A 57,671-nucleotide genomic window follows, 5' to 3' on the forward strand; every position below is an offset into this window, starting at 1 on the left:
GGCCACCGTATTTTCCCGTAGGCAGCTTGACACCGAGCTGCACGCCGAGATTGTGAGTCGGCAGGAAGCCCTGATAGCTTGCGATCAGTTTAATGTCGCCCAGCCCCTTGCTCGTGACGCCGCTCAGGTTGTCCGGCGTAAGCTGATCCGGCGTGGCGTTGCCGTAGGTCGAGTGGCCACGATCGATGAATGGAACGATTGCGCCGAAGCTCCACATGGGATTCGGGCTGTAGTTGATGCCGAGGTTCCAGTAGCGGTTGATCGTCTGATGCTCGACCTCCTGGCTGCCACCGGCAGCATTGATCGCGGCCGGCACGCTACCCGATACCGCGCTCGTTCCATTGCGCAGCTGATTCTGCGGAAGAAAGGTGTAATCCAGGCTGATTCGCCAGCCCGGCATCGCCGAATAGCCCATTGCGGCATCCGTACTCAACGAGCAACCGCACGTCGCGCACGCACTGGCGGCAACCGGCAGGGTCAGGCCAATCAGGCCGACGAGCGCGGCGAGCGCAACGTCGGTCATTCTGTTCGATTCGATTCGCATGTCATTCTCTCTTGTCATATGCGCACACGCGAGCATTCCGCAGCATCGCGGAAGCGCATACGAAATGTCCCGATCAGAGATCTACAGCCATTCGAGTCCCGCGCGTTTCCGCGGAATCTCGTTGCTTGGCCGAGAAGGCTGCTTCAGGCGAGGAATGGCGAATCCCGCGGGCGTGCTGCCCGCCGGACATCGCGAAAGACGAATTCGAGCGAAGCGGGAGGCAGCTCGATCGCGTATCGTGCAACCGCTTGCAGCGGCGGCAGCGCCAACGATGGCGCCGGCACATGATGCGCGAGCAGATCGCAGTACCCGCACGAATCGAGGTGGATCGCGAGCACATGATTACCTGCGTCAGGCTGACTTTCCGCCGAGCAGATCGGTGCGAATGGGGAATTCCGCTCCTGGGCGATCAGGCCCTGACTGACGATCGGTGCAAATATGATGAGCCACATGGCGAACAGGCCAAGCCATGCGGTCATTCGATTGCGGGGGCGATCAATCATGATGTCGAGGATAGGTGAGCGCCAGCATTCTAGCCGAGACCGGCTGCGACGCCGGACCAATACAGAACATACGTGGAATCACACTGCAATGTGATGCTCTTTCATGGCCGGCACAGGTTCGCCATTCGTCGACACGCTCAATTGGACGCCACGAGCGAATGGTACATATGCAGCAGATCGTCGGTCGTCGCGAATCCGTCGACTCGAAGCCAGGATTGTCCCGGCGCGGCGCGCAGGAACATGACCGGGTTGTGGTCCATCTTGTCCTGCCGGTAGACGTTGAAGGCTTTCTGCGTGGTGACGCTCGCGGCCATCGTGCCCGTGTAATGCTGCCACTCCGGCCCTGCACCGAACTTCGTCGCATAAGCATGCAGGCGTGCGGGCGTGTCGTTTTCCGGATCGATCGAGATCGACACGATATGAACCTTGTCGCGATCGGCACCGAGCGCTTGTTGAAGCTGCGACAGCGTCTGGCTGATGACCGGGCAGATCGACGTGCACGTGGTGTAGATGAAGGTCAATACGACCGGGCGGCCGTCGTCAAGCTCATCCTTCAGCGCGACGGTCTTGCCATCGTCGCGCACGAGCGTGACGGCCGGTACCGTGTAGGTGACGGTCGACGTCTTCATCGCGGGCATCATCGTTTTCATCCCGGACATCATCATGTGATGGTGAGCATGCTCATCCATCGACTCCTGCGCTTGCGCGGCCTGCCCGGTGAGCAGCGCACACCCGATCAGGAGGTGCGTCAGCATGAAAAACTTCGGGAACGTGTTCATTTCAGTCTCCTCGTTTTGCGCGCCGCGTCGCCCGACTGCCGTGCGGAAACACCGCCGCGGCAAGGGCGGCGACGGCGTCTAGGGAACGATCCATGCGCCATCGGCGACGATGCGCGTGCCGCTCGCGTCGGCAAAGTGGACCATGTAGCCGCCTTTCGATGCGAGCCGCTGCCCCGGTGCGAGCGTCAGGCGCGGATAGTTGCCGGTGATCACGCGTTGCTCGAGCGTATCCTCGATCCGCTCGACGAGATAGTCGCGCACGTAGGTGCCCGTGACGTGTCCCAGCGCCTCTTCGAGCAGCACGCAGGCGAGGAACGTGTCCGCCTGCACCTGCTGGTCGACGATCGCGACGTGCCGGGCCGCGGCCCAGTCGAGCATGTAGTCGACGCGGCGCCGCACGCGATCGGGCAGATCGAACGGATACGCGATGTGCGTGACTGCGCGCCAGCGCTCGGGCAGCGGCGTGCGATCGAGACCGCCCATCAGTCCGGACAGGTAGACCGTCCGGGCGGGCGCGTCGCCGCGCAGCGATGCGATATCGGCGGGACGCAGCCACAGCACGAGCGCATCCGCGCCGGAAATGCCGGTCATGGCTTTCTCGATGCGCTCGCCCGGCATCAGCGCGCGGCGCGAGACGTCGAGCCCGTGCGCGCGCAGCGCCGTCGCGAGCGCTTGTGCGCCCGGTTCGCCGCTGTCGCCGGCCCGATACAGTTCGTAGATCACGCGCGGGGCCGGTGCACGATCGTCGCCGAGGATTTCCCTGGCGATCAGCGCGGCTTCGAGCAGCACGCCACTCGAGAAATAGATCGAATAGAAGTCGCCATCGCGGACGTCGGGCACCTCGACATTCGGAAACAGGCACGGAATCCGTTCGTGCTCGCAGAACGCCCGAACGGGCGACCAGTTGCGCCGGCCCATTCCGGATATCACCGCGAACACCGGTTCGGCGGCCGCGCGGCGCTCGAGTTGCGCTTCCCATGTCGACGCCGCCCCGTTCAGCTCCCAGACGTGCAGTTGCCAATGGCGCGACGTCGTGGCGACGTCCGTCCGCGCCGCGCTCTGCGGTATCGCGCTCGTCGGCAGCGCGTTCTTGTCGACGAAATAGTGCCGCAGGACGTCGAGCATCCCGCGGCGCTTCACGGGATCGGCGTCCGGCGTGACGATCGTCGCAAAATGCAGGGTGGTGTCGGTAACGCCAGGCGCGGGAACCGGATCGAGACGCTTCAGGTAGCGGATCAACGCAGCCATGTCGTCGTCGGTCATCACGAAGCGCGGCATCAGGTAACTCAGAGGCCTGCCCTGCGCGTCGATTCCGCTTCGGATCGCACGAGCGAGGGTTTCATCGGAATAGGCCGCCCGATCGCTTCGCATGCTCTCGACATAGGGTATGCCGGGTTTCTCGCCGATGAGCGTGCTGTCCTGGAACAAATACGTTGCGGCGATCGGCGGGATCGTCGTGAGTCCGGACTTGGCGCCGAGCCCGCTGGGTCGATGGCAATTCATGCAGGCGGCTGCCGCGCCTTCCATGCGCGGGCCGCCCTCCCGCAACGCTTGCAGCGGAGCGCCCGAAACGAGGACGCCATCGCGATAGATGGCTTCGCCGGGGTCGCCGGCGGGTGAGGCTGCGGCGCGCGTCGCCGCGACGACTGCCAGCGCAATCGTCAACCAGAGCAGCAACGCGGTTCGCCCCAGTGCGCATGCCAGAATCGCGGGCAAGCCGGCGGCAGACGCGATCGCTGGCCGCCTCGGGTGATCGCCGTGATTGCCCGAGCGTGCGCACACCGGCATCGGTCGCGATGAACCGCCACCGTGCAACGCCGGCGCCCATTTGGGCAAAGCTCGGTTACGGCTCATCGACGTGAGCCTGAACCAGACCGGCGGCAACGCATGTCGCGCGCCGCAACGTACGTCGTTTCATGTTGCCTTCCCCCGGGCGGAGACGCGCCGATCGGGCGATCGGCGCGTCTCCGTACCTATACCGCGTCGTTATCGTGGGTTTACATCTTCGCGCTGGTGAACGTCAGGGTTGTTCCGGCGCCTGCAATCACCAGCCAATTCGTCGCATCGGTCGTCACGACGGTGGCGGATCCGCCCGTCACGGCCGGCTGCTTGAACGCACTCTTGGGCAGCAGCCAGGTCACGTCTTGCAGGCTCGTCGGCTGGGACGCGGAGAACGTCCAGCTGCTGCCCGTGTCCGTCGCGCTCCATGTCACGAGCAAGCGCTTTCTGTCGAACTGCGTCAGCTGATCCATCGTGTACCACTTGTACTGACCCGACGAAATCAGGCTGTTGGCATAGCTGAAGATGGTCGAGAGCACGCCGGGATACCATGATGCGCCCAGCGGGTGCATGTAGATGAGCCGGGTCGTCCGGTTGGCGACGACGAAGTTCATCAGCGCTTCGTACCAGTTCGTGACGTCCGTGGTCGACACGCCAAACTCCTGGAACTCCTCGAACGTCGCGTACTTCCCGAACGGCATCACGGGGAACGCCCAGATGCCCGGGTTCAACAGCGCGCCGTTACGATAGGCGCGTGTTTGCGCCATGCCGGTGTGGCCCGTGAAGTAGTAGCCCGAATAACCGTTGCTTTCGAGCCAGGTGACGGCCCAGGTCGGCGTATTGCCCTCGGGGGCGGCCCATTCGACATCCGGCTTGCCGGTCGCCGTCTGCACGGACTGATGATTCAGCACGAGGTACTGCTGGAACGTGCTCTGGTCGGTCTCGCTGGCGTTGGCGCCCCAGTAGTCGTGGTCCCAGCCGCCATGGCTGCCGATGTTGTCTCCCTTGCTCATCAGGTACTGCATCATTTGCTTGGCTTGCGTGTTGTTGGCCAGGTTGATGCCGAGACCGTCGCCAATCGCCGCATCGTCCGGGCCGGCCGTCACGACGATGGAAAACGGCCCGTTGTTCCAGACACCGATCGACTTCAGATACTGCGCCGGCTGGATCATCTCTTCCGCGCAGAAGTGCCAGTTGAGCACCATGCCCGGCTGCGCCCTCGGCTCGAGCGACAGATGCGGCATCGACAGGATGTTCGTCGTGAAGTAATGCAGGAAGCCGTGCAACGGCATGCCGTCGGTTTGCCCTTCGAGGTAACCGAGCGGCATGTTCACGAACAGCACGCCGCCGCTGCCATAGGGGTTGTAACCGGCGACGAGGCCGAAGTTCGGCGAGGTCAGCAGCGTCGTGCCGCTATACGTGCCCTGCGTGACGTAGCTCGGATACGTGAGGTAGCCGTACACGTAGCCCGAAATGCCTTCGAGCACGTCGGTCGTCGTGGCCGCCGCTGTCGTCGCTGCCGCCGCTGTCGTTGTTGCGCCCTTCGGGTTCTTCGCGGAGTTGTTGGTCGATGTGGCCGTGTACTTCCCCGCATTGACCATCGAACCCTTGGAAACGTGGCCGAGATCCAGGCTGATGTTCGACGCCAGTCCGTTCTCCGTCTTGTAGTTGAAGTACGCGCTGTGGTTGTAGCCGGTCAATCCGCCCGGATTGGACGGGCTGGCCTGCAGATACAGGGCCTGGCTGGGCGTCGCGGATACCGACACGGCCGCCGAGTTCACGGTGGCGGCTGTCGTGGTGCCGGTGGTCGACCACGCCATCGACTTGCCGGGAGGAATCTGTAGCGTCCGCAGCGTGCTGCCCATCCCGGTCACGGGGCCGAGCCCGATCATGTTGCCGCCGAGCGAGTTGTACAGGACATAGTTGACGCCTGCCATCGAACTGAATCGCGACTGCGGAATGGGATAGAAGCCGGTCGACGTGAGCGCGCCGAAATCGTAGACCAGCATCACTTTCCCGCCGCCGAGCGCGTAGTTCTGGATCGCCGTCACGAGTGCGTCGTCCGCGGCGGTATGAACCTGATCGGGCAGGATGAGGCCTTGATACTGCTGGAGCGTCGTGCCCGCCTGTTCGAACTGGCTGTCCTGCATGGTCGTGATCTGCAGACCCTCCTCGGAGGCGGCATCGAGCCACGCCGACACGCGCGGGTCGGGCAGCGTGATGTTGTCCGGCAGCAGCAACAGCAACTGGTTGGAAACCGCGTTGGCCCGTCCGGGGAAGATCGCGAAACATAGCGAAAGCAGGACCAGGCACGCCCTGAAGAACCGAAATGACTTGACCAACATGGTGCTCTCCCGTCGGGGTGAACGACTGTGACTTTCAATCTGCCAAATAAACGCCCTGCCCCGAAATGCACGCCTGCGACGCGGGCGACGCGTTGCGGTCAGCGATTTCGTCTGGAAACGCCGAGAGATCAGTCAATGCTGAATGCGCGTCGAACCCGCCGCTGGCAGTGTGTCGAAACAAGCTTGCGACGTGCCATGCCGGTTGCGCATTGGTCGTGTCGGGGAGGCACGACGCAACCCGGTCGTGTCGAGACGCGAAATCGATGAAAAATGTAACAACATCGATACTCGGGGAGCGGGAACGTGGCGCCGCGGCGCGCGTTGAAGCGACCGTCATGCGCTGTGACGAACGGGCGCCGCACATCGATGCCGATGTGTCGTCGCTACGGTGCGGGTCGCGGGCATCGCGTTACGAACGTTTACGCACGACGCGAAACGTGGCGACCTGATGAAAATGATACTGAAATGCAACATCGATTCGCGTCCCCCTCACCTTGAACGCGTAATCGACCTGTGCCCGGTGCCGATGCGGGCAGTGAAATGCTGATCCTGCGCGTGTCGTTGGGTGCAACGGTGGCCATTTCTCGGGTCACCGGCTTACCGTTCGCATTGCTGATCGTCAGGCCGCTGAAAGCAGGTTCGAGTGCTCCGTCAAGCATGATCGTCACGTTCGCTGGCGGCGGCACTTTGGCGCCCGCCGACGTCCTGGTGATAAGCTCGACATCGACACGCCGTTGCGTGTCCACGATCACCCTGCCGCCCCTACGCCTCCCACGAACCTGATCATGCCCATCGCCCCTTCCGTCCGCTCCGCCTTCACCCCCACCGGCAAGCTCCGCGCGTCGATCAACCTCGGCAACCCGATCCTTGCGAACCGCGATCCGGCGAGCGGCGAACCGTTCGGCGTATCGATCGATCTCGCGCGCGCATTCGCCGAGCGCCTGTCGGCCGAGCTCGAACTCGTCGTATTCGACGCCGCCGGCAAATCGGTACAGGCGCTGACCGAGGAACGCGCCGATTTCGGTTTCTTCGCGGTCGATCCGCTGCGCGGCGAAACGGTCGCGTTCACCGCACCGTACGTACTGATCGAAGGCTTCTATCTCGTGCCCGACGCTTCGCCGATCCGCACCAACGACGACGTCGATCAGCCGCACAACCGTGTGGTCGTCGGCAAGGGCAGCGCGTACGACCTGTTCCTCACCCGCGAACTGAAAGCCGCGCAGATCGTGCGCGCGCCGACGTCGCCGGCCGTCGTGCCGACGTTTCTCGAACAGACGCTGGAAGTCGCCGCCGGCGTGAAGCAGCAACTCGAAGCCGACGCCGCGAAAACGACCGGCCTGCGCCTGCTCGACGAGCGCTTCATGGTGATCCGGCAGGCGATGGGCGTGCCGAAGAGCCGCGGCGAAGCAGCCGCAGCGGTGTTGAACGAATTCGTCGAGGACATGAAGGCGTCGGGTTTCGTCGCCGATTCGCTGCGTCGGCACGGCATCACGGGTGCATCCGTCGCGCCGGCAGGCTGATCGACAACCGCGCTGGATGCGAGACGGCCCGGATGATCGGGGCCGTCTCGCCGATCAGCGCTGCGCCGCGAGCGCGTCGGTAATCGCGACGTCGCGAACGTCGAACAGCCAGTGTGCTGCTCCGCACAAAACGGTATCGGGTTGCGCCGGCTTCGGGCACGAATCATGCACGAAGCGCCACCGGCGCCGTCGCCACGATCAGCGTGACCCGGCGCTAGCGCAAACCCGAACCCGGTTGCACTGTTCATCGCCATTCTGGTCCTGTATCGTCCTCCCATTCCCGATTGCGAAACCGCTGCATGGGAGGCTTACGATGCGAAAAAAGAATGCTGCAGCCGTCTGGATCCTGATCGCGATGGTGGCAGGCATCGCGATCGGCTACATGGTCTTCACGAGCTTTCCGGACAAGAAGGCCGCCGCCGAAGTCGCCGGATACATCTCGCTCGTCTCCGACGTGTTCCTGCGCCTGATCAAGATGGTGATCGGGCCGCTCGTCTTCTCCACGCTGGTCGTCGGCATCGCGCACATGGGCGACGCGGCCTCGGTCGGGCGCGTGTTCGCGAAATCGATTTCCTGGTTCATCACCGCGTCGCTGGTCTCGCTGCTGCTCGGGCTGCTGATGGCGAACCTTCTGCGACCCGGCGACAATCTCGGCTTGCCGCTGCCGGACATCGGCGCATCCGCGAACCTCGCGACGTCCAAGTTCACGCTGAAGGATTTCGTCGGCCACATGGTGCCGAGGTCGTTCGCCGAGGCGATGAGCAATAACGAAATCCTGCAGATCGTCGTGTTCTCGATGTTCTTCGGCGTCGCGCTCGCCGCGCTCGGCGATCGCGGCAAGGTCCTCATCGCCGCGATCGACCAGTTGTCGCACGTGATGCTCAAGATCACCGGCTATGTGATGAAGCTCGCGCCGCTCGCGGTGATGGCCGCGATGGCCGCCACCGTCGCGGTCAACGGGCTGTCGGTACTGCTGAAGTTCGCGGTGTTCATGGGCGACTTCTACGTCAGCCTGTTCATGCTCTGGGGCTTGCTCGTGTGTGCCGGGCTGGTGTTCCTCGGGCCGCGGGTGTTCAAGCTGCTGGTGCTGATCAAGGAAGCGTTCATGCTGTCGTTCGCGACGGCCAGCTCCGAAGCCGCGTACCCGAAGATCCTCGACGCGCTCGACCGTTTCGGCGTGAAGCGCAAGATCTCGAGCTTCGTGATGCCGATGGGCTATTCGTTCAACCTCGACGGGTCGATGATGTACTGCACGTTCGCGTCGCTATTCATCGCGCAGGCGTACAACATGCACCTGTCGCTGGGCACGCAGATCACGATGCTGCTCGTGCTGATGCTCACGTCGAAGGGGATGGCCGGCGTGCCGCGCGCCTCGCTCGTCGTGATCGCGGCCACGCTGCACCAGTTCGGGCTGCCGGAGGCCGGGCTGCTGCTGATTCTCGGCGTCGACACGTTCCTCGACATGGGCCGATCGGCCACCAATGCGGTGGGCAACTCGATCGCGAGCGCGGTGGTCGCGAAGTGGGAAGGCCAGCTCCTGTCGGAAGCGGAAGCCGAAGCCAACGCGGCGCGCATCGAAGCGGAACAGGAATCGACAATCGCACATCCGACGCAAGTCTGACGGAGGCCCGGCGATGAAGATGCAGCGATTCTGGCGTGCGCTCGCGCTCGCGGGCCTGCTCGCCACGGGCGCGACCTCGCGCGCGGAAGATGCGCCGTCGACGCTGCCGCGCGTCGAGCCGTTCGCGCCGGCCCAACTGACCGGCACGCTCGCGAAGGTGCGCGGCAGCGGCACGATCGCGCTCGGCTATCGCGACACGTCGATCCCGTTCTCGTACCTGAACGCGCGCAACCAGCCGATCGGCTATTCGATCGAGCTGTGCAAGGCGCTCGTGTCGTCGATCGAGGATGCGATCAACAAGAGCCTGACGATCCGCTGGGTGCCGGTCACGTCCGACAACCGTATCGACGCGGTGGTCAGCGGCAAGATCGATCTGGAATGCGGCTCCACGACGAGCAACCTGGAGCGCCAGAAACGCGTGGCGTTCTCGCCTGTCATCTTCGTGGCCGGCACGAAGGTGATGGTGAAACGCGGCGCGCCGATCCGCTCGTTCCGCGATCTCGCGGGCAGGAAAGTCGCGGTGACGGCCGGTACGACCAACGAGAAGGCGCTGCGCGACCTGAACGACCGGTTCAGGCTCGGGATCCAGCTACAGGTGGTGCCGGACCATGCGCAGGGCTTCGCGCTCGTCGCGAACGGCGGCGCCGACGCATTCGCGACGGACGACGTACTGCTGTACGGCCTGATTGCCGAGAATGCGAGCAAGGGCGGCCAGTACGACGTGGTGGGCGACTTCCTGTCCTACGACCCGTACGGCATCATGTTCCGCAAGGACGATCCGCAGCTCGCTCAGGTCGTGAAAAGCACGTTCCAGGAACTGGCCACCGACGGCGAGATCGCGCGTCAGTACAAGCGCTGGTTCCTGCGCCCGCTTCCGTCGGGCTTGAGTCTCAACCTGCCGATGAGCCCGCAACTGGAGACCATCATCGAGACGATCGGCGTGAAGGGGGAATGAGCGCAGCGACCTGAATGATGAAACAGGCGCGGCCCCGATGCCGCTCGTGGCACCGGAGCCGCTCGCCGGATACAACGCGTTCAGCCGACCCGTGCCGCGCCCTGCTGCTCCGCTTCAACGTCTTCGCTGGCCGTACGCGCCAGCACCGGCTTCAGCACCTGCCCCGTATGGCTCGTGCTCACCTTCACGAGTGCTTCGGGCGGCGCCGCCGCGACTATCGTGCCGCCGCCCACGCCGCCTTCCGGCCCGAGATCGATGATCCAGTCGGCTTCCGCGATCACGTCGAGGTCATGCTCGATCACGACGACACTATGCCCCGCATCGACGAGCCGGTGCAGCACGCGGATCAGCTTCGCGACGTCCGCCATGTGCAGGCCGACCGTCGGTTCGTCCAGCACGTACAGCGTATGCGGCGCCTTCTGCCCGCGCCGCGTGATGTCGTCGCGCACCTTCGTGAGTTCGGTGACGAGCTTGATGCGCTGCGCCTCGCCGCCGGACAACGTCGGCGAAGGCTGGCCGAGCGTCAGGTAGCCGAGCCCGACATCCTTCATCAGCTGCAGCGGATGTGCGATGTTCGAGATCGGCGCGAAGAATTCCACCGCCTCGTCGATCTCCATCGTCAGCACGTCGCCGATGTTCCGGCCGCGCCACGTGACGGCGAGCGTCTCCGGGTTGAAGCGCTGCCCGTGGCACACGTCGCACGGCACCTTCACGTCGGGCAGGAAGCTCATGCCGATCGTGCGCACGCCTTGCCCTTCGCACGCGGGGCAACGCCCGTCGCCCGTATTGAACGAGAACCGCGACGCCGTATAGCCGCGCGCACGCGCCTCCAGCGTATCGGCGAACAGCTTGCGGATCGTGTCCCACACGCCGATATAGGTGGCCGGACACGAACGCGGTGTCTTGCCGATCGGCGTCTGGTCGACTTCGAGCACGCGATCGATCTGCTCCCAGCCGCTCAGCGACTCGCAGCCCTGCCACGCATGCGTGACGTTCAGCGACGGCCGCGGCGCGCTGCGTGCGAGCACGCTCGAACGGCGGTTGGTGGCCGGCGCGTCCTGCTGCGCAGCCTTGCGCGCGCGCCGCGTGGCCGGTGACGACAGCACCGAGCGGCCAACCGCGTCGAGCAGGTTCGTCATCAGCACGTCGCGCGCGAGCGTCGACTTGCCCGAACCGCTGACGCCCGTCACCGCGACGAGCCGCGCGAGCGGAATGCCGACCGTCACGTCACGCAGGTTGTGCAGCCGCGCACCGTGCACCGTCAGCCACGCTTCCGGCACGGCCGCGCCGCCCTTCTTGCCCGGCAGGCTCACGCCGCGGCGCGGCTGCAGCGGGTGTGTCATCGGCTGCGCGAGCAGCCGGCCCGTGACCGAATCGGCCTGTGCGGCGAGATCGGCGACCGCGCCCTGCGCAACCAGCGTGCCGCCACGCTTGCCGGCGCCCGGGCCGACGTCGATGATGTGATCGGCGCGGCGAATCGTGTCCTCGTCATGCTCGACGACGACGAGCGTGTTGCCCTTGTCGCCGAGCTTGCGCAGCGCATCGAGCAGGATCTGGTTGTCGCGCGGATGCAGGCCGATCGTCGGCTCGTCGAGCACGTAGCAGACGCCCTGCAGGTTGCTGCCGAGCTGCGCGGCGAGCCGGATCCGCTGCGCTTCGCCGCCCGACAGGCTCGGCGCGGCGCGGTCGAGACTCAGGTAACCGAGCCCGACTTCCTCGAGAAACGCGAGGCGGCTGCCGATCTCGCTGACGATGTCGCGTGCGATCTGCGCATCGCGCCCGGTGAGTTCGAGCCCGTCGATCCAGCGGCGCGTGTCCGACACCGTCCACTGCGCGACCTCGACGATCGGATGCGCGTCGAACGTCACTGCGCGCGCGGACGGGTTCAGCCGCGTGCCGTTGCAATCCGGGCACGGCTCGTTGCCGACGCCTTCCGGCTCCTGCTCGTCCGACGGCAGCGTCTGCTCGCGGCCGCGATCGTCCCCGGCGAGCACCGTGTCGTCGTACGCGGCGCGCTGTTCACGCGTGAGCGTGACGCCGGTGCCGACGCAGGTCGTGCACCAGCCATGCTTGCTGTTGTACGAGAACATCCGCGGGTCCAGCTCCGGGTAGCTCGTGCCGCACACCGGGCACGCACGCTTGACCGACAGCACCTTGATCGAGCCGACGCGCGCGGTCGACCGGTCGCCCTGCATCGCATCATGCAGCCCGTCGAGCGGCGCGAGCAGGTGCATCACGCCCTTGCCGAGCTCGAGCGTCTCGTCGAGCCTGCGCCGCAATTCGGCTTCGTTGTCCGGCGACACGACGAGATCGGCGACCGGCAACTCGATCGTATGCTCGCGGAAGCGGTCGAGCTTCGGCCACGGATCGACCGGCACGAACTCGCCGTCGACGCGCAGATGCGTGCTGCCGCGCGCCTTCGCCCATTTCGCGAGATCCGTGTACACGCCCTTGCGGTTGACGACGAGCGGCGCGAGCAGCCCGACGTGTTCGCCGCGATGGTCGCGCAGCAACTGCGCGGCGATCGATTCGACCGATTGCGACGTGACCGGCGTGCCGTCGTGGATGCAATGCTGCAGGCCGAGCTTCACGTACAGCAGCCGCAGGAAGTGCCACACCTCGGACGTGGTCGCGACCGTGCTCTTGCGCCCGCCGCGCGACAGCCGCTGCTCGATCGCGACGGTCGGCGGAATACCGTACACCGCATCGACCTCGGGGCGGCCGGCCGGCTGCACGATCGAGCGTGCGTAAGCGTTCAGCGATTCGAGGTAGCGGCGCTGGCCTTCGTGGAACAGGATGTCGAACGCGAGCGTCGACTTGCCGGACCCCGACACGCCGGTGATCACGTTGAACTTGCCGTGCGGGATGTCGACGTCGAGCGCCTTCAGGTTGTGCTCGCGCGCGTTGACGATCCGCACGACGTCCTCGCCCTCGATCGCACGGCGTTCGCGCGCCGCGTTCAGCACGGCCTGCAGCGGCTTGCCTTCGTCGGCGAGCGCCGCTTCGGCATCCATCGCGCGGTCGTACTGCAGCAGCGCCACGCCCGTGTGCGATTCGGCGCAGGCCTTCACGTCGTCGGGCGTGCCCGCGCACAGCACGAGACCGCCGCCGTCGCCGCCCTCCGGGCCGAGATCGATCAGCCAGTCGGCCGCGCGGATCACGTCCAGGTTGTGCTCGATCACGATCAGCGAATGGCCGGCCGCGAGCAGCTTGCCGAACGCCTGCATCAGCTTCGCGATGTCGTCGAAGTGCAGCCCGGTGGTCGGCTCGTCGAACATGAACAGCTTCGCCCGCGCGATGCGCGCCTCTTCCGTCGCCACCCGGCGCCCGTTGGCCGCCGCCGCGGATTCGGCGAGGAAACCGGCGAGCTTCAGGCGCTGCGCCTCGCCGCCCGACAGCGTCGGCACCGGCTGGCCGAGCTTCACGTATTCGAGGCCGACGTCGACGATCGGCTGCAGCACGCGCAGCACCTCGGCGTCGGTCGCGAAGAACGCGGCCGCTTCGCTGACGGTCAGGTCGAGCACGTCGGCGATGTTCAGCGCGCGGTCGTTGCGCTCGATGCGCACTTCGAGAATCTCGGCACGGTAGCGGCTGCCGTCACAGTCCGGGCAGCGCAGGTAAACGTCGCTCAGGAACTGCATCTCGATGTGCTCGAAGCCCGAGCCGCCGCAGGTCGGGCAACGGCCGTCGCCCGAGTTGAAGCTGAACGTGCCGGCGCTGTAGCCGCGCTGCAACGCGAGCGGCGCCTTCGCGAACAGCTTGCGGATCTCGTCGAATGCGCCGACGTAGCTCGCCGGGTTCGAGCGCGTGGTCTTGCCGATCGGCGACTGGTCGACGAACACGACGTCGCCGACCTGGTCGGCGCCCGCGAGGCTGCGGTACACGCCCGGCGACTCGGTCGCCTTGCCGTGGTGCCGCGCCATCGCCGGATAGAGCACGTCCTGCAGCAGCGTCGATTTGCCGGAACCGGATACACCCGTCACGCAGACGAGCCGCTGCAGCGGAATCTCGACCGTCACGTCGCGCAGGTTGTGTTCGCTCGCGCCTTCGAGCACGATGCGCGGCGTATTCGCATCGACGACGCGGCGTGCCCAGTTCGACGCATGCGCGACATGCTTGCGGCCGCCGAGATACTCGCCCGTCAGCGTTTGCGCCGAACGGATGTCGGACGGCGTGCCGTCGTAGACGATCGTGCCGCCGCGCTCGCCCGGGCCGGGCCCCATATCGATCAGCCGGTCGGCCGCGAGCATCACCGACGGATCGTGCTCGACCACGACCAGCGTATTGCCCGCGTCGCGCAGCCGCTGCATCGCCTCGACGATCCGCGTCAGATCGCGCGGATGCAGCCCGATGCTCGGTTCATCGAGGACGAACAGGGTCTTGGTCAGCGACGTGCCGAGCGCCGTCGTCAGGTTGATCCGCTGTACCTCGCCACCCGACAGCGTGCGGCTCTGCCGGTCGAGCGTCAGGTAGCCGAGCCCCACGTCGCACAGGTATTTCAGGCGCGTGCGCACTTCGGCAAGCAGCAGTTTCAATGCATCGTCGAGCAGCGCGCTCGGCAGGCTGATGCCGTCGAAGAAGCGACGGATGCGTTCGATCGGCAGCAGCATCAGGTCGTGCACGGTCAGGCCCGGCAGCGCTTCGAGCTGCGCGCGGCTCCAGTCGACGCCGCGCGGCATGAAGCGATCGGCCGGCGCGAGCACGCCGTCGGCGTTCTCTTTCGAGCCGAGCCGCCACTGCAGCGATTCCGTCTTCAGGCGCGCGCCGCCGCACACGTCGCACGGCGTGTAGCTGCGGTATTTCGACAGCAGCACGCGGATATGCATCTTGTACGCTTTCGATTCGAGGTAGCCGAAGAAGCGCTTCACGCCGTACCACTGGCTCTGCCACTTGCCGTTCCAGTCCGGCGAACCGTTGACGACCCAATCGCGTTCGGTATCGGTCAGCTCGGACCATGCCACGTCGCGCCGGATCCCGGCCTTCGCCGCATAGCGCATCAGGTCGTCCTGGCACTCTTTCCACGCGGGCGTCTGCATCGGCTTGATCGCGCCGCCGCGCAGCGTCTTGCGCGCGTCCGGAATCACGAGGCCGAGATCGACGCCGATCACGCGGCCGAAGCCGCGGCAGGTTTCACACGCGCCGTACGCCGAATTGAACGAGAACAGCGCCGCCTGCGGCTCCGCGTAGCGCAGGTCGCTGTCGGGATCGTGCAAGCCAGTGGAGAAGCGCCACACCTGCGGCTCGGCAATCGCGTTTTCCGCTTCCGCGGCCAGCACGTACACGTTCACACGCCCGCCGCCACGCTTCAGCGACGCCTCGATCGCCTCGACCACGCGCACCTTGTCGGCCTGCTGCACGCGGAAGCGGTCGGCCACCACGTCGAGCACCTTGCGCGGCCCGGTGGGCGACGCGACTTCGCGCTGCGCCTGTACGCGCGTGTACCCGCTCGCGGACAGCCACTGCGCGATTTCCTCGTCGGACACCGCCTCCGGCAGCTCGACCGGGAACGTGACGACGACGCGCGGATCGTCCGCCAGCGTGCGTGCGACGAGATCCGCGTAGATCGTCTCCGGCGTGTCGTGCCGCACCTGCCGCGCGGTCTGGCGGTCGAACAGCTCGGCCGCGCGCGCGTACAGCAGCTTCAGGTGATCGTTCAGCTCGGTCATCGTGCCGACGGTCGAACGCGAACTGCGCACCGGGTTGGTCTGGTCGATTGCGATTGCGGGCGGCACGCCGTCGACGCGCTCGACCTGCGGGCGGTCCATCCGGTCGAGGAACTGGCGTGCGTACGCGCTGAAGGTCTCGACGTAGCGCCGCTGCCCTTCCGCGTACAGTGTGTCGAACACGAGACTCGACTTGCCCGAGCCCGACGGGCCGGTGACGACCGTCATTTCGCCGGTGCGCAGGTCGAGATCGAGATTCTTGAGGTTGTGCTGACGTGCTCCGCGAATGCGGATCAGATTGCTGGATGACAATTTGCCTGCCCGTCTGAATGAGTTAGCCGGATTTCACGGTGCCGGAACGCTGCGGCGGATACCCGCAGGCGCGGCGCACGTGCCGCAAGGGTTGCACCTGTGCGGCTCGAGTTCGACGGGTACTATACTGTATATTCATACAGTTTTCCATGACGACCCTGCGGACGTCATGGGCAGGCGGCCGGAGGAAGGCCACCAGGGGAATCAGCGAAAGAACAGCTCCCGCATCCCGAACGTGTGATGCGCTTCGGCAGCCATCAGCACCATGAGCACCAGCAGGCAAAGGGGCGGAATCAGTATCGCGTACACCAGTGCCAGCCGCTCCCACATCATGTGCATGAAGATCGACACGATCAGCCCGGCCTTGGCGATCATCAGCACGACGATCAGCACCCAGCGCAACAGGCCCTGCACGTGGAAGTAATCGACCAGGTACGACATCGTGCTGAGCAGGAACAGCAGGCCCCAGATCTTCAGATAGAGGCCGATCGGATGCTGCTGGCCGTGCGCGGCGTCGGGTCGATCGGCGGGATCGGTATGGTCCATGGCCTGCCTCACCACAAATAGAACAGCGCGAAGATGAACACCCACACCAGGTCGACGAAGTGCCAGTACAGGCCGGCGATCTCGACAATCTGGAAGTTGCCGTGCTCGACGAACCCCGGCCGCATGATCTTGCGTGCAACCAGCAACAGATAAATCACGCCGCAGGTCACGTGAAAGCCGTGGAACCCGGTGATCGTGAAGAAGCACGCGCCGAACTGCGCCGCGCCCAGCGGGTTGCCCCATGGCCGGATACCTTCATGAACGATCAGCTTGGTCCATTCGAGGGCCTGCATCGACACGAAGGCCGCGCCCAGCAGCGCGGTCGCGAGCAACAGCATGCCGGCACGTTTGGCGTTGCGCCGGTAGCCGAAGTTGACGGCCATCGCCATGGTGCCGCTGCTGGTGATCAGGATGAACGTCATGATGGCGATCAGCAGCAACGGCACATCCAGGCCGCCGACCGAAAGCCCGAACACCTTCGACGTATCGGGCCACGGCGCCGTGGTCGACATGCGCACCGTCATGTAGCCGATCAGGAAACTGCTGAAGACGAAGGTGTCCGACAGCAGGAAGATCCACATCATCGCCTTGCCCCACGGCACCTTGAAGGCTTCGCGATCGGCCGACCAGTCCGTGACGATGCCGCGCCAGCCGTCGGGCCGGGTGTCGGCAGGCGAAGCGTCGGCGGGCGGGCCCGCGGGCGACCCGGCCGCGGATCCGGTGGGGGCCGTAGGTGTGGTCATGGTGCGGCTCCATACAGCGGCCCGCAGACGGCGGCGACAATCCCGGGCGTCAGCCACCACATCGCCGCCAGCAGCACGAGCCAGACCGCGAGCAGGAAATGCCAGTAGAGCGCGCACAGCGCGATGGCGTGCTGCACCCGGAACGGGTTCGCGCGCCTGAGCTGCGCGATCGTCATCGCCCACGCCACCAGCCCGCCCAGGACGTGCACGCCGTGCAGGCCGGTGAGCAGGTAGAGGAAGCTGTCGGACGGATTGGCGGCGACGGCCTGCCCGGCCGCCGACAGCATGTGCCACGCGGTCAGTTGCCCGGCCACGAACACGGCCGCCAGCACGCCGCCGCACACGAGCCACGTGGTGCGGTGCGCGGTCAGGTGCCGGGCACGCTGCATGGCGACGCTGGCCAGCGCCAGCGCGCCGGTGTTCCACCACAGCAGCGCCGGATGCGGAATCGGCTGCCAGTCGGGCTCGCGCATGCGCATCGCATAGGCGAGCAGCAACAGCGAAAATAACGTCGTCGCGACCGCCATGAAGACGATCAGACCAACGCGGCCCGCATTCGGCAAGCCCGGCGGCGCGTCGTGAACGAAGGGGCGCGGCAGCGTGGTCATTCGTGTGCCTCACCGGGGTGAAGCGCGGGGTGGGCCGGTTCGGGCGTCGTCGCAGGCGGCTGGTTTTGCGGCACGAAGTCTTCCTCTTGCCCCGGCGGACTGTATTCGTATGCCCCGCGATAAACCACGGGCAGCGCGGCGCCCCAGTTGCCGTGCGCGGGCGGCGTTTGCGGCGTCTGCCACTCCAGCGTGGTGGCCCGCCACGGATTGCCGTCGGCACGCTTGCCGTGCACGAGGCTCCACGCCAGGTTGAACAGGAACAGCAGCTGCGCCGCCGCGACGATCAGCGCGACGATGGTGATGAAGGTGTTGAGCGTCTGCGCCGAATGCGGAATGAAGCTATAGCCCTGATACGCGTAATAGCGTCGCGGCATGCCGAGAATCCCGAGATAGTGCATCGGGAAGTAGATCGCATAGGTGCCGACGAAGGTGATCCAGAAGTGTGCGCGCCCGAGCGTGTCGTCGAGCATGCGGCCCGTCACCTTCGGGTACCAGTGGTAGAGGCCGCCGAACACCACCAGGATCGGCGACACGGCCATCACCATATGGAAGTGCGCGACCACGAAATACGTGTTCGACAGCGGGATGTCCACGCTCACGTTGCCGAGGTAGAGCCCGGTCAGCCCGCCCAGCACGAAGGTGCTGATGAAGCCGATCGCAAACAGCATCGGCACGGTCAGGTGAATATCGCCGCGCCACAGCGTCAGCACCCAGTTGTAGACCTTGAGGGCGGTCGGGACGGCGATGATCAGCGTGGTCGTCGCGAAGAAGAAGCCGAAATACGGATTCATGCCGGCGATGAACATGTGGTGCGCCCAGACCACGAAGCTCAGCGCGCCGATGATCACGATCGCCCACACCATCATCCGATAGCCGAAGATGCTCTTGCGCGCATGCGTGCTGATCAGGTCCGACGCAATGCCGAAGGCCGGCAGCGCGACGATGTAGACCTCCGGATGCCCGAAGAACCAGAACAGGTGCTGGAACAGCAGCGGGCTGCCGCCGGCGTGCTTGAGCGTCTGCCCCATCGACACCACGGCCGGTATGAAGAAACTTGTGCCGAGCGTCCGGTCGAGCAGCATCATCACCGCCGACACGAACAGCGCCGGAAATGCCAGCAGCGCCATGATGGTCGCAATGAAGATGCCCCATACCGTGAGCGGCATGCGCATCAGCGTCATGCCGCGCGTGCGCGCCTGCAGCGTGGTGGTCACGTAGTTCAGGCCGCCCATCGTCGCCGCGACGATGAAGATCGCCAGCGACACGAGCATCAGCACGATGCCCCACTCCACGCCCGGCGTGCCCGGCAGGATCGCCTGCGGCGGATACAGCGTCCAGCCCGCGCCGGTCGGCCCGCCCGGCACGAAGAAACTCGCCACCAGCACCAGCACGGCCAGCAGGTAGACCCAGTAGCTCAGCATGTTGAGAAACGGGAACACCATGTCGCGCGCGCCCAGCATCAGCGGGATCAGGTAGTTGCCGAAGCCGCCCAGGAACAGCGCCGTCAGCAGGTAGATCACCATGATCATCCCGTGCATCGTGACGAACTGGTAGTAATGGTTCGCGTCGATGAAAGCGAACTTGCCCGGAAAGCCGAGCTGCAGCCGCATCAGGTCGGACAACACGAGGCCGACCAGGCCGATCGAGATGGCCGTCAGCGCGTACTGCACGGCGATGACCTTGTGGTCCTGGCTCCAGACATAGCGTGTCCAGAAGCTGTGCGGGGCGTGGTCGGTGTGCGCATAGGTCATGGTTTCTGCTCCGCTACTGCCTGGCCGCGGTACTGGCGGGCGGTGGCCCGCCTTGCGCCTCGATATACGCGACCAGCGCAGCCAGTTCCTGGTCGCTCAGGTCGAAGTGCGGCATGATCGGCGAGAAGCCCTTCACGACGCGAGCCGTCGGGTCGCGGATGAACGCACGCAGATAGGCTTCGTCCACCTTCGCGGTGCTGCCGTCGGCCATCGTTTCGGTCTTGCCGTACAGGCCTTTCCAGGTCGGGCCCACGCGCGGGGTGCCGTCCACGGTATGGCACGCGACGCAGCCCTTGGCCGCCGCGAGCGTCTTGCCCAGATCGGCCAGTGCCTGGGCGCTGCCGCCGGCCGCAGCGGGTGCAGCTTGCACCCTGGCCTGCTGCCGTTGCGCGAACGTGGTCTGCTGCGCCAGCCAGCGCGAGAACGATGCTTCGTCTTCCACCACCACCACACCGCGCATGTTCGAGTGCCCGATGCCGCAGAGCTGCGCGCACAGGATGTCGTAGCGCCCCGCCTTGGTCGGCGTGAACCAGAAGGTGGTCACCATGCCGGGCACCATGTTCATGCGCGCCCGGAACGGCGGGACGTAGAAGTCGTGCAGCACGTCGCGCGACCGTGTCAGGACCTGGATCGGCCGGTTGAGCGGCAGGTGCACCTCGGGTGTTTCGATCAGGTAGTTGTCGCGGCCGTTAGGGTCGGCGGGGTTCAGCCCGAAGGGATTGTCGTTGCTGATGTAGCGCACGTCCGTCGTGCCCAGCTTGCCGCCGGGGCCGGCGAAGCGGAAGCGCCATTGCCATTGCTGGCCGAGCACTTCCATCTGCAGCACGTTGCGCGGCGGCCGGACGTAGTCCGCGTAGACGAAGAGACCCGGCGCCAGCAACGCCGCCACGCCGGCGGCGGTCAGGCCGATCAGCCACCATTCGAGCCGCCGGTTGTGCGGCTCGTAGGCCGCGCGATGCCCGCTGCGATGGCGATAGCGCACCAGGGCGATCGCGATGAACAGGTTGATCGCGATGAACAACACGCCGGTAATGACGAGCGTGATCGTCAGCATGTCGTCCATGCGCACCCAGTTCGACGCAATCGGCGTGATCCACCAGGGACTGGCAAAGTGAAACCCGACCGCCACTATGACGATCAGGATCAGGGCAATCGCAAGCGCCATAGGCCGCCTCGCTGCGTGTCACTCGCCGGAGCCGCCGACACCGGGTTCCGTGTCTCCCGCGAACGCTGCGTGGTCAAACTCGGCGCGGCGGGACACGCGATGTGTCAGTCGTCCACGTTCTGCTTGCGCAATCGCTCCAGCCTGCCGTAGGTGATGGCCGCAACCACGCCGAACAACAGGTTGGCCAGCAAGGGCCCGGAACCCCGCTCGGAGACGAACCACGGGAACACGGCCGTCATGACGTAGAAGTTCCACCCATATGCGACGATCCCGAACGCCAGCCCGATGGCGGCTTCCATGCCCAGGCTCGAATCGAAGCGGAAAGGCGCCATGATCGCGGCGAGCATCATCCCCATGATCGCGCCGAGCACGTAGTGCAGCAGCAGCGCCATCGCCACGATTTCAAGGTTGAATTGCGTCATCTGGCCGAGCGCGCTGCGGCCCATCACCATCGCCGCGATCTTGTGTGTCGGTTGCCACGGGCTCGAGCCGAGCACGAGTGTCGACCAGACGAATTCCAGCGCGATCACTAGCGCACCGCCTGCGAGACCGGCCACGGCGGCGGCGACCCAGTCTGGCGTACGACGCTCCCAATGGTGCGATTGAATGTGCAGTTCCATACGACCTCCTTGCCGACGGTTCGACGTCGGCGCTTCGGTTCCGAGGGCGTCACGCGCGTCGGGCCTGCGTCTCTTGCGCGATTCGGAAGCGCGGACCGGGTTGCCCGCGCAACGTGCGAACGCCCCCCGCGCGCCGCCCGCGGCCGTGCGCTCGACGACATGCGTCGATGAACCCGCGTATCGGGCAGGCCAGCTTGCTGTCGCGCGTCAGGGGAAGATCGGTGTCGTAGGCTCGGCGCCTTCCAGGTCCGCCTTCGGAAAATGCTGGGCGACCATCTCTTCGATTTCCTGCTCTCGCAATGCCGGCACGTCGGCCATGATCAGGATCTGGCCTTCCTGTATGGCCTCGCGAAATCGCTGGAGTCGCGCGTTCGGCTCGGCGATGCCGATCATCGCGGCGGTCCACGCCCCGAAACCCGCTCCGGCCAACGTCAACCCGACGACGGCGCCGCCTGCGATCACGAGCTCCGCCGGGGGAAATACCAGCGCGACGAGGCCGATCAGCGCACCCGCCGCGCCGCCAAGCGCGACGCCGCGCTCCAGCGCATGCACGACATCGCTGCTTTGCAGCAACGATGCTTCGGGTAACTGATCGAGTGTGACGCTGTGGTCGGCGAGAACGTGGATATGTCGCCAGATGATCCGCGCACGCAATAGGTCATCGACGATCGCCTTGGCCATCTGCGTATCGGGTACGAGGAAATAAAGGCGTCTCATGTTGGCACCCCTTTTTGCCGTCAACTACTCTTTCCATTCTATGTCAGCAACGGCGACGCGGTAGGTGTGTAAGGGCCAGCACCGATGCCACATGCGAAGCCGCTCGCTCCCGATCGACGCTATCCGCGTTTGCGCAGCGGCTCCAGCAAGTCCCGCAGGCCGTTGTGATCGATTTCGTGCATCAGCGCAAGCTGCCGGCCGATCTCACCGCGCGGGAACCCTTCACGGGCCAGCCAGTTGAGGTACGGCCCGGGCAGGTCGGCAATGAGTCGGCCCTTGTACTTTCCAAAGGGCATGATGACGGTGACGAGGTGTTCGAGGTCGGCGGTTTGCATGCGCGTATTGTGCACGGCTTTAGGTTGCTGTCGCGTGCCGGGCCGACATTCGACGCGGCAACGCCACCGGCAACCGCCCCGCGAAAAAGCGCGCTGCAAACCGCCTGTGCCCCTTTTCTGGCCTGCTAGACTGGAATTCCCCCTGCTAACGATGGAGGGAATCATGTTGTCCGTCTACGTCGTGAAGACCGGCGAGCAGTTCCTGTGCACCGCCGAGGATGGCGATATCGGCATGGCACCGGCGGTTGAAGATGCCACGTCGTTTGGTTCGTATGAGGAAGCAGAAAAGGCGGCGCACGTGCATGCCGACCCCGGGTACGAAATCGTGGCCGTTTGCGTGCTCAGACACTGACACGGCGTGCGCTGCCGTGCGCCCGGCTTGTCCGCCTCCGGAAGCTGCTTCATCACGCGCGCGGTCGCCGCGCAATCGAACCAGGCTGGCACCGGCCGATCCACGCGTGCGCCGCTTGAACGGCGCGACACATCCGGCATCCACCGGCCGCTGCGTTGAACGCGGCATGGCCGGCGGAGCCGCTCAAGCACCCGCAGCCGTCGCGTACGCAACGCATTGGCGAGCGAGCACGTCGGTCGGATCGACCAGCAGCTTGATGTGCTCCTGATCGCGCGAAGCCGGCGTGTTTCGAACGATCTTGTCGAGGAAGTCGACCGTCGCGGCCGGCCCGACGCCACCGACGACCCCGATCTTGAACAACGGTGCGCGGGCCCCGCATCGCGCCGAAACTGGATGTGGCCGCGAACCGGCCGCCTGCGCCGGTACCGCTCGCGGCCCCTTCCCGCTACTTCTGCAGCGAAATCTCCACGCGCCGATTGCTCGCTCGCCCTTCGACGGTATCGTTGGTGCTCACCGGATCGGCTTCCCCTCTGCCCGTCGCCGTGACCGAATCGGCCTTCAGGCCATGCTCGCGCAGATACGACGCGACTGCGTCGGCCCGCCGCTGCGACAGCGCGAGATTGTGCGCATCCGAACCGACCGAGTCGGTATAGCCGGTCACCGTCACCGCCAAGAAATGCCGGTCCGCCTGACGACCCAGCAGTGCGTCGAGGGACGTGCGGGCGGCGGGCGTCAGCGTTGCGGAGTCGGTCGCGAAGTACGCATCGCCGGTCAGGCTGACCTTTTCCGCGGCGGCCGGCGCCGCCACCACCGGCGCCGGAAGCGTTGCGGGCGCCGCGCCGCACTGGAACTCGATCGACCGCGGATCCGCGCCGTCGCGGAACGGCGCCTCCGAATCGACCCGGCGAACCGGCTCCTTGTCGCACATGCGCGTCGCGACCTTCATGCAGGTCCTTTCGCTCGACAGGATGCCGTGACAATCGACACGAAACGTCCGGACGCCGTTTCTCGGCTGCAGTTCGTACGCATTGAACGTCGGCCCGGACGCGCTCGTGCAAGCGGCAAGGGAGGCCACGGACACGAGCAGGGCAAGAGAGATTTTGTTCACTGATTCACTCCGGAAAATCGATTCGATATCGCGCATGCGGCGCGGCAGTGCGCCGCATGCGGATGCGTTCTCGTTCAGCGCGAACCGCTCCGGCGCCGTACGCCGGGGCGGTTCGATGCGCAAGGATCACTTCCACTGATACAACATGCCCGCACCGACCACGCGCTGACTGCCGGCGAAACCGCCATTCAGCGTCGCCTTCAGGTTCTCCGTGAGCCGCGCCTGCATGCCGACGGCCATCGCCTTCTGGCCGAGGAAGGTCGCCGTACCGACCCCCATCGCGAAATTCGAGTCACGGTCCATGTGCGGGATCGACGCCATGGCGGCCGTCGCGGCAATCCCGTCACGCGCCATCGAATCGGTCTGCTGGATCTGCTGCTGCATCTGCGTGAGCTGGTTGTTGACCGTGTTCAGCGATTGCGTGAACTGGTTCGATACCGCGTTCAGCTGGTTCACGTTGACCGCGTCGGTGCCCTGCGTCCCGGCCGCGACGTTGACGACCTGGCGCGCCGACTCCGCCGAGCCGACCGCGACGACGTTCGAACGCCCGCCGTCGTTGCTGCCCGTGCCGATCGCGGTCGAGCCGTTGCCCGTTGCGGTCGAGCCGACGCCGATTGCGGTCGAGCCGTTGCCGGACGCCAGCGAGCTGTTGCCGACCGCCGTGCTGTTCGAGCCCGATGCGACCGCACCCGAACCGCCCGCCGACGAATTCGATCCCGTCGAACCCGGCGGCACGTTCGAGCCGGTCGGATTCGTCGTGTACGACCCGCCGAGGTTCGACGTGCGCTGCGTGATCAGCGTCGTCAACTGGTTGGCCACCGAATCGAGCTGCGACACGTTCACCGCATCGGTGCCGTTCTTGCCGGCCGCGAGGCCGGTGATCTGCCGGTTGCCGATGTTGACTTCGCCAGCCGACGACTGCGGGCTGCTCAGGCCGTACGCGATGTAGTTCGTCTGCGCGCCGACGGTGGTCAGCGAACCCGCGCCGAGCGCGATGCTGTTCGCGAACGTCGACGACGCACCGGCCCCGAGTGCAAGCGCATCGGTCGCCGTGGCGTGCGCGCCCGAACCGAGCGCGACACTGCCGACGCTCGCCGCGACCGCGTTGGCGCCCTGCGCCACCGATTGCGCGCCGGTGGCCGTCGCGCCGCTGCCCAGCGCCATCGCATCGGCCTGCGCGGCGCTTGCCGCCTGGCCGATCGCGACGCCGCCCGGCGCGGTGGCGTCGACGATCGCACCGTTGCCGATACCCACGCCGTTGTCGCCGTTGACTACCGTCGTCGGGCCGACCGCGACGGACTCCGCGCCGACCGCGAGCGAATCCACGGCCGTCGAGTTCGCGTGGAAGTACTTCGTGGTCGTGACCGCGAACGACTGCAGTGCGCCGGCCAGCTGCCGCACGGTCACCGCGTCCTGCTGGCCGGTGCCGTCCGCGACGTTGGTGATCTGGCGATACGTCTTGCTCGTCGCGTCGCCGACCGATACCGCACCGAGCAGCGTCTGGTCGGTCGTGTTGAACGGAATCGACGCGCTGCCGTTGCGGATGGTCCCCGAGGCCGGCACCGTCGCGCGATCGGACACCGAACCGGCGCCGAGCGCGATGCTACCGTCCACCTTCGCGATCGCGTTCGGGCCGATCGCGACGCTGTCGACCCCGAGCGCCTGGCTGTCCGGCGCGGTCGAGTTCGCGTGGAAATACTTGATGCCGTGCGCGTTGATGTTGTCGATCGCCGAGCCGACGTTGTTGTTGATCGTCGTCGAGCCGTCGCTGTTGTACGTCACATACGAAGGCGCGGAGATCGTGCCGGTCGTCGGGTCGTAGGTGGCCCCGCCGCCGATGGCGCCGGCCGTGCTGTTGCCGAGGTTGGTGTTGTTCGACGCGATCGAGCTGAGGCCGGTCGACAACGAACCGATGCCCGTCGACGTCGCGGTGGACAGCGACGTCAGGTTGCTGTTCGTGCTCGACAGGCCGGTGGACAGCGAGCCGACGATCGTCGAGGTCGAGGTCGACAGCGACGAGATCGAGCTCGTGGTCGAGCTGAGGCCGGTGGACAACGAGCCGATGCTGGACGACGTGGCGGTGGACAGTGACGTGACCGCGCTGTTCGTCGAGCTCAGGCCGGTGGACAACGAACCGATGCCCGTCGAGGTGGAGGTCGACAACGACGTGATGGAGCTGTTCGTCGAACTCAAGCCGGTGGACAGCGAGCTGATGCCCGTTGACGTTGAAGTCGACAGCGACGTGACCGAGCTGTTCGTCGAGCTCAGGCCGGTGGACAACGAGCTGATGCCCGTTGACGTCGACGTGGACAACGACGTGACCGAGCTATTCGCCGACGACAGACCGGTCGACGTGGACGTCGACAATGAAGTCACCGCACTGTTGGTCGAACTCAGGCCCGTTGACAACGAGTTGATGCCCGTCGACGTCGACGTGGACAACGACGTGATCGCGCTGTTGGCCGACGACAACCCGGTCGACGTGGAGGTCGACAACGAAGTCACCGCGCTATTGGTCGAACTCAACCCCGTCGACAACGAGGTGATGCCGGTCGATGTCGACGTGGACAGCGACGTGATCGAGCTATTCGCCGACGACAGACCGGTCGACGTGGACGTCGACAATGACGTTACGGCGCTGTTGGTCGAACTCAGCCCCGTCGACAGCGAGCTGATGCCGGTCGACGTCGACGTGGACAGCGACGTGATCGCACTGTTGGCCGACGACAACCCGGTCGACGTGGAGGTCGACAGCGAAGTCACCGAGCTATTGGTCGAACTCAGCCCCGTCGACAGCGAGCTGATGCCGGTCGACGTTGACGTGGACAGCGACGTGATCGCGCTGTTGGCCGACGACAACCCGGTCGACGTGGAGGTCGACAACGAAGTCACCGAGCTATTGGTCGAACTCAACCCCGTCGACAACGAGGTGATGCCGGTCGATGTCGACGTGGACAGCGACGTGATCGAACTGTTGGCCGACGACAGCCCGGTCGACGTAGAAGTCGACAACGAAGTCACCGCGCTGTTGGTCGAACTCAACCCCGTCGACAGCGAGTTGATGCCCGTCGACGTTGACGTGGACAGCGACGTGATGGCGCTGTTGGCCGACGACAGCCCGGTCGACGTAGAAGTCGACAACGAAGTCACCGAGCTATTGGTCGAACTCAGGCCCGTCGACAGCGAGCTGATGCCGGTCGATGTCGATGTGGACAGCGACGTGATCGAGCTATTCGCCGACGACAGACCGGTCGACGTGGATGTCGACAATGACGTTACGGCGCTGTTGGTCGAACTCAACCCCGTCGACAGCGAGCTGATGCCCGTCGATGTCGACGTGGACAGCGACGTGATCGCACTATTGGCCGACGACACCCCCGTCGACAACGAACTGACGCTCGACGCGGTCGACGTCGACAGCGAATTCACCGCCTGGTTCGTCGCAGCGAGCTGCGACCCGTTGATCGCATCCGTGCTGGCCGAACTGATGCGCCCGGCCGCAACGTTGGTGATCTGGCGCTCAGTGCCCGCCGCGCCGACGCTGACGACGCTGGTCGGGTTGATGCCGTTGAAGTTGTACGTGACACCGCCGATCGTCGCGCTGGCCGTCGGATTCGGCGCGGCCGTCGTCGAACCCGAGCCGAGCGCGACATCGTTTGCATTGTGCGCCACGGCCGATGCGCCGAACGCCACCGCACCGGCCGCCGCAGCCGTCGACGTATTGCCGAGCGCGAGCGAGCCCGTGCCCTGTGCGATGTTCGAATTGCCGATCGCGACCGCACCGTTGCCGTTCGCGGTGTTGTTCGACCCCATCGTGACCGCTCCGGTGCCGATCGCGGTGCTCGGATCGCCGATCGCCACCGCGCCGTTGCCGCTGACCGTCTGACCCAGGCCGAGCGCGACCGCCCCAAGACCACTCAACACCTTCGAGCTGTTGCCGCCGGCGATCGAGCCCGCGCCTGCCGCGGCGGCGACCGAGTTGCTGTCGCCGATCGCGATGGTGGAACCCGCGGCCGCGACGCTGTTGATGCCGATCGCCGTCGCATTCGTGGCCGACGCCGTCGCACCGGGGCCCAAGGCCGTCGCCGATACGCCGCTCCCGAGCGCTAGATTGCCGAGCGCGACCGCGAACTGCTGCGTCGCGGTCGACTGCACACCCATCGCGATCGAGCTGACACCCGACGCGTTGGCGTTCAGGCCGAACGCCATTGCCGTATCGGCGCCGGCCGTCGTGGCCGAGCCCAGCGCGATCGAACTGGTGCCGAGCGACTGCGTGCCCGAGCCCGGTACGCCGGCCGTGCCGCCCCAGCCGATCGCGATCGACGTCGCGCCCTTCGCGCCGCTGTTGACGCCCATCGAGATCGAGGAATTGCCGGTCGTCAGCGCACCGCTGCCCACCGCCACGCCGGCTGCGCCGGAACTCGTCGACTGGTTGCCGATCGAAACCGAGCCCGTATCGGTCGCGTGCGACGCATAACCAAGCGCGACGCTTTGGGTCCCGACCGCACTCGCGCCGAGACCCACCGCAGCCGCGTACTGGCCGGATGCCAGTGCATTGTTGCCGAGACCGACGGCCGACACGCCGGTCGCCGCCGCGCCACTGCCCATCGCTACCGCGCCGCTTTGGGTCGCGCTCGACAGGTTGCCGATCGCCACCGAATAATCGCCGCTGCCGATCGCCTGCACCCCGAGCGCCGAGCTGTTGACCCCGGTCGCCTGCGAGTTGATGCCGACCGCCGTCGACGCGTCGGCCATCGCATGCGCACCTGGCCCCAGCGCCGTGGCGGAAACACCCGCCGCCGTCGACAGGTTGCCCAGCGCGGTGGAGTTCTGCTGCGCGGCGCTCGACCCGACGCCGATCGAAATCGACGTCACGCCGCCGGTCGCGGAGCCGCCATCCGGCGCGTACTGTGCGTGCGCGCCCGCATGGAACAAGACAAGATACGTTGACGCCATGAGCACGGCCAATCGTCGCGGCGACGGCATCGAAGACATGCCCGCGCGGCTCGCAGCGCCCTCGCTCGCGGCATGCTCGCGCGTGCCGCTCGCCGACGCAACACGCTTGCCGCGCGCACGGTCAAGCTCGGAAGCCGCGACCCAGGCTCCCAGTGCTTCATTCCAGATCGACTTGAACGACTTGTTCATCTTGTGTTCCCTCGGTTCTCATGTGCTGGATAACGCGGCAGCGAACACGACGGCAGGCGATGACGCATCCGTCTGCCTCCTCGCCTGTATCGCGACGCTTCGCGCCTCGCTTTGGATAACTAACTAAACGATCGAACAACGCTGCTCGGCAATCGCGATCACCAGGGCGATCGCGCGAATGCACGCCGCACGTGTGCGTCGGCACGCCGTGCGGCGACACTCGCCGGTTATCGGATCCCGGAAGCCGATGGCGCAGGAAAGACGGCGGCACGCTGCCCCGCGCATCGCGAATCCGCGTGCACGCACCGTCGCGCCGAGCCGGCGGCGACCTTGAATTTCACGGGAAGGCGTCGTTCAGACGCCAGATGGACGGCTGCTGGCCCGTGCCCCGGGCCAGCCCGTCACGATTCATTCAGGAGGAGGATGACGCCGAGTAGTCCCCGGGTATGAAGCATGCGCATCCGGTTCGCTCGAACCGGTGCGTTGACCTGCCATGCCTGTCGTATTCATGTTTTTCGTGCCCGCCTGATTCGAGAACGCGCCGCGCGATCGCGCCCGGACGGATCAGACCGCCAGGCTGCACGCGCAGCCGCTCACCCTCTCCGCCGGCAGTCAAACGCATTTCAGAATTTCCGGAAATAGCGCTTGACTTGCCGAACGACCCCCGCATCGATTTGATCGGTCGAATTTTCTTGACGATTTTTCCAGTCGATGCGTCACACCCTGACCAACCTCACAATTTTTCCGCTTATCTTGTATACGAACGCATTCGGAAAATTATGAAATTTTTATTACCCTCGTGCCAATTTTCTTGTCCGCCATCGCATTCCCATATCCTGAGAATTGCCATCATTCGATGTCACATTGAATATCGCGTCATCCGAATATGACAGCGGCACGGAATCCATGCAAAACCGTTCCCCTCGAAGAACCGATTCCAGCCGCGCCGGGTCTAGTGTGCAGGTATCCGTTCAAACAAACCTTTTCCAGAACGGAAAAAAGCTTTTCCCGAGCGGACGATATTTACATTCATACGATGCGACTCGAAATTCGATTTTTATTGGAATAATTCTTGACCAACAAGACAAAAGACACTCACCGAATCAGGACTGACTCGACACTTCCATTTCACATTGAAAGGCACCGTCTCTCGACACAATCCACCCGAATTCATCCTGCGGGCCAATCAGATTTGATAACCTATAAAATCCGGAAATAAAGACCGATATTAAAATTCAATTCGGCATGTTTTTCCACTCTCATTTCGTTCGGCCGAACATCGATGCCGAAACCGCGTAGCGCCGTGCCGGATATGCCCACACAGGCCGCACGGAATCCTCACAATCGGTACTGTTGTCGACATATAATTTTTCGCAACAATTGAGCAGAAAGCGATGCTTTCAATCCGACCGACCACCCTTCCACCGCGTCCGCCACCATGTCATCCCGCTCGTCCAGTTCGGCGCCGCCTCGCACCACGCCGCATCTCGGTGACGCACATATTCTCGTCGTCGACGATCGCCCGAACGACCTGCGGCTCCTGACCGAAATCCTGCGTGCCGCGCGGTGCCGGATCAGCGTCGCGTTCGACGGGCTGCAGGCGTATCACCGCGCCCAGGCGATCGCGCCCGACCTGATCCTGATGGATGTCCGCATGCCGCGCATGGACGGCTTCGCTGCGTGCCGGCTGCTGGCGTCAACGCCGTCCACGCAATCCATCCCGGTCATCATCCTGACGGCCGCGGGCGATCTCGAGGACCGCATCGCGGGGCTCGAAACCGGCGCGATCGACTACATCGTCAAGCCATTCGAGCCGACCGAAGTGCTGGCCCGGATCCGCAACCACCTGAAGCGCGCGCGGCGCAGCCAGCCGTTCGCGCACCTGCCCGAGATGCCCGACAACGCGGATGCGGCCCTCGTGCGCGCGGCGGCCGAGGTCCTGCTGCGCGACCTGCGCCATCCGCCGGCGCTCGAGGATCTGGCCCGGCAGGTCGGCACGCACGAGAAGCGGCTGTCGCGCGTGTTTCGCGACCAGCTCGGCCAGACCGTGTTCGAGTACCTGCGCGACACGCGCCTGCGCGCCGCGATGCATTTCCTCGCGGAGACGTCGATGGGGATCGGCGACATCGCCGAGGAAATCGGGTTCTCCACGCCCGGCAACTTCGCGACGGCGTTCCGCGAGCGCTTCAGCATCACGCCCTCCGACTGGCGGCGCCAGCGCCATGCGGTCAACGCGCCGCCCACACCCGGCGGGCATCATCCCGATGCGTAGGCGCGATTCGGCGCGGGCGGTCGGATGGCGCGCGGTGCTGCTGCTTCTGATGGCACTGGCCGTCACCTGCGCGACGGCCCGCGCGGCATCGACGCCGAACCCCGCGCAACTTGAAGCCGTGTCGGTGTTCGAGGACGCGAGCACGACGATGACCGCCGAACAGGTCGCCGCGCGCATCGCCGAGCCGGTTCAAGGCGCGGCCGCGGCAGGCGCATCGACGTTCAACATCGAGTTCTCGCGGTCGACATGGTGGGTCCGCGCGACGCTGGTCAACCGTGACAGCGCCGCCCGCCCGCTGGTGCTGGTGATTCGCGACGCGCGCGTCGACCATGCCGACTTCTACGTCGGCCGGAACGGCCGGTGGACGCTCGACAGCCGTTTCCCGGTCGCAGGCGGCGGCGATACGGCCGGGCAGCCATCGCGCTACCCCGCGCTCGACGTCACGCTGCACGCGGGCGAAAGCATCCCCGTGCTGATCCGCGTCACGTCACGCAAGGAAATGCGGCTCGCGCCGGCGGCATTCACGCTTGCGGCATGGGATGCACTGGAACGGCACGCGACGATGTGGGACTTCGGTTTCTTCGGCGGGCTGCTCGCGCTCGTGTGGTGCGCGCTGCTGATCGGATTCTTTTCGCGCAGCGGCGTGTTCTACGTGCTGGCCGCGCTTGCGCTGGGCACGACGCTGTTCGAAGCGGCGTACCGCGGCTATCCGGCAATGGCGTTGCCGCCCGCGCTGCGTGAATGGTCCGCGCGCGGTGAGGTGATCTTCGCGTACGTGGCGATCGCGTGCTTCATCGCCTTCATCCTGATGGTCGCCCGGCGCGAGCAGGCCAGGCTGCCGATGCGCGCGGTCTACATGGCATTCCTCGCGCTCGAATGTATCGGCATGGCCGGCGCCGCATGCGGCGACCTGCTGACTTTCACGTGGTTCTGCCTGCGGCTGAACGCGGTGCTGGGGATCGTCAACATCAGCCTCGCGCTGTTGCTCGCGATCCGCCGGACGCCGACCGGCCGCGTGATGCTGATCGCAATTGCGATTGCCACCTTCAACATGCTGATCCGCGTGCTCGACGGCATGAACGCGCTGCCGCCCGTGCTGTCCTGGCTGAAGTCCGACATCTATCCGAACCCCGTCATCGCGATCGTCGGGCTCGCCACGCACCTGCTGGTGCTGGCCGCGTGGATCCACCACGTGGGCCGTCAGCGCACCGAGGCGCGCAAGCGGCTCGAACACTGGCAGCTCACCGAACAGGATCGCCTGCGCGACGAAGTCGCGAGACGCACGGTCGCGCTCAACGACGCGTTGCAGCAGGTGACGACCCACATGCAGCAGAAGATCGAGACGCTCGGCTATGTCAGCCACGACCTGCGTGCGCCGCTGTCGACGATCAACGGCTATGCGAAGCTGCTGCTGCAAGGCGCGACGCTCGGCCAGGCGCGGCTGATTCGCTCGATCGACCGGAGCATCCGCTACCAGCTCACGCTGATCGACGAACTGCTCGCGTTCACGAAGGCCGAACTGCAGCCGCTCGGCGTGTCGCCGGACGCGACCGACCTGCCCGGCCTGCTCGACGACATCGGCCACTATGCACTCGCGCTGTGCGCGCAGCAGGACAACCGGTTCGTCTACCGGCCGGCCACGCCGCTGCCGCGCACGGTATCGATCGACGGGATGCGGCTGCAGCAGGTGCTGCTGAACCTCCTGTCGAACGCATCGAAGTTCACGCGCGACGGCACGGTCACGCTGGCGGTGCATGCGTCGCGCGAAGGCGACGCATGGCGCCTGCTGTTCGAGGTTGCCGATACGGGCATCGGAATCGACATCAGCGGCACCCGCGACATCTTTCGTGCGTACCAGCAGGTGCAGGCCGTCAACGGCGGAACCGGGCTCGGCCTGTTCATCGCGCAGCGTATCGTCGGCGCGATGGGCGGCGAGCTGGCCGTCGCGAGCCAGCCGGGCGTCGGCACGGCGTTCTCGTTCGCGATCGTCGTGCCGGCCGTCGGACATGCGCTCGTGCCGGCGTCGGAACTCGTCCGGCGGTTTCATCCGGGCGACGAAGCCGGGCCGGAACGCATCGCGCCCGCGATGGATGGCCCGCCAGACGATGCGCTCGACGAACTGATCCTGCTCGCCCGCGACGGGCGGCTCACCGATATCGAGGAATGGCTCGGCCAGGTTGCGGATGCGCCGGATTACGAAGCCTTCGCGCAGCACGTGCGCGAGCATCTCGATACGCTGGACTTGCACGCGATCGAAAAGCTGGCCGGCTCGCTCAAACGTGCGCGTGTCGCGGATGCTTCGTTCGACAACGAGGCGGACGCCGCCGGGCCGGCGTGATGGTGTAGCGGCGCACGCGCATCGCGGGACCGCCCGTTGAAACTTTCGATATCAGGCACTCTCCACCGGCTTGCCAGGCCGAATGAACGACAGCGTGACGCCGACTTCGTAGGCCCATGCATCCAACGCCTTACCAGCGAACGCCGGCCGTGAAGCCGTAAGGGAAAAGGAAGCAGCGGGCCCGATTCAGATCGACGCGGCGGACTGCGCATCGCCGTGCGCCGGCGCGGGCATGCGCGCCCGGATGAACGCCCAGGCCAGCGCCGACGCCGCGACCGCCGAGCCGGCGCCCAGCAGGAACGCGAGGTGGTAGCCGCGATTGAGCGCGCCGACGGCGTCGGCGCCGGCCGCCACCAGCCCCTCGGTGCGGGCAGCCGCCAGACTCGCGAGGATCGCCAGCCCGAGCGCGCCGCCCATCATGAACGACGTGTTGACGGCGCCCGATGCAAGCCCCGACTCGTCGGGTGTCACGTCGCTCATCGCGGCCAGCATCACCGGGTTGAAGACCGCACTGGCCCCAAGGCCCATCAGCAGCATGCCGGGCAGCACGTCCGCGACGAAGCGGCCACCATCCGGCGCGCGCGCCAGCAACATCAGCCCGGACGACGCGACCAGCAGGCCGGACGACAGCGTCGCGCGAATCCCGAACCGCATCACCAGCTTCGGCGACACGCCCAGCGAAAAACCCGCCATGACGACGCTGGCCGGCAGGAACGCGAGCCCGACCTGCATCGCGCCGTAGTGCAGCACGCGCTGCAGGTATAGCGCGGAAATGAACGACCACGCGAACATCGCGGCCGCCCACAGCACGCCCACCGCGTTGGCGGCGGCCACGTTGCGCCGCGCGAACAGGCCCAGCGGCATCAGCGGATGCGCCACACGCGACTCGACGACGACGAACGCAATCGCGAGCGCGATCGCGGCACCGAGCTGGACGAGCGTCTGCGCCGACGTCCAGCCTGCCGCATGGCCATGCACGATCGCGTAGACGGCCAGCATCAGCGACCCGGTAACGGTCGCCGCCCCCGCGAGATCCAGCGGTGCACGTTCGGCCGGCGGCGTGCGCGCCGGCAGCAGCGCCGTGCACGCGGCATACACGGCCACGCCGATCGGCAGGTTGACGAGAAAGATCCAGTGCCAGCTCAACGCGCTGGTCAGCACGCCGCCGAGCAGCACACCGAGGCTGCCGCCGCTCGCGGCGACGAACCCGTACACACCCATCGCCTTCGCGCGGTCGGCCGGCGACGTGAACAGGTTCATGATGATCGACAGCGATACGGCCGACACCAACGCACCGCCGAGCCCCTGCACCGCGCGCGCCGCGATCAGCAGTCCTTGCGTGTTCGCGAGCCCGCACGCAACCGATGCGAGCGTGAACAGCGCGATGCCGCGCAGAAACAGCCGGCGGTGGCCGTACAGGTCACCGAGCCGCCCGCCGAGCAGCAGGAAGCCGCCGAAGGTCAGCAGGTACGCGTTCACCACCCAGACGAGCGACGTCTCGGCAAAGCGGAGGTCGGCCCGGATGGACGGCAGCGCGACGTTCACGATGGTCGTGTCCAGCACGATCATCAGCATGCCCAGGCAGAGCACGATCAGCGCCAGCCAGCGCTTGCGCTCGTCGATCCCGTGCGTCGTCATGAAACCGCTCCCGTCGAATCAGCGCATCACGCCCGTGGCGCGCAGTTCGTGGCCGATGCGCACGATTTCGCGTTCGCCTTCCGCCAGCGCGGCCGCGCTCGTATGCACCGAGTAGTAACCCAGATGGAGCTCGTGCGGATGCGGGATCGCGGTGCCGACCACGAAGCGCGTATCGGCCACGGCCTCGAATTCGATCGCGGCGTCGGACGCGTCGAACACGACCAGTTCACCCTGGCCGACCGCATCCGGCGTACGCAGGCTGCCGTCCATCACGGCCGTCCAGCCGACCCGGTGGCCCTGCGGCGGCCGGCAGATCCAGCGCTCGCCGGCCTTCAGTTGCACGACCAGGTAGTTGATGCCCGCCGGCGCATCGATCGGGCTGACCGCGTCGCCGTGGCGGCCGAGCAGCACGCGTGCCGGGCCGTCGGTCGGGATGTCGTCGATCGACAGGTGCTGGCTGAACGCCGGCGCCAGCTCGCGCCCCGGTGGCAACGCGACCCATAGCTGGAACGCCTTGACCGGCGGCACGACCGAACCCGTATGCCAGACGCCGCGCCCGGCGCTCATCCATTCGATGTCGCCAGGCGCCATCGTGCCTTCGTGGCCGGTGGATTCGGCGTAGGTGCCGCGTCCGTCGATCGCGAGCGTCAGCGTCGCGATGCCCGAATGCGGATGCCAGCCGAAGGCCTGCGCCCCGATCGGCGCCTGCGTATCGACCAGGTCGAGAAAGACGAACGGCTTGATCATCTCGCCGACGTCGGACGGGCTCGCCATCCGCACGACCGGGCCATGCGCGTGGCCGTGCGTGCGGAACACGACGTGACGACCGGCGACGGTGGCCTGCGAAACGGGTTCGAGGGCATTCAACATGGTGGTTCTCCTGTGGCCGGCAGCCGGCCCGTTGCGTCAGGCCGCGAGAGCCGCCGCCGCTTCCTTCGCCGATGCAATGGCGCCGCTGCGCTTGTCCGGCCCCATCGCGACGCCTTCCGCGCGAATGAACGTGATGTCCGTGATGCCGAGAAAACCGAACGCGTCCCGCAGATAGGTTTCCTGATGATCGAAGGACGCGACCGGCGAGCCTGCGCTGTACACGCCGCCGCGCGACGATGCGATGACCAGCTTCTTGCCGCCGGACAGCCCCTCCGGCCCGTTCTCGGTATAGCGGAACGTCTTGCCGGCCACGGAGATGCGGTCGATCCACGCCTTCAGTTGCGACGCGATGCCGAAGTTGTACATCGGTGCACCGATGACCACGATGTCGGTCGCGAGGAACTCGTCGAGCGCACGCTGGCCGATCTCGACGTCCGCCTTCAGCGCGTCGTCGACGGGTGCGCCTTGCGCGGCGGCGAGGTGCTGGCCGGTCAGGTGGCCGATCGGCGTGACGGCAAGATCGAGGCGCGTGACCGTGAGGCCCGGATCGCGGGCGCGGAAATTGGCGACGATCTCTGCCGACAGTTCGCGGCTGACCGAGCCTTGGCCGAGGATGCTGGAATCGATGTGCAGCAGTTTCATGAGGATTCTCCGAACGGGATGACAGGGTTACTGCTTGAGGGCTTCGGCCGTGATCAGCAGGCGCGTCTTCATGTTGAAGCCGTATGCCTTGCCGAAATCGACGCCGAACTCGCTGCGGTCGAACTCACCCACCGCGTCGACGCCGCACACTTCGCGCTTGAGCATCGGATGCGGCATGCACTTGAACGAATCGATCTTCAGCGTGAGCGGACGCGTCACGCCGTGCATCGTGAGATTGCCGACCACCGTCGCCGGCCGGTCGCCGTTGAACGTGATCGCGCCCTTGTAGGTCGCTTCCGGGAACTTCGACGCGTCGAAGAACTGGTTCGATTGCAGGTCCTGGTCGAGCTTCGTGCTGCCCGTATGAACCGACGCAATCGCGGTCGTCACTTCGACCGTGCCGGTCTTCGCCGCGCGGTCGAGCGTCACGGTGCCGCTCGATTTGTCGAACTTGCCACGCCACACCGACAGGCCGCCGATGTGATCGGCTTCGAAGCTCGGGTACGTGTGGTCCGGATCGAGCTGGTACGTCGATGCGGCGGCGAATGCGGAAAACGACAGCGATGCGGCCAGTGCGCCGGCCGCGATCGTCAGGGTCTTGTTCAATTCAATCTCCTTGAAACATCAGGGGGTTCGTTTGTAGCGTGAGACCAGTATGGAGATTGAATCCGCTTTACACTAGACGGATAAATAGGATTTGATTAATCCATTTTTGGAGGAATCCGATGCTCGATCTGAATGATCTCGCGCTGTTCGTCCAGGTCGTCCGGGCCGGCAGCTTCTCGGAGGCCGCGCGACGCCTGCGCATGCCGGCCAATACGCTGAGCCGGCGCATCGACCAGCTCGAAGGGCAGATCGGCACGCGCCTGCTGCATCGCTCGACCCGCAAGCTCGCACCGAGCACCGAAGGCCAGGCGCTGTTCGAGCGCTATGCGCCGGCCCTCGACCGGATCTTCGAGATCGAGCGGATGCATGCGGACGGGCAGGAACCGTCCGGCACGGTTCGCGTGACGGCGATGGCCGGCCTGTTCGAATTTTTCAAGCTGGAATGGCTGGCCGAGTTCTATGCCCGCTATCCGCAGATCAGCATCGACTTCCTGCTCGACGACACGCCGTCCGACCTGATCGCCGAGCGTATCGACCTCGCCTTGCGCATCGGCGTCGAGACGGGCGGCAGCTTCCGCGTGCGCCGGATCGCGCCGGGCACGATGATCCTCGCCGCCAGCCCTGCCTACCTCGAACGGCGCGGCGCGCCACGCACGCCGCGCGACCTCGCCGACCACGATTGCCTCACGGTATCGAGCCGCCAAGGGCGCAGCATGTGGCGGCTGCAGGGGCCGCGCGGCACGCAGGAAATCTCGATCGCAGGCCGCTTCTCGGTCAACGACATGCGCGTGGTCGTGCAAGCCTGCATCGCCGGGCTCGGCATCGCGCTGGTGCCGCAGTTGCTCGTCGAGCCGGCGATCGAGCAAGGCAGGATGGTGCGCGTGCTGCCGTCCTATCGACGCTCGAGCACAGGCCTCGGGCTGCAGCTCGTCTACACGAGCCGCCCGCCGTTGCCGCCCGCGGTCACGCTCGTCGCCGAATTCCTGCTGGAAAAGCTGGGCCAGGGGATACCGGGGTACCCGGAGCACGCGGCCGACCGATAAGGTTTCGTTGTCGCGGCGAACGGAATTTCTTGTTGGACGCGGAATATCGGCGCACGAACACTGCGGGGCATCGCGTCGGGTAGCAACCGACGCCCATGCCAGGGCCCGGGGCCCCATCGCAGGAGACAGCCATGCCGGCATCAGCAAGCGCCATCAACGTCCGGGAATTCATCGACGAACGTCCCGTCAGCCCGTTTCAGTGGCTCGTCGGGCTGCTCACATTCGTCGTGATCTCGCTGGACGGCTGGGATACCGTCATCATCGGCTTCGTCGTGCCGGAACTCATCAAGGAATGGGGCGTCACGAAGAGCGCACTGGCGCCGGTGCTCAGCGCCGCGCTGTTCGGTCTGGCGGCGGGCGCGCTGCTGGGCGGGCCGATCGCCGACCGCTTCGGCCGCAAGCGCGTGCTGGTCGCGAGCGTGCTGATCATCGGCGTCGGCACGCTGGCCACCGCGCACGCGACGTCGCTCGCGACGATGCTGCCGATCCGCTTCGTCACCGGGCTCGGCCTCGGCGCCGTGATGCCGAACGTCGTGACGCTGTGGTCCGAGTACGTGCCGGAACGCCGGCGCTCGTTCCTCGTGACGGTCGTGTACAGCGGATTCACGGTCGGCGCCGCGCTGTGCGGGTTCATCGCGGCCTGGATCATCCCGAGCTACGGGTGGCGCACGATGCTGACGGTGGGTGGTGCGCTGGCGGTGGTCTGCGTCCCGATCCTGATGCGCTGGCTGCCCGAATCAGTCGCATTCCTCACGGTTCAGCACAAGCGTCCCGAACTGATTGCGAAGATCCTTTCCGCGATCGGCCGTACGCGCGTGGCCGCCGATACGACATTCTTCCTGCCCGCGCAACCGAAGGTGAAAGGCGGTGCGATCGGCACGATCCTGTCGAAGCGCTATGTCGCGGGCACGGTCCTGATCTGGCTGTGCTATTTCGTCGGGCTGTTCGTCCTTTACCTGCTGTACAACTGGCTGCCGACGATGGCAAAAGACGCCGGTTATACGAGCGCGCAGGGCGCGATCATGGTCGGCTTCCTGAACTGGGGCGGCACGCTGGGCTCGGTCGCGATCGGCTGGCTGATGGATCGCTTCGACCGCTACCGCGTGATCGCCGCGAGTTTTTGCCTGGCGGCACTGTCGCTCTGGGCCGTGCACGGGATGCAGTCGACGTTCTGGGCCCTGCAGGTGCTCGCCTTTGCGTGGGGGTGGTTCGTTCCCGGCACGAATACCGGCATGAATGCGCTGACCGCGCGCTTCTATCCGACCGTCGCACGCTCGACCGGATTGAGCTGGATGCATGCGTTCGGCCGGCTGGGTGCGATCGGCAGCGCGTTTGCCGGCGCGGCGCTCCTGAGCGCGGGGCTGGGGCTCGGCCAGATTCTCCCGATCATGGCCGTCGCGCCGCTGGCCGGCGCGGTGGCCGTGCTCGTGATCGCGGGGCTCGTGAAGCGCTGGGCGCTGGCCGATGAGTCGACGGGGGCGGTCGTGAGTTCTGCGGCGGAGGTTTCCGCGAATACCTGACGATAGCCGTCGCGGCAACACTCAGCTCCGACAAGGCGCCGCCTTCCTGTCGGTCCCACTGCCCTGACTCGACACGACGCCGGCCGTATGCGGCCGTGCGTCGTTGGTCACGCGCGTCGGGTTCAGCTCACGCAGCACGCTCGCACGGCTGCCATCGTCGTTCGGCAGCTGCGGCTGCCCGCGCGCGAACGCGGGCGCGACCGCCGCCGCGAGCAGCGCGGCGATCGCCAGTCGGGAAAGGCTCCTCATCGCCCGACTCCCCGCTTACTGCACGCTGGCGGCCGGCACGGACACCGAAGCCGTCGCCGTGCCCTGTTCGCCATGCGCGATCGCATAGAGTTCGCGATTGCGCGCGATCGTCTGCGTGCTCGGCGGATAGTCCCAGTTCGACGTCGGCACGGTGCCGTCGCGCTGCGCCTGGACGAGATCGGCGATCACGTCGGCACGGGTCGGCCCCGACGACGACGCCTGTGCGAAAGCGGCAACCGGCGTGCCGATGGCGAGGGCGAGCAGCGCGGCGGCTGCGATCAGTCTGCGATTCATGATGAAACTCCCCAGAACGGTTCGATGAAGACGCATCGTCGATGCGCCGCCGGCGGAACCGCGGATGCGATTCATCGCCTGACACGTTCATTCTGGTGATCGCAGCCGGCACGACGCTGACGCGCAGATGACAATCCTGAAATCCGCCGCAGCGCGCGCAGATAACAGCTTCGTAATCTTCGAGTCAGGGCCGGGTCAACGCGGCGCCGTCAGACTTCAGGCTCGTCGCATCGCATGCGGCGCCCCTGCCCTGCTTCGAGGAACAACATCATGTGGATCGTCCGGCTGGCGTTGCGCCGGCCCTATACGTTTGTCGTGCTCGCGCTGCTGATCTTCATCGCGGGACCGCTCGCGATCCTGCGCACGCCGACCGACATCTTCCCGAACATCGACATTCCCGTCGTCAGCATCGTGTGGTCGTACAACGGCTTCTCGGCCGAAGACATGGCCAAGCGGATCACGTCGAGCTACGAGCGCGCACTGACATCCGACGTCGACGACATCGAGCACATCGAATCGCAGTCGCTGAACGGCGTGTCGGTCGTGAAGATCTTCTTCCACCCCGGCGCGGACATCAACCGCGCGATCGCCGAAGCCGCGAGCAACTCGGCATCGATCCTGCGGATCCTGCCGCCCGGCACGCTGCCGCCGAACATCATCACGTACAACGCGTCGACGGTACCGATCCTGCAACTCGGGCTGTCGAGCGACACGCTCGCCGAGCAGCAGCTGTACGACCTCGGCAACAGCTTCATCCGCACGCAACTCGCGACCGTCCAGGGCGCGGCCGTGCCGCTGCCGTTCGGCGGCAAGATCCGCCAGATCGTCGTCGATCTCGACACGCGCGCGCTGCAGGCGAAGGGGCTCGCGCCGATCGACGTCGTGAACGCGATCAACGCGCAGAACCTGATCTTGCCGGGCGGCACCGCGAAGATCGGCACGCGCGAATACAACGTGCAGATGAACGGCAGCACGCAGACGGTCGCCGCGCTGAACAACCTGCCGGTGAAGACGATCGGCGGCAGCGTCGTCTATGTGCGCGACGTCGCGCATGTTCGCGACGGCTACGCGCCGCAGACCAACATCGTGCGCGCGGACGGCAAGCGCGCGGCGCTGCTGACCGTCGAAAAGACCGGCAGCGCGTCGACGCTGACGATCATCCAGCAGGTCAAGGCGATGCTGCCGAAGATCGCGGCCGGGCTGCCGAAGGCGCTGCACATCTCGGCGCTCGGCGACCAGTCGGTGTTCGTGAAGGCGGCGATCCAGGGTGTCGTGCGCGAGGCGCTGATCGCCGCGTGCCTCACCGCGCTGATGATCCTGTTGTTCCTCGGCAGCTGGCGTGCGACGCTGATCATCGCGGTGTCGATCCCGCTCGCGGTGCTGACGTCGCTGCTCGCGCTGGCGGCGCTCGGCCAGACGATCAACATCATGACGTTGGGCGGGCTCGCGCTCGCGGTCGGCATTCTCGTCGACGACGCGACCGTCGCGATCGAGAACATCACGCATCACCTCGAACGCGGCGCGCCGCTCGAGGACGCGATCCTGACGGGCTCCGGCGAGATCGCCGTGCCGACCTTCGTGTCGACACTGTCGATCTGCATCGTGTTCGTGCCGATGTTCCTGCTGACGGGCGTCGCGCGCTACCTGTTCGTGCCGATGGCCGAGGCGGTGATCTTCGCGATGGTCGCGTCCTATTTCTTCTCGCGCACGCTGGTGCCGACGCTCGCGATGGTGCTGATGCGCGCGAAGGGGCACGGCAAGCCGCCGCGCGGCGTGTTCGCATGGATCGCGCGTTTCCAGGCCGCGTTCGAGCATCGTTTCGAAGCGGTGCGGCTGCGCTATCGCGCGCTGCTGTCGGCCGCGATCGCGCGCCGCCGCCGGTTCGCGGCCGCGTTCCTGCTCGCGTGCGCCGCATCGACCGCGCTGTTCGCGTTCGCCGGCCAGGACTTCTTCCCGTCGGTCGACACGGGTGAAATCCGCCTGCACCTGCGCGCGCCGACCGGCACGCGGATCGAGGAGACCGCGCGCCTGACCGACGAAGTCGAAGCGCGCATCCACGACGTGATTCCCGCGAGCGACATCGCCAGCGTGCTCGACAACATCGGCGTGCCGGTGAGCGGGATCAACCTCACGTACGACTCGTCGGACCCGATCGGCACCGAGGACGCGGACGTGATGATCACGCTGAAGCCGAACCACGCGCCGACGGCCGCGTATGTCGCGAAGCTGCGCAACCTGCTCGCGCAGTCGTTCCCCGGCGTGACGTTCGCGTTCCTGCCGGCCGACATCGTCAGCCAGATCCTGAACTTCGGGTTGCCCGCGCCGATCGACATCCAGATCGTCGGCAACAAGCTCGACCAGAACCGCGTCGTCGCGAATGCCTTGCTCGCGAAGCTGCGCGGTGTGCGCGGCCTCGTCGATGCGCGCATCCAACAGCCCGGCGACGAACCGGCCATCAACGTGAACGTGGACCGCACGAAGGCGATCCAGGCCGGCCTCGAACAGCGCGACGTCGCGCAGAACCTGCTGATCGCGCTGTCCGGCAGCTCGCAGACGACGCCGAATTTCTGGCTCGACCCGCGCAACGGTGTCAGCTATCCGCTGATGGTGCAGACGCCGCAGTATTCGGTCGATTCGCTGCAGGCGCTCGCGAACGTGCCGCTGCCGGCGGGCACCGCGCGTTCGCCACAGACGCCGGCCGGCGGCCCGGCCGCGGGCGCCCCCGCGCAGAACCTGCTCGGCGCGCTCGGCAGCTTCTCGCGCGCGACGCAGCAGGCGGTCGTGTCGCACTACAACGTGCAGCCGGTACTCGACATCTTCGCGTCGGTGCAGGGGCGCGACCTCGGCGGCGTAACGGCCGACGTGACGAAGCTCGTCGACGACGCGCGCGCGCAGTTGCCGCCCGGCTCGTCGATCGTGCTGCGCGGCCAGGTGCAGGCGATGCACGAATCGTTTGCCGGACTGCTTGGCGGCCTCGCGCTCGCGATCGCGCTCGTCTACCTGCTGATGGTCGTCAACTTCCAGTCGTGGCTCGACCCGCTCGTGATCGTTGGCGGCCTGCCCGCGTCGCTTGCCGGCATCGCATGGATGCTGTTCGTCACGCGCACGACGCTGTCGGTGCCCGCGCTGACCGGCACGATCCTGTGCATCGGCATCGCGACCGCGAACAGCATCCTCGTCGTCAACGCGGCGCGCGAGCTGATCGCCGGCGGCGCGCCGCCGTGGCAGGCCGCGCTCGATGCCGGTTTCAGCCGCTTCCGCCCGGTCGTGATGACCGCGCTCGCGATGCTGATCGGCATGCTGCCGATGGCGCTCGGCCTCGGCGACGGCGGCGAGCAGAACGCGCCGCTCGGCCGCGCGGTGATCGGCGGGCTCGCGTTCGGCACGCTGTCGACGCTGCTGTTCGTGCCCGTCGTGTTCGGCTTCGTCCATGCGTGGCTCGAACGACGCCGCAACGCGGCTGCCGCACGCCGCGCGCAGGACACGCCGGCGCTGCCCTGAGCGCGGTTTCACCTCGACTCCCCTCGACCCGCCCGACTTCGACCTCATCATGAACGACTCGACCGAATCCCTCGCTCCGCCGCCGGCCGCCGCAGCGGACACGGCGTCCCCCGTCGCACGCGACGCGGCGCCCGCTGCGGCGTCACCCCGGCGGCGCCGCAAGCTGACCGTGCCGCTCGTCGCGATCGCGGCGGCGGCCGCGCTGCTGGCCGCCGGCATCGTACCGCGCATCGATGCGCGTGCCGCACAACGCGTGCAGGTGGCTGCCCAGCAGGCGCTACCGGTGTCGGTGATCCTGCCGGGTACCGCGCCCGCCGACCAGACGCTCACGCTGCCGGGCGCGGTGATGCCGTATGCGGAGGCATCGATCTACGCACGCACGAGCGGCTATATCGCGCACTGGAGCGCCGACATTGGCGCGCACGTGAAGGCCGGCGCGACGCTCGCGCAGATCACGGCGCCCGACCTCGACGCGCAGTTGCGGCAGGCACGCGCCGACGCCGCGACCGCGCAGGCGAACTACGACTACGCGAAATCGACCGCGCAGCGCTGGCAGGACATGCTGAAAACGCAATCGGTGTCGCAGCAGGACACCGATACGAAAGTCGCCGACATGAACGCGAAGCGCGCGATGCTGGCATCCGCGCAGGCAAACGTCGCGCACCTGACCGAGCTGGTGTCGTACGAATCGGTCACGGCGCCGTTCGACGGCGTGATCACCGCGCGCAACGTCGAAGTCGGCACGCTCGTCACCGCCGGCGGCACGCCCGGCAGCCCCGGATTGTCCGGCGAACTGTTCCATCTCGAACAGACCGGCACGCTGCGCGTGTTCGTCGACGTGCCGCAGGACAGCGCAGCCGGCGTGACGACCGGCACGTCGGTGTTCCTCACCACGCAGCAGTATCCGGGCCGGCGCTTCGCCGCGCGCGTCGCGCGCAGCGCAGGCGCGATCGATCCGGTCACGCGCACGCTGCGCGTCGAAATCGACGTCGACAACGGCGATGGCGCGCTGATGCCCGGCGCGTATGCGCAAGCGCACTTGCTCGTGCCGAGCGCGGCCCCTGCGTTCGAGCTGCCGGTCAGCGCGCTGCTGTTCCGGCCGGCCGGCGTGACGGTCGCGACCGTCGCCGCGAACGGCACCACCGCGCTGAAGACCGTACAGATCGGGCGCGATTTCGGCACGCGTGTCGAGATCGTGTCGGGGCTCGCGGCGAGCGATCGCGTGATCGACAACCCGGGCGATTCGATCGCGGCCGGCGAGGTCGTGAAGGTCGTGTCGGTTGCGCACGGCGCGACGCCGGCCGTGCAAACCGGCCCGGCAACCGGTGTGAAGGCTGCGCCACGCACCGCTGCATCGACGCCGGCCACCGCCACTGCGCCCGCTTCGACGCCGGCGGTGGTTTCGACACCTGCCCGCGGCTGATCCGCCGATGAAAAACCGCGAGAGATCCGTCATGTGCTTCCTTCGTCCGCTCCCGTTCGCCCGCCGCGTCGTCGCGCTCGGCGTCGCTGCCTCATTGACCGCGTTGTCCGCATGCTCGACGCTGCCAGCCTATTCACCGCCCTCGGTCGTGGTGCCTGCGCACTATGCGGGCGTACCGGCATCGGGCGTACCGGCATCGGGCACACCGGCTTCGGGCGCACCAAGCGCCCAGTCCGGCTGGAATGTCGCGGCACCGGCCGATGCCGCTTCGCGCGGCGCGTGGTGGACCGTCTTCAACGACGCCGCCCTAAACACACTCGAAGCGCGCGTCGACATCTCGAACCAGACCGTGAAGAAAGCCGTCGCCGATCTCCAGCAGGCGCGCGCGATGGTCGACTACCAGCATGCCGGGTTCCTGCCGACCGTCACGGCCGGCGTCGCGCAGAGCCGCGCGCGCATCTCGCAGAACAAGCTCGGCTCGTCGCTCGCCGGCAAGACGACACCCGACTATCAGGCCGGCGTGGCCGCAAGCTGGGAGCCCGACCTGTTCGGCCGCGTGCGCGACGCCGTGACGGGCGCGCAGGCAAATGCCGACGCGAGCGCGGCCGATCTGCAGGCCGTGAAGCTGTCGGTGACGGCCGAGCTTGCGACCGACTATTTCGCGCTGCGCTCGCTCGATACGCAAAAGCAGTTGCTCGACGATACCGTGCACGCGTATGCGGATGCACTGAAGCTGCTGAAACAGCAGCTCGCGGCCGGTGCGATCGACGCGTCGGCCGTCGCGCAGGCCGAGACGCAGCTCGAAGCGACGCAGACGCAGGACACCGACATCGACGCCTCGCGCGCGCAGCTCCAGCATGCGCTCGCGACGCTCGTCGGCGAAAGCGCGTCGACCTTCACGCTACCGCCGCGCGTGCAGGCGTTCGACGTACCCGCGATCCCGGCCGGCGTGCCGTCGCAACTGCTCGAACGACGGCCCGACATCGCGGCGGCCGAGCGCCGCGTCGCGGCTGCGAATGCGCAGATCGGCGAGGCGCGCGCCGCGTTCTTTCCCGATCTCGTGCTGTCGGCGAGCGCGGGGCTCGAAAGCGGATTCTTCGCGCCGTGGCTGACCGCGCCGAGCCTGTTCTGGTCGCTCGGCTCGCAGCTTGCCGGCACGCTGTTCGACGGCGGGCGCCGCAGCGCGTCGCTGCGCGCCGCGCACGCGCAATACGACGGCACCGTCGCCGATTACAGGCAAACCGTACTCGCCGCGTTCCAGCAGGTCGAGGATCAACTGTCCGCGCTCGATGCGCTCGCGTCGGAAGCCAACAGCCAGCAGCGCGCGACCGATGCCGCCGACCTGTCGCTGAAACTGACGACCAACCGCTTCAACGCGGGCGCCGTCAGCTACCTCGACGTCGTGACCGCGCAGACGATCGCGCTGTCGAACCGACGCCTTGCCGACCAGATCGCCGCGCGCCGGATGGAGGCGGCGGTTACGCTGCTGACGGCGCTCGGCGGCGGCTGGAACAAGCGGGTGGATGCGGAGGCAACGACTGCCGCGCCCACGGCTGTTACGCCGCCGGCGTCCTGACAAACGTGAGGATGAACCGCGTGCCGGCCGTGTCGCTTTCGACGCGCGCGGTGCCACCGTGGAGTTCCATCACCGAGCGCACGATCGCGAGCCCGAGCCCGGCCGTGCCGCCCGGCACGCCGCCGCTGCGCGCGGGATCGCCGCGCACGAAGCGATCGAAGATGCGCGGCAGCAACGCGGAATCGATCGGCTCGCCCGGGTTCGCGACGACGACGCGCACCGCGTCCGCCGTTTCGTCGACGCTCAGGGCGATGACGCCGCCTGCCGGCGTGTAGCGCAGCGCGTTCGCGAGCAGGTTGCTGACCGCGCGGCGAAACAGTTCGAGATCGGCGGTCAGCCGGCCGTGCCCGTCGACGCGCAGCGTCGAGCCCGCTTCATCGGCCAGCCCCTCGAAATAGCCGGCGATGCGCTCCAGCTCCTCATGCACGTCGAATGCGCGCTGCCGCGTGACGAAGCCGGGATGCTCGGCGCGCGCAAGAAACAGCACGTTCTCGATCATCCGCGCGAGACGGTCGTATTCCTCGAGATTCGATTCGAGCAGCGTCTGGTATTCGTCGACGGAACGCGGCCGCGCGAGCGCCACCTCGGTCGCGCCGCGCATGTTGTTCAGTGGCGTACGCAAGTCGTGCGCGAGATCCGCGCTGAATTGCGACAGGTGCCCGAACGCCTGCTGCAGGCGGCCGAGCATCGCGTTCTGTGCGTCGACGAGTGCAGTCAGCTCGCGCGGCGCGCGTGACGCGTCGAGCCGCGTATCGAGCTTGTCGACGGTGATCCGTCCCGTGTTCGCGACGATCTCGCGCAGCGGCGCGAGCGACTTGCGGATCAGCCAGTAACTGAACAGCATCGCGAACAGCGCGCCGAGGCCGCCGGCGATCTTCAGCTTGTCGCGGTAGCCGTCGAGCAGCTCGGCGCGATCGCACATGTTGCGCGCGATCGCGATCCGGATCTTCGTATGGTCGCGCAGCGCCGCATCGGTGACGACGCCACGCACGGACGTGCCGCCGTCGGCGGTCCACGTCACGATCCGGTCGGCGGTGATCCGTTCGTTCGCGGGCACGGGCGTCGCGTGCGGCGGCAACAGGTCGGCATCGGGCAATGCGGGCCGCGCGGACGACGACGCGCCCGGCAAGGCATCCGGCAAATCCTCGAGTTCGGTGCGCTCGACGTTGTGGCGCGCGAGCACGTTGCCCTGCGCGTCGACGACGGCGATCGACAGCGCCGCGTTGCCGAGCACCTGGCTCGTCAGCCGGTCCGCATGCGTGCGCACCGCGTCGAGCGAATCGAGTTCGCCCGCGAGCCGCCGTGTATGCCGTGCGGCGAGCACGATGTCGAGGTCGTCCTGCGTGCTGACCTGCCGTTCGAGGCCCGTGTACACGTACGTGCCGACGAGCGCAAACACGGCGAAGGTGGTCGCGCCGAACGCGAGCGCGAGCGTCGCGCCGAGCGAGCGGCCGAGCGTCATGCGCCGTCCTTCGGCTCGAGCACGTAGCCGACGCCGCGCACCGTATGGATCAGCTTGACCGCGAAATCGTCGTCGATCTTCGCGCGCAGCCGCCGGATCGCGACTTCAACGACGTTGGTGTCGCTGTCGAAATTCATGTCCCACACGTACGACGCGATCTGCGTGCGACTCAGCACCTCGCCCTGCCGGCGCGCAAGCAGCTGCAGCAACGAGAATTCGCGCGGTGTCAGGTCGATCCGCACGGTGCCGCGCTTCACGCGACGGCGCACGACGTCGATCTCCAGGTCGCCCACCGCAATGCGCTCCGTCTCGCGCGGCGGCCCGCGGCGCGCGAGCGTGCGGATGCGCGCGAGCAGCTCGACGAACGCGAACGGCTTCACGAGATAGTCGTCGGCGCCGAGTTCGAGGCCGTGCACGCGGTCCTGCACGTCGTCGCGCGCGGTCAGGAACAGCACGGGCGTCGCATGCGTGTCGCGCAGCCGCTTCAGCACGCTCCAGCCATCGAGCACCGGCAGCATCACGTCGAGCACGATCACGTCGTAGCTCTCTTCCTGCGCGAGCGTCAGCCCCTCGCCGCCGTCCTTCGCGAGGTCGACGCTGAAACCGGATTCCTCGAGCCCCTTCTTCAGGTACGCGCCGGTCTTCGGTTCGTCTTCGACTATCAGGATGCGCATGATCGGCTCCGTCGCATTCGGTGATGACATGCGCCGATGTTACCGGGAAACGGGGCGAGCGCGCCGCCCCGCGCCCGCGCGAGACGGCCTGATTACGAAACTGTAATCAGCGGGTCAGTGTTGTGACTGCTGCGGAAACCAGAATGGGATACGTGGGTCCGCCCCACTTGCCCGTTCGTTCAACCACCCAGGAGTCCGCCATGAAACTCGTCGCCGCTTTCGTCGTCGCCACCCTGAGCCTGCCGTTCGGCACGCAGGCCTTCGCCCAGTCCACGCAAGCACCGATCACGCGCGCGGAAGTGCGCCAGCAGCTGATCGATGCCGAAGCCAACGGCCTGCTGCCGTCGAACCGCAACGACTATCCGCCGTCGCAGTCCGAAATCGCGCGCAACCGCCAGCTTTACGCGCTCGCGCATCCCGATGCGGCGCCGGTCGCGACGGCTTCGACGGGAAATTGATCTCGGCATATTACCGACAGCCGGCTGACAACCCGATGTCGTGCCCGCCCTGCATGTGTCTGCATCTTCCGCGGCGCGCGCTGCCGCGCCGGCGGAATCCCTTTTCAATCAAGCGTGTGGCCGCACCGCACGGACCGCCGGAATACCGCTTAATGATCGCCCGACGCGCGCGAAACCCGCGCTCGATCATCCCGCCCGAAGCCCCGCTATTTTTCGAAATCGGGCGTTACGCCCCGGTAATTCCCATTCATCCGACCTTCCACTAGATTGAAGGCGTTCCCAGCGCAATGAGGTGCAAGGATGAATGCGAAACAATGGGCCGTGATCGGCTCGGGCGTGCTGGCCGCATGCCTCTCCATCCAGCCGGCGATGGCCGGTATCTTGATCGGCTTCGGCATCGCGGCCCCGGCCCCCGTCTATGTCGCCCCCGCGCCCGTCTATGTCGCGCCGCCGCCTGTCGTCGTACCGGCACCGCCGGTCGCTTACGCACCCTATGCACCGGCTGTCGTGGCCGCGCCCGTGATGGTGCCGACGGTCGGCATCTCGCTCGGCTGGCACGGCGGCCGTTATTGGGACGGCCGCCGCTGGTGGGGGCGCCAGGACTGGGCCGCGCATCACCGCTGGTAAGCCGCATTACCCGAGGCGCCGCGCGCGGCGCGCCGTCGATCGGCCCGCCGCGCTCGCCTCGATCGTTCGCCGACCGTTTCGACGACGAGCGCCGTGCCGCCTGCCCTCGCACGCGGCGCCGGCCCGTTGCCCCACACACGGCATCCCGGTAGCCGTTCCTTCCACCCGATTCGCTTCCCTATACTCAGGAGTCCTGTCATGTCTGTCACTTGCGCGATTCGTCGTCCACGCCGGGGGCAGACATGAGCGAACCCCGATCCACGCCGCCGGCGCGGCGCCGCACGCGCCGCTGGATCGTCGCCGGCGTGCTGGCCGTGCCGGTCGCGCTGATCGTGTTCCACCTGCTCCGCGAGACGAAGCCGGCCCGCGCCGCGCCAGCCCAGGTCGTCAGCGTCGCGACCGCGACGACGGGCGACATGCCGGTCGTGCTGAACGAACTCGGCACCGTCACGCCGGTCGCGACCGTCACCGTGCTGCCGCAACTGAGCGGCTATCTGACCGACGTCGGCTATCGCGAAGGGCAGGAGGTCGGCAAAGGCCAGTTTCTCGCGCAGATCGATCCGCGTCAGTACCAGATCAGCAAGCAGCAGGCGCAGGCCCAGCTCGCGAAGGACGAGGCGAGCCTCGCGCAGGCACGCGCCGATCTCGCCCGCTATGCGCAGCTCGCCGAGCACAAGTCGATCGCCGACCAGACCTACCAGGATGCGCAGTTCACCGTGAAGCAGGACGAGGCAGCCGCCCAGGCCGACCGCGCGAACATCGCGCAATACGATCTCGATCTCGCGTATTGCCATATCACCGCGCCGGTGGCCGGCCGCGTCGGGCTGCGGCTCGTCGATCCGGGCAACTACGTGACGTCGTCGAGTTCGACGGGCATCGTCGTGATCACGCAGATGAAGCCGATGACCGTGCAGTTCACGGTGCCGCAAAACGCGTTGTCGGCTGTGATCCGCCGCGTCGGCGCGGGCGCGACCTTGCCCGTGACCGTCTATTCCAGCGACGACGACAAGCAGGTCGCCACCGGCACGCTGTACGCGATCGGCAACCAGATGGCGACCGCGACGGGCACCGTCACGCTGCGCGCGACGTTCGCGAACGACGACGAAGCGCTGTTTCCGAACGAATTCGTCAACGTGCGGCTCGGCGTCGATACGCTGCACGACGCGGTGCTCGTGCCGACCGCCGCGGTGCAGAACGGCGCGCCGGGCGATTTCGTGTATCTCGTCAACCCGAACCGGACGGTGTCGGTGCATAAGGTCACGCTCGGGCCGGGCAACGGCCGCTCGACCGCGATCGTCGCGGGGCTTGCCGCCGGGCAGCAGGTCGTGACCGACGGCGTCGACCGCCTCAGCGACGGCGCGGCGATCCGTATCGCATCGAACCGGGCCGGCGGCACGCAACCGGCTTCCGGCGCTGCGGCGGACCCGCTGCCACGCCATGCCGGTCATCCCCCTGCCGTAGCGGGCGCGGCATCCGGCGCGGCCTGACGAGAGACGCCCCCCGACAAGATGAACCTCTCCCGTCTTTTCATCCTGCGGCCCGTCGCGACGCTGCTGCTGACAATCGCGCTCGTGCTGACCGGCGCGGTCGCCGTGCGCTTCCTGCCCGTTTCATCGCTACCCGACGTCGACTACCCGACGATCCAGGTGCAGACCTTCTACCCCGGTGCGAGCCCCGACGTGATGGCGACGACCGTCACCGCGCCGCTTGAAGTCCAGCTCGGCGAGATTCCCGGCCTGCAACAGATGATCTCGTACAGCTCGGAAGGCGCGTCGGTGATCACGCTGCAGTTCGACCTGTCGGTCAGCCTCGATGTCGCCGAACAGAACGTGCAGCAGGCGATCAACGCGGCGAACAGCTACCTGCCGAGCGGGCTGCCTGCCCCACCGATGTATGCCAAGGTGAATCCGGCCGATCAGCCCGTGCTCACGCTGGCCGTCACGTCGAATTCGATGTCGCTCACGCAGTTGCAGGACACCGCGAACAACCGGCTCGCGACGAAGATCTCCGAAGTGCCGGGTGTCGGCCTCGTCACGACGGCCGGCGGCCACGTGCCGGCCGTGCGCGTCGAAGCCGATCCGCACAAGCTCGCCGCGTACGGGCTGAACATCGACGATCTGCGCACGCTGCTCGCGAACGTGAACGTCAGCCAGCCGAAAGGCAACTTCGACGGCCCCGACCTCGACTACACGATCAATTCGAACGACCAGATCGCCGATCCGAAGGATTACCTGCGCACCGTGATCGCCTATCAGAACGGCGCGCCGGTGTTCCTCAGCGACGTCGCGCGCGTGTCACAGGCGCCGCAGGACGTCGAGCGCGGCGCGTGGCTGAACCGCACGCCGGCGATCGTGCTGAACGTGCAGCGCCAGCCCGGCGCGAACGTAATCGCGACCGTCGACCAGATCAAGCAGCAGTTGCCCGCACTCGAGGCCACGCTGCCGGCCGGCATGCACGTGCAGATCGTCGGCGACGGCACGGGTGTGATCCGCGCCTCGGTGTTCGACGCGGCGACCGAGCTCGTGCTGGCCGTCGCACTCGTCGTGCTGGTGATCTTCGTGTTCCTGCGCAACCTGCCCGCTACACTGATTCCGAGCATCGCGGTGCCCGTGTCGCTGATCGGCACGGTCGCGGCCATGTACGAACTGCACTATTCGATCGACAACCTGTCGCTGATGGCGCTGATCATCGCGACCGGGTTCGTGGTCGACGATTCGATCGTGATGATCGAGAACATCGTCCGCTACATCGAGCAGGGGATGCGACCGCTCGACGCCGCGCTGAAAGGCGCCGGGCAGATCGGCTTCACGATCCTGTCGCTGACGGTCTCGCTGATCGCGGTGCTGATTCCGCTGCTGTTCATGGGCGGCGTGATCGGGCGGCTTTTCAGCGAGTTCGCCGTCACGCTCGCGGTGACGATCCTGATCTCGGCGGTCGTGTCGCTGACGGTCGTGCCGATGCTGTGCGCGCGGATCCTGAGGCCGCATTCGGCGTCGCAACCGGGCCGCTTCGAGCGATTCAGCGAACGGATTTTCGACCGCACGCTCGCGGCCTACGAGCGCGCGCTGAAACGGGTATTGCGCCACCAGACGCTGACGCTCGCCGTCGCGCTCGCCACCCTCGCGCTGACGCTGATCCTCTACGTCGCGATCCCGAAGGGGCTGTTTCCCGTGCAGGACGTCGGCGTGATCCAGGGCATCAGCGTGGCCGACACGTCGGTGTCGTATGCGGCAATGGTCGAGCGCCAGTCGCAACTGGCCGATGCGCTGCTGAAGGATCCCGACGTCGAATCGCTCACGTCGTACGTCGGGATCGACGGCGTCAACGCGACGCTGAACGACGGCCGCTTCCTGATCAACCTGCGCGCACACGGCGACCGCTCGGCCAGCGCCGACACGATCGCGCGACGGCTCCAGCAGGAAACGGCCGGCGTGCCGGGCGTGCGGCTCTACCTGCAGCCGGTGCAGGACCTGACGCTCGATACGACGCTGTCGCCGAACCAGTATCGCTTCGTGCTGCGCGGCCCGACCCGGCAGGCGCTGCAGCAGGTCGTGCCCGCACTGGTCGCGAAGCTGAAGCAGCTGCATTCGATCACCGACGTGCAGAGCGACCTCGACGTCGACGGGCTCGGCGTGCAGGTCGACGTCGATCGCCAGGCGGCCGCGCGCTACGGGATCACACCCGCGACGATCGACAACGCGCTGTACGACTCGCTCGGCCAGCGCATCGTGTCGACAATTTTCGAGCAGTCGAACCAGTACCGCGTGATTCTTGTCGCCAAACCGGAGGCGATGCCGAACGTCGCGTCGCTCGGCAACCTCCATCTGCCGAGCCAGACGAGCAGCAGCGGCCAGGTGCCGCTCAGCCAGATCGCAACCGTGCGGCTCGTGAAGACGCCGCTCGCGATCCGCCATCTCGCGCAGTTCCCGGCCGTCACCGTCTCCTTCAATCTCGCGAGCGGCGCATCGCTGAGCACGGCCGTCAGCGACGTGCGGCGCATCGAACGTGAAGCCGCGCTGCCGCCGTCGATCCAGTCGTCGTTCCAGGGCGCGGCGGCCGCGTTCGAGGATTCGCTGTCGAGCGAGGTCTATCTGCTGGTCGCCGCGCTCGTGGCGGTCTATATCGTACTCGGCGTGCTGTACGAGAGTTTCATCCACCCGGTCACCATCCTGTCGACGCTACCCTCTGCCGGGATCGGTGCGCTGCTTGCGCTCATGATCGCAGGCGCCGACCTCGACGTGATCGGGATCATCGGCATCGTGCTGCTGATCGGGATCGTGAAGAAGAACGCGATCATGATCGTCGACTTCGCGCTCGAAGCGGAACGCGTGCACGGCAAGACGCCGGCCGACGCGATCTTCGAGGCATCGCTGCTGCGCTTCCGGCCGATCCTGATGACGACCTTCGCGGCGATGCTCGGCGCGCTGCCGATGCTGGTCGGCACCGGCACGGGCTCGGAGCTGCGCCGCCCGCTCGGCCTCGCGATCATCGGCGGGCTCGCGCTGAGCCAGTTGCTCACGCTGTTCACGACGCCGGTGGTCTACCTGCTGTTCGACCGGCTGGCCACGTACGTGCGGCGTCGCCGTGAAGCCGCCGCGCCCGGCCCGGCCGCGCCGGACGGCGGGAGCGCATCGTGAATCCCGCCGCGCTGTTCATCCGCCGGCCGGTCGCGACGACGCTGCTGGCGATCGCGATCCTGTTGTCCGGTGCGCTCGCGTACTTCCGGATGCCGGTCGCCCCGCTGCCGAACGTCGCCTACCCGGTGATCGTCGTGCAGGCGAACATGGCGGGCGCGAGCCCCGACGTGATGGCATCGACGGTCGCCGAGCCGCTCGAACGGCGGCTCGAAACGATCGCGGACGTGCAGGAGCTGACGTCGATGAGCTACGTCGGCTCGTCGATGATCGTGATCGAGTTCGGCCTCGAGCGTGACATCAACGGCGCCGCGCGCGACGTACAGGCCGCGATCCAGGCCGCGCGCGCCGACCTGCCGACCACGCTGCGCGCGAACCCGACCTACCGCCAGTACAACCCGGCCGATGCGCCGGTGATGGTGCTCGCGCTGACGTCCGACACGCTGACGTCCGCGCAGCTGTACGACTCGGCCGACTCGGTGATCCAGCAGCAGTTGTCGCAGATCAAGGGCGTCGGACAGATCACGCTCGGCGGCGGCGCATTGCCGTCGGTGCGTGTCGAGCTGAATCCGGGCAAGCTGAACAGCTATGGCATCGGCCTCGAGGACGTGCGCGCGTCGCTCGGCGCGGCGAACGCGGACAGTCCGAAGGGCCATCTCGACCAGGGCGGCCACCGCTACGAAATTTTGTCGAACGACCAGATCGGCACCGCCGCGCCGTATCGCGACCTCGTCGTCGCATACCGCAACGACGCGGCCGTGCAGTTGCACGACGTCGCACAGGTGCGCGACTCGAACGAGAACGTGCGCAACGCGGGGCTCTACAACGGCAAGCAGGCCGTGCTCGTGATCGTGTTTCCGGAACCCGGCAGCAACGTCGTCAACACGGTGCGGCAGATCCGCGCGCGCCTGCCGGTGATCGAGGCCGCGTTGCCGGGCTCGGTGCACGTCGGGATCGCGGTCGACCATTCGCAGTCGATCAACGCGTCCGTGGCCGACACCGCACGCACGCTCGGCATCGCGGTGCTGCTCGTCGTCGGCGTCGTGTTCGTGTTCCTGCTGTCGCCGCGTGCGACGCTGATTCCGGCCGTCGCGCTGCCGCTGTCGATCGTCGGCACCTTCGGTCCGATGTTCCTGCTCGGCTACAGCATCGACAACCTGTCGCTGATGGCACTGACGATCGGCACCGGCTTCGTCGTCGACGACGCGGTGGTCGTGCTCGAAAACGTCACGCGCTTTCTCGAGGCCGGCTACGCGCCCAGGGAAGCCGCGCTGCGCGGCAGCGCGGAAGTCGCATTCACGGTCGTGTCGATGAGCCTGTCGCTGATCGCCGTATTCCTGCCGATCCTGCTGATGCCCGGCATCGTCGGCCTGCTGTTCCACGAGTTCGCGGTCACGCTGTCGATCGCGATCCTGCTGTCGATGGCGATTTCGCTGACCGTCACGCCGGCGATGTGCGCGTACGTACTGAGCCGGCAGCACGCACACGCCGCGCCGTCGCGCGTCGGCCACCGCATCGCCGCCGTGCTCGACCGGTTGCGCCATGCGTATTCGCGCTCGCTCGACACGGTGCTCGACCATGCTCCGCTCGTCGGCGTCATGCTGACCGCCCTGGTGGCTGGCAACCTGCTGCTGTTCGGGCTGCTGCCCGCGACGTTCTTCCCCGAACAGGATAACGGTACGCTGATGGGGCAGATCATCGCGGATCAAGGCATTTCATTCGGCGCGATGCGGCAGAAACTCGCGCAGCTGCAGGCGATCGTCCAGCAGGACCCGGCCGTCGCGGCGGTGGCCGGCTTCACCGGCGGCCGTGCGCTGAACACGGCCAACGTCTTTGTCGCGCTGAAGCCGCTCGCGCAGCGCCACGCGTCGGCCACCGAAGTCGTCAACCGGCTGCGGCCGAAGCTCGCGGCCGTGTCGGGCGCGCGGCTATTCCTGCAGGCGCAGCAGGACCTGCGGATCGGCGGCCGCCAGGCGGCCGCCGAATACCAGTACACGCTGACGAGCGACGATTCGCAGGCGTTGTATACGTGGGCACCGCGGCTTGTCGATGCGCTGAACCAGCGCCGCGGCCAGCTCGTCGACGTCAATTCGGACTTGCAGCAGCACGGGCTGCAAACGATGGTGACGGTCGACCGCGCGACCGCGAAACGCTACGGCTTCGACCCGAACCAGATCGACAACGTGCTGTACGACGCGTTCGGCCAGCGCACCGTCTCGACGATCTACAACCAGCTGAACCAGTACTTCGTCGTGATGGAAGTCGCGCCGCAGTACTGGCAGTTCCCGTCGTCGCTCGGCCGGATCTTCGCGAGCACGGCCGCCGGCAATGCGAGCGGCACCGCGCAGACGCAGTATTCGTCGGCTACCGTGCCGAGCGCCACCGCAACGCTCGCGACCGGCGCGGCGGTCGGCGTCACGACGGCGGCCACGAGCACGAGCGGTGCGGCCAATGCGCAGAATGCGAACGCGGAAGCGAACGCATCGACCAACGCCATCTCGAACAGCAAGGGCGGCAGCTCGACCGGCAGCGCCGACAGCACGTCGGCGGAAACGATGGTGCCGCTCACCGCGCTCGCGCTGTTCTCGAACAGCCATACCGCGACGCAAGTGAACCACCAGGGCGGCCTCGTCGCGGCAACGATCTCGTTCAACCTGCCGCCGAACGGATCGCTGAGCGACGCAGCCGCAGCGATCGCCGACGCCGAACGCGCGATCGGCATGCCCGCGTCGG

Annotated in this window: 41 protein-coding genes and 1 pseudogene (2 of these 42 only partly in view); 16 read left to right on the top strand and 26 right to left on the bottom strand. The window is 66.8% G+C overall.

Going from position 1 to position 57,671, the window contains the following annotated elements; translation table 11 throughout:
- From KEC55_RS33660 to KEC55_RS33680, 5 genes are all read right to left on the bottom strand, one after another.
- On the bottom strand, nt 1-544 hold the 5' portion of the coding sequence (locus KEC55_RS33660) for a transporter (protein WP_432626325.1). The gene continues 524 nt to the left of window position 1, outside the view; only the first 544 of its 1,068 coding nucleotides appear in the window; it begins with the start codon at nt 542-544; its stop codon lies off the left edge, out of view.
- A gap of 143 nt (nt 545-687) precedes the next feature.
- A complete protein-coding gene (locus KEC55_RS33665; protein WP_282511769.1) occupies nt 688-1,023 on the bottom strand; it encodes a DUF2946 domain-containing protein in 336 nt (111 codons plus the stop codon).
- A 161-nt stretch (nt 1,024-1,184) separates the two neighbouring features.
- The gene (locus tag KEC55_RS33670; RefSeq protein ID WP_432626326.1) at nt 1,185-1,826 is read right to left on the bottom strand and encodes an SCO family protein; all 642 of its coding nucleotides are present in this window, start codon (nt 1,824-1,826) and stop codon (nt 1,185-1,187) included.
- 78 nt (nt 1,827-1,904) lie between these two features.
- Nucleotides 1,905-3,485: a cytochrome c/ABC transporter substrate-binding protein gene (locus tag KEC55_RS33675; RefSeq protein WP_432626332.1), complete on the bottom strand. Its 1,581-nt coding sequence runs from the start codon at nt 3,483-3,485 to the stop codon at nt 1,905-1,907.
- 338 nt (nt 3,486-3,823) lie between these two features.
- Nucleotides 3,824-5,950 (bottom strand): hypothetical protein, encoded by a 2,127-nt coding sequence (locus KEC55_RS33680; RefSeq protein WP_282511773.1) that lies wholly within the window; start codon nt 5,948-5,950, stop codon nt 3,824-3,826.
- Nucleotides 5,951-6,735: 785 nt separating this feature from the next.
- On the opposite strand from KEC55_RS33680, the gene KEC55_RS33685 reads away from it, so the two are divergent.
- From KEC55_RS33685 to KEC55_RS33695, 3 genes are all read left to right on the top strand, one after another.
- Nucleotides 6,736-7,470, top strand: a complete 735-nt coding sequence (locus KEC55_RS33685; protein WP_282511775.1) for an ABC transporter substrate-binding protein — start codon at nt 6,736-6,738, stop codon at nt 7,468-7,470.
- 313 nt (nt 7,471-7,783) lie between these two features.
- A complete protein-coding gene (locus KEC55_RS33690; RefSeq protein WP_282511777.1) occupies nt 7,784-9,091 on the top strand; it encodes a dicarboxylate/amino acid:cation symporter in 1,308 nt (435 codons plus the stop codon).
- Between the two features lie 13 nt (nt 9,092-9,104).
- The gene (locus KEC55_RS33695; protein WP_282511779.1) at nt 9,105-10,046 is read left to right on the top strand and encodes an amino acid ABC transporter substrate-binding protein; all 942 of its coding nucleotides are present in this window, start codon (nt 9,105-9,107) and stop codon (nt 10,044-10,046) included.
- A gap of 80 nt (nt 10,047-10,126) precedes the next feature.
- Here KEC55_RS33695 and uvrA read toward each other — a convergent pair whose 3' ends face one another.
- The 9 genes from uvrA to KEC55_RS33740 form a co-directional block, all read right to left on the bottom strand.
- Nucleotides 10,127-16,021, bottom strand: a complete 5,895-nt coding sequence (gene uvrA, locus KEC55_RS33700) for an excinuclease ABC subunit UvrA (RefSeq protein WP_282511781.1) — start codon at nt 16,019-16,021, stop codon at nt 10,127-10,129.
- Between the two features lie 204 nt (nt 16,022-16,225).
- A complete protein-coding gene (locus tag KEC55_RS33705) occupies nt 16,226-16,567 on the bottom strand; it encodes a cytochrome C oxidase subunit IV family protein (protein ID WP_282511783.1) in 342 nt (113 codons plus the stop codon).
- Between the two features lie 8 nt (nt 16,568-16,575).
- On the bottom strand, nt 16,576-17,310 hold the full coding sequence (locus KEC55_RS33710) for a heme-copper oxidase subunit III family protein (RefSeq protein WP_282513102.1): 735 nt from the start codon (nt 17,308-17,310) through the stop codon (nt 16,576-16,578).
- Nucleotides 17,307-17,918 (bottom strand): cytochrome c oxidase subunit 3, encoded by a 612-nt coding sequence (locus KEC55_RS33715; RefSeq protein WP_282511785.1) that lies wholly within the window; start codon nt 17,916-17,918, stop codon nt 17,307-17,309. Before KEC55_RS33715 ends, KEC55_RS33710 begins: the two co-directional genes overlap by 4 nt.
- Nucleotides 17,915-19,669: a cytochrome c oxidase subunit I gene (ctaD, locus tag KEC55_RS33720; protein WP_282511787.1), complete on the bottom strand. Its 1,755-nt coding sequence runs from the start codon at nt 19,667-19,669 to the stop codon at nt 17,915-17,917. Before ctaD ends, KEC55_RS33715 begins: the two co-directional genes overlap by 4 nt.
- 13 nt (nt 19,670-19,682) lie before the next feature.
- Complete coding sequence (locus KEC55_RS33725) at nt 19,683-20,834, bottom strand: cytochrome c oxidase subunit II (RefSeq protein WP_282511789.1); 1,152 nt, start codon at nt 20,832-20,834, stop codon at nt 19,683-19,685.
- 104 nt (nt 20,835-20,938) lie between these two features.
- Complete coding sequence (locus KEC55_RS33730; protein WP_282511791.1) at nt 20,939-21,454, bottom strand: hypothetical protein; 516 nt, start codon at nt 21,452-21,454, stop codon at nt 20,939-20,941.
- A 207-nt stretch (nt 21,455-21,661) separates the two neighbouring features.
- Nucleotides 21,662-22,171, bottom strand: coding sequence for a hypothetical protein (locus tag KEC55_RS33735; RefSeq protein ID WP_043184322.1), 510 nt, complete (start codon nt 22,169-22,171; stop codon nt 21,662-21,664).
- Between the two features lie 119 nt (nt 22,172-22,290).
- On the bottom strand, nt 22,291-22,506 hold the full coding sequence (locus KEC55_RS33740) for a DUF3820 family protein (RefSeq protein WP_282511803.1): 216 nt from the start codon (nt 22,504-22,506) through the stop codon (nt 22,291-22,293).
- Between the two features lie 163 nt (nt 22,507-22,669).
- Between KEC55_RS33740 and KEC55_RS33745 the strand changes: the two genes are divergently transcribed.
- A complete protein-coding gene (locus KEC55_RS33745) occupies nt 22,670-22,858 on the top strand; it encodes a hypothetical protein (protein WP_175952373.1) in 189 nt (62 codons plus the stop codon).
- 183 nt (nt 22,859-23,041) lie between these two features.
- On the opposite strand, the gene KEC55_RS33750 is transcribed toward KEC55_RS33745, so the two are convergent.
- The 3 genes from KEC55_RS33750 to KEC55_RS35085 form a co-directional block, all read right to left on the bottom strand.
- Nucleotides 23,042-23,218, bottom strand: a complete 177-nt coding sequence (locus KEC55_RS33750; protein ID WP_432626327.1) for a hypothetical protein — start codon at nt 23,216-23,218, stop codon at nt 23,042-23,044.
- Nucleotides 23,219-23,303: 85 nt separating this feature from the next.
- On the bottom strand, nt 23,304-23,966 hold the full coding sequence (locus tag KEC55_RS33755; RefSeq protein WP_282513104.1) for an OmpA family protein: 663 nt from the start codon (nt 23,964-23,966) through the stop codon (nt 23,304-23,306).
- Nucleotides 23,967-24,092: 126 nt separating this feature from the next.
- On the bottom strand, nt 24,093-29,111 hold the full coding sequence (locus tag KEC55_RS35085; RefSeq protein WP_348995973.1) for a YadA-like family protein: 5,019 nt from the start codon (nt 29,109-29,111) through the stop codon (nt 24,093-24,095).
- Nucleotides 29,112-30,549: 1,438 nt separating this feature from the next.
- Here KEC55_RS35085 and KEC55_RS33775 point away from each other — a divergent pair.
- A complete protein-coding gene (locus KEC55_RS33775) occupies nt 30,550-31,383 on the top strand; it encodes a response regulator transcription factor (RefSeq protein WP_282511810.1) in 834 nt (277 codons plus the stop codon).
- Nucleotides 31,376-33,721 carry a sensor histidine kinase gene (locus KEC55_RS33780; protein WP_282511812.1) on the top strand — a complete coding sequence of 782 codons (2,346 nt, stop codon included), beginning with the start codon at nt 31,376-31,378 and terminating at the stop codon, nt 33,719-33,721. The genes KEC55_RS33775 and KEC55_RS33780 overlap by 8 nt, the downstream gene beginning before the upstream one ends.
- 20 nt (nt 33,722-33,741) lie before the next feature.
- Here the strand turns inward: KEC55_RS33780 and KEC55_RS33785 are convergent.
- From KEC55_RS33785 to KEC55_RS33805, 5 genes and pseudogenes are all read right to left on the bottom strand, one after another.
- Nucleotides 33,742-33,862 (bottom strand): annotated as a pseudogene (locus tag KEC55_RS33785) (IS3-like element ISDet2 family transposase); the annotation flags it as partial.
- 45 nt (nt 33,863-33,907) lie between these two features.
- On the bottom strand, nt 33,908-35,359 hold the full coding sequence (locus tag KEC55_RS33790; RefSeq protein WP_282511814.1) for a DHA2 family efflux MFS transporter permease subunit: 1,452 nt from the start codon (nt 35,357-35,359) through the stop codon (nt 33,908-33,910).
- Between the two features lie 18 nt (nt 35,360-35,377).
- Complete coding sequence (locus KEC55_RS33795) at nt 35,378-36,229, bottom strand: pirin family protein (RefSeq protein ID WP_282511816.1); 852 nt, start codon at nt 36,227-36,229, stop codon at nt 35,378-35,380.
- 36 nt (nt 36,230-36,265) lie between these two features.
- Complete coding sequence (locus tag KEC55_RS33800; protein WP_282511818.1) at nt 36,266-36,871, bottom strand: FMN-dependent NADH-azoreductase; 606 nt, start codon at nt 36,869-36,871, stop codon at nt 36,266-36,268.
- 27 nt (nt 36,872-36,898) lie between these two features.
- Nucleotides 36,899-37,477, bottom strand: coding sequence for a YceI family protein (locus KEC55_RS33805; protein WP_282511820.1), 579 nt, complete (start codon nt 37,475-37,477; stop codon nt 36,899-36,901).
- A gap of 119 nt (nt 37,478-37,596) precedes the next feature.
- On the opposite strand from KEC55_RS33805, the gene KEC55_RS33810 reads away from it, so the two are divergent.
- Nucleotides 37,597-38,520 carry a LysR family transcriptional regulator gene (locus KEC55_RS33810; RefSeq protein ID WP_282511822.1) on the top strand — a complete coding sequence of 308 codons (924 nt, stop codon included), beginning with the start codon at nt 37,597-37,599 and terminating at the stop codon, nt 38,518-38,520.
- Between the two features lie 131 nt (nt 38,521-38,651).
- Nucleotides 38,652-40,040, top strand: a complete 1,389-nt coding sequence (locus KEC55_RS33815) for an MFS transporter (RefSeq protein ID WP_282511824.1) — start codon at nt 38,652-38,654, stop codon at nt 40,038-40,040.
- Between the two features lie 21 nt (nt 40,041-40,061).
- Here the strand turns inward: KEC55_RS33815 and KEC55_RS33820 are convergent, their stop codons facing one another.
- Both KEC55_RS33820 and KEC55_RS33825 read right to left on the bottom strand, forming a co-directional pair.
- Nucleotides 40,062-40,289: a hypothetical protein gene (locus tag KEC55_RS33820; protein ID WP_282511826.1), complete on the bottom strand. Its 228-nt coding sequence runs from the start codon at nt 40,287-40,289 to the stop codon at nt 40,062-40,064.
- A 15-nt stretch (nt 40,290-40,304) separates the two neighbouring features.
- The gene (locus KEC55_RS33825) at nt 40,305-40,583 is read right to left on the bottom strand and encodes a DUF4148 domain-containing protein (RefSeq protein ID WP_282511828.1); all 279 of its coding nucleotides are present in this window, start codon (nt 40,581-40,583) and stop codon (nt 40,305-40,307) included.
- Between the two features lie 270 nt (nt 40,584-40,853).
- Between KEC55_RS33825 and KEC55_RS33830 the strand changes: the two genes are divergently transcribed.
- From KEC55_RS33830 to KEC55_RS33840, 3 genes are read left to right on the top strand one after another with little or no spacing between them, the layout of a single operon-like run.
- Nucleotides 40,854-44,084, top strand: a complete 3,231-nt coding sequence (locus KEC55_RS33830; RefSeq protein ID WP_282511830.1) for an efflux RND transporter permease subunit — start codon at nt 40,854-40,856, stop codon at nt 44,082-44,084.
- Between the two features lie 49 nt (nt 44,085-44,133).
- Entirely contained in the window at nt 44,134-45,507 is a 1,374-nt protein-coding gene (locus KEC55_RS33835) for an efflux RND transporter periplasmic adaptor subunit (RefSeq protein ID WP_282511832.1), read from the top strand.
- A 31-nt stretch (nt 45,508-45,538) separates the two neighbouring features.
- Entirely contained in the window at nt 45,539-47,083 is a 1,545-nt protein-coding gene (locus tag KEC55_RS33840) for an efflux transporter outer membrane subunit (RefSeq protein WP_282511834.1), read from the top strand.
- Here KEC55_RS33840 and KEC55_RS33845 read toward each other — a convergent pair.
- Nucleotides 47,064-48,545: a heavy metal sensor histidine kinase gene (locus tag KEC55_RS33845; protein ID WP_282511836.1), complete on the bottom strand. Its 1,482-nt coding sequence runs from the start codon at nt 48,543-48,545 to the stop codon at nt 47,064-47,066. The two genes, KEC55_RS33840 and KEC55_RS33845, sit on opposite strands and share 20 nt — an antisense overlap.
- Complete coding sequence (locus tag KEC55_RS33850; RefSeq protein WP_059447397.1) at nt 48,542-49,219, bottom strand: heavy metal response regulator transcription factor; 678 nt, start codon at nt 49,217-49,219, stop codon at nt 48,542-48,544. Before KEC55_RS33850 ends, KEC55_RS33845 begins: the two co-directional genes overlap by 4 nt.
- Nucleotides 49,220-49,419: 200 nt before the next feature.
- On the opposite strand from KEC55_RS33850, the gene KEC55_RS33855 reads away from it, so the two are divergent.
- The 5 genes from KEC55_RS33855 to KEC55_RS33875 form a co-directional block, all read left to right on the top strand.
- Entirely contained in the window at nt 49,420-49,677 is a 258-nt protein-coding gene (locus KEC55_RS33855; protein WP_282511847.1) for a DUF4148 domain-containing protein, read from the top strand.
- 300 nt (nt 49,678-49,977) lie between these two features.
- A complete protein-coding gene (locus KEC55_RS33860) occupies nt 49,978-50,304 on the top strand; it encodes a hypothetical protein (protein WP_282511849.1) in 327 nt (108 codons plus the stop codon).
- 242 nt (nt 50,305-50,546) lie between these two features.
- A complete protein-coding gene (locus KEC55_RS33865) occupies nt 50,547-51,791 on the top strand; it encodes an efflux RND transporter periplasmic adaptor subunit (protein WP_282511851.1) in 1,245 nt (414 codons plus the stop codon).
- A gap of 21 nt (nt 51,792-51,812) precedes the next feature.
- Nucleotides 51,813-54,941, top strand: coding sequence for an efflux RND transporter permease subunit (locus tag KEC55_RS33870; protein ID WP_282511853.1), 3,129 nt, complete (start codon nt 51,813-51,815; stop codon nt 54,939-54,941).
- Nucleotides 54,938-57,671: the 5' portion of an efflux RND transporter permease subunit gene (locus KEC55_RS33875; RefSeq protein WP_282511855.1), read on the top strand. 599 nt of this gene lie beyond the right edge of the window; 2,734 of the gene's 3,333 nt are visible here — the first part of the coding sequence; the start codon lies at nt 54,938-54,940; the stop codon falls past the right edge of the window. Before KEC55_RS33870 ends, KEC55_RS33875 begins: the two co-directional genes overlap by 4 nt.

This window comes from Burkholderia cepacia (assembly GCF_029962485.1).
In the GTDB taxonomy this organism is placed as follows: Bacteria; Pseudomonadota; Gammaproteobacteria; order Burkholderiales; family Burkholderiaceae; genus Burkholderia.

Excerpts from the sequence above, each read along its gene's own strand:
- KEC55_RS33665 (WP_282511769.1), bottom strand. The coding sequence starts at position 1,023 with ATGACCGCATGGCTTGGCCTGTTCGCCATGTGGCTCATCATATTTGCA.
- KEC55_RS33670 (WP_432626326.1), bottom strand. The coding sequence starts at position 1,826 with ATGAACACGTTCCCGAAGTTTTTCATGCTGACGCACCTCCTGATCGGG.
- KEC55_RS33680 (WP_282511773.1), bottom strand. The coding sequence starts at position 5,950 with ATGTTGGTCAAGTCATTTCGGTTCTTCAGGGCGTGCCTGGTCCTGCTT.
- KEC55_RS33685 (WP_282511775.1), top strand. The coding sequence starts at position 6,736 with ATGCCCATCGCCCCTTCCGTCCGCTCCGCCTTCACCCCCACCGGCAAG.
- KEC55_RS33690 (WP_282511777.1), top strand. The coding sequence starts at position 7,784 with ATGCGAAAAAAGAATGCTGCAGCCGTCTGGATCCTGATCGCGATGGTG.
- KEC55_RS33695 (WP_282511779.1), top strand. The coding sequence starts at position 9,105 with ATGAAGATGCAGCGATTCTGGCGTGCGCTCGCGCTCGCGGGCCTGCTC.
- KEC55_RS33705 (WP_282511783.1), bottom strand. The coding sequence starts at position 16,567 with ATGGACCATACCGATCCCGCCGATCGACCCGACGCCGCGCACGGCCAG.
- KEC55_RS33710 (WP_282513102.1), bottom strand. The coding sequence starts at position 17,310 with ATGACCACACCTACGGCCCCCACCGGATCCGCGGCCGGGTCGCCCGCG.
- KEC55_RS33715 (WP_282511785.1), bottom strand. The coding sequence starts at position 17,918 with ATGACCACGCTGCCGCGCCCCTTCGTTCACGACGCGCCGCCGGGCTTG.
- ctaD (WP_282511787.1), bottom strand. The coding sequence starts at position 19,669 with ATGACCTATGCGCACACCGACCACGCCCCGCACAGCTTCTGGACACGC.
- KEC55_RS33725 (WP_282511789.1), bottom strand. The coding sequence starts at position 20,834 with ATGGCGCTTGCGATTGCCCTGATCCTGATCGTCATAGTGGCGGTCGGG.
- KEC55_RS33730 (WP_282511791.1), bottom strand. The coding sequence starts at position 21,454 with ATGGAACTGCACATTCAATCGCACCATTGGGAGCGTCGTACGCCAGAC.
- KEC55_RS33735 (WP_043184322.1), bottom strand. The coding sequence starts at position 22,171 with ATGAGACGCCTTTATTTCCTCGTACCCGATACGCAGATGGCCAAGGCG.
- KEC55_RS33740 (WP_282511803.1), bottom strand. The coding sequence starts at position 22,506 with ATGCAAACCGCCGACCTCGAACACCTCGTCACCGTCATCATGCCCTTT.
- KEC55_RS33745 (WP_175952373.1), top strand. The coding sequence starts at position 22,670 with ATGTTGTCCGTCTACGTCGTGAAGACCGGCGAGCAGTTCCTGTGCACC.
- KEC55_RS35085 (WP_348995973.1), bottom strand. The coding sequence starts at position 29,111 with ATGAACAAGTCGTTCAAGTCGATCTGGAATGAAGCACTGGGAGCCTGG.
- KEC55_RS33775 (WP_282511810.1), top strand. The coding sequence starts at position 30,550 with ATGTCATCCCGCTCGTCCAGTTCGGCGCCGCCTCGCACCACGCCGCAT.
- KEC55_RS33780 (WP_282511812.1), top strand. The coding sequence starts at position 31,376 with ATGCGTAGGCGCGATTCGGCGCGGGCGGTCGGATGGCGCGCGGTGCTG.
- KEC55_RS33790 (WP_282511814.1), bottom strand. The coding sequence starts at position 35,359 with ATGACGACGCACGGGATCGACGAGCGCAAGCGCTGGCTGGCGCTGATC.
- KEC55_RS33795 (WP_282511816.1), bottom strand. The coding sequence starts at position 36,229 with ATGTTGAATGCCCTCGAACCCGTTTCGCAGGCCACCGTCGCCGGTCGT.
- KEC55_RS33800 (WP_282511818.1), bottom strand. The coding sequence starts at position 36,871 with ATGAAACTGCTGCACATCGATTCCAGCATCCTCGGCCAAGGCTCGGTC.
- KEC55_RS33810 (WP_282511822.1), top strand. The coding sequence starts at position 37,597 with ATGCTCGATCTGAATGATCTCGCGCTGTTCGTCCAGGTCGTCCGGGCC.
- KEC55_RS33815 (WP_282511824.1), top strand. The coding sequence starts at position 38,652 with ATGCCGGCATCAGCAAGCGCCATCAACGTCCGGGAATTCATCGACGAA.
- KEC55_RS33820 (WP_282511826.1), bottom strand. The coding sequence starts at position 40,289 with ATGAGGAGCCTTTCCCGACTGGCGATCGCCGCGCTGCTCGCGGCGGCG.
- KEC55_RS33825 (WP_282511828.1), bottom strand. The coding sequence starts at position 40,583 with ATGAATCGCAGACTGATCGCAGCCGCCGCGCTGCTCGCCCTCGCCATC.
- KEC55_RS33830 (WP_282511830.1), top strand. The coding sequence starts at position 40,854 with ATGTGGATCGTCCGGCTGGCGTTGCGCCGGCCCTATACGTTTGTCGTG.
- KEC55_RS33835 (WP_282511832.1), top strand. The coding sequence starts at position 44,134 with ATGAACGACTCGACCGAATCCCTCGCTCCGCCGCCGGCCGCCGCAGCG.
- KEC55_RS33840 (WP_282511834.1), top strand. The coding sequence starts at position 45,539 with ATGTGCTTCCTTCGTCCGCTCCCGTTCGCCCGCCGCGTCGTCGCGCTC.
- KEC55_RS33845 (WP_282511836.1), bottom strand. The coding sequence starts at position 48,545 with ATGACGCTCGGCCGCTCGCTCGGCGCGACGCTCGCGCTCGCGTTCGGC.
- KEC55_RS33850 (WP_059447397.1), bottom strand. The coding sequence starts at position 49,219 with ATGCGCATCCTGATAGTCGAAGACGAACCGAAGACCGGCGCGTACCTG.
- KEC55_RS33855 (WP_282511847.1), top strand. The coding sequence starts at position 49,420 with ATGAAACTCGTCGCCGCTTTCGTCGTCGCCACCCTGAGCCTGCCGTTC.
- KEC55_RS33860 (WP_282511849.1), top strand. The coding sequence starts at position 49,978 with ATGAATGCGAAACAATGGGCCGTGATCGGCTCGGGCGTGCTGGCCGCA.
- KEC55_RS33865 (WP_282511851.1), top strand. The coding sequence starts at position 50,547 with ATGAGCGAACCCCGATCCACGCCGCCGGCGCGGCGCCGCACGCGCCGC.
- KEC55_RS33870 (WP_282511853.1), top strand. The coding sequence starts at position 51,813 with ATGAACCTCTCCCGTCTTTTCATCCTGCGGCCCGTCGCGACGCTGCTG.